The 57,671-nt window shown below is 46.8% G+C and carries 43 protein-coding genes and 12 tRNA genes (2 of these 55 only partly in view); 38 read left to right on the top strand and 17 right to left on the bottom strand.

Features of this window, described 5'->3' with window-relative positions; translation table 11 throughout:
* Window positions 1-66 carry the final stretch of an AI-2E family transporter gene (locus EOPP23_RS20190; protein WP_153767790.1) on the top strand. The gene continues 990 nt to the left of window position 1, outside the view, so 66 of the gene's 1,056 nt are visible here — the last part of the coding sequence; its start codon lies beyond the left edge, outside the window; the stop codon is at window positions 64-66.
* 77 nt (window positions 67-143) lie between these two features.
* Here EOPP23_RS20190 and EOPP23_RS20185 read toward each other — a convergent pair whose 3' ends face one another.
* Complete coding sequence (locus EOPP23_RS20185) at window positions 144-632, bottom strand: peroxiredoxin (RefSeq protein ID WP_153767789.1); 489 nt, start codon at window positions 630-632, stop codon at window positions 144-146.
* Between the two features lie 202 nt (window positions 633-834).
* On the opposite strand from EOPP23_RS20185, the gene dapA reads away from it, so the two are divergent.
* The 5 genes from dapA (at window position 835) to EOPP23_RS20160 (ending at window position 6,309) form a co-directional block, all read left to right on the top strand.
* Window positions 835-1,710: a 4-hydroxy-tetrahydrodipicolinate synthase gene (gene dapA / locus EOPP23_RS20180; protein ID WP_153767788.1), complete on the top strand. Its 876-nt coding sequence runs from the start codon at window positions 835-837 to the stop codon at window positions 1,708-1,710.
* 156 nt (window positions 1,711-1,866) lie between these two features.
* Window positions 1,867-3,012 carry an outer membrane protein assembly factor BamC gene (gene bamC / locus EOPP23_RS20175; protein ID WP_194842691.1) on the top strand — a complete coding sequence of 382 codons (1,146 nt, stop codon included), beginning with the start codon at window positions 1,867-1,869 and terminating at the stop codon, window positions 3,010-3,012.
* Window positions 3,013-3,188: 176 nt separating this feature from the next.
* The gene (locus tag EOPP23_RS20170) at window positions 3,189-4,292 is read left to right on the top strand and encodes a phosphoribosylaminoimidazolesuccinocarboxamide synthase (protein WP_153767786.1); all 1,104 of its coding nucleotides are present in this window, start codon (window positions 3,189-3,191) and stop codon (window positions 4,290-4,292) included.
* Between the two features lie 542 nt (window positions 4,293-4,834).
* Window positions 4,835-5,695, top strand: a complete 861-nt coding sequence (locus EOPP23_RS20165) for a tetratricopeptide repeat protein (protein WP_153767785.1) — start codon at window positions 4,835-4,837, stop codon at window positions 5,693-5,695.
* 83 nt (window positions 5,696-5,778) lie between these two features.
* Entirely contained in the window at window positions 5,779-6,309 is a 531-nt protein-coding gene (locus EOPP23_RS20160) for a hypothetical protein (protein WP_153767784.1), read from the top strand.
* 2 nt (window positions 6,310-6,311) lie between these two features.
* Here the strand turns inward: EOPP23_RS20160 and rdgC are convergent, their stop codons facing one another.
* Window positions 6,312-7,220, bottom strand: a complete 909-nt coding sequence (gene rdgC, locus EOPP23_RS20155) for a recombination-associated protein RdgC (protein WP_153767783.1) — start codon at window positions 7,218-7,220, stop codon at window positions 6,312-6,314.
* A gap of 240 nt (window positions 7,221-7,460) precedes the next feature.
* Between rdgC and EOPP23_RS20150 the strand changes: the two genes are divergently transcribed.
* The 12 genes from EOPP23_RS20150 to EOPP23_RS20095 all read left to right on the top strand — a co-directional run bounded on the left by EOPP23_RS20150 (window position 7,461) and on the right by EOPP23_RS20095 (window position 9,021).
* A tRNA-Val gene (locus tag EOPP23_RS20150) sits at window positions 7,461-7,536 on the top strand.
* A 42-nt stretch (window positions 7,537-7,578) separates the two neighbouring features.
* Window positions 7,579-7,655, top strand: a tRNA-Asp gene (locus EOPP23_RS20145).
* A 116-nt stretch (window positions 7,656-7,771) separates the two neighbouring features.
* A tRNA-Val gene (locus tag EOPP23_RS20140) sits at window positions 7,772-7,847 on the top strand.
* 42 nt (window positions 7,848-7,889) lie between these two features.
* Window positions 7,890-7,966, top strand: a tRNA-Asp gene (locus EOPP23_RS20135).
* A gap of 83 nt (window positions 7,967-8,049) precedes the next feature.
* Window positions 8,050-8,125, top strand: a tRNA-Val gene (locus tag EOPP23_RS20130).
* 61 nt (window positions 8,126-8,186) lie between these two features.
* Window positions 8,187-8,263 (top strand) — tRNA-Asp (locus tag EOPP23_RS20125).
* A 38-nt stretch (window positions 8,264-8,301) separates the two neighbouring features.
* A tRNA-Val gene (locus tag EOPP23_RS20120) sits at window positions 8,302-8,377 on the top strand.
* 42 nt (window positions 8,378-8,419) lie between these two features.
* Window positions 8,420-8,496 (top strand) — tRNA-Asp (locus EOPP23_RS20115).
* A 37-nt stretch (window positions 8,497-8,533) separates the two neighbouring features.
* Window positions 8,534-8,609: transfer RNA gene (locus tag EOPP23_RS20110), tRNA-Val, on the top strand.
* A 49-nt stretch (window positions 8,610-8,658) separates the two neighbouring features.
* Window positions 8,659-8,735, top strand: a tRNA-Asp gene (locus EOPP23_RS20105).
* Between the two features lie 77 nt (window positions 8,736-8,812).
* Window positions 8,813-8,888, top strand: a tRNA-Val gene (locus EOPP23_RS20100).
* 56 nt (window positions 8,889-8,944) lie between these two features.
* Window positions 8,945-9,021, top strand: a tRNA-Asp gene (locus tag EOPP23_RS20095).
* A 110-nt stretch (window positions 9,022-9,131) separates the two neighbouring features.
* On the opposite strand, the gene EOPP23_RS20090 is transcribed toward EOPP23_RS20095, so the two are convergent.
* Together EOPP23_RS20090 and EOPP23_RS20085 are read right to left on the bottom strand one after the other, a co-directional pair.
* Entirely contained in the window at window positions 9,132-9,455 is a 324-nt protein-coding gene (locus tag EOPP23_RS20090; protein WP_153767782.1) for an RNA-binding protein, read from the bottom strand.
* A 403-nt stretch (window positions 9,456-9,858) separates the two neighbouring features.
* The gene (locus EOPP23_RS20085; protein ID WP_153767781.1) at window positions 9,859-11,235 is read right to left on the bottom strand and encodes a sodium:alanine symporter family protein; all 1,377 of its coding nucleotides are present in this window, start codon (window positions 11,233-11,235) and stop codon (window positions 9,859-9,861) included.
* Window positions 11,236-11,762: 527 nt separating this feature from the next.
* Between EOPP23_RS20085 and glyA the strand changes: the two genes are divergently transcribed.
* Window positions 11,763-13,061 (top strand): serine hydroxymethyltransferase, encoded by a 1,299-nt coding sequence (glyA, locus tag EOPP23_RS20080; RefSeq protein WP_153767780.1) that lies wholly within the window; start codon window positions 11,763-11,765, stop codon window positions 13,059-13,061.
* Window positions 13,062-13,252: 191 nt separating this feature from the next.
* Here glyA and EOPP23_RS20075 read toward each other — a convergent pair whose 3' ends face one another.
* The 3 genes from EOPP23_RS20075 to EOPP23_RS20065 form a co-directional block, all read right to left on the bottom strand.
* Window positions 13,253-13,900: a hypothetical protein gene (locus EOPP23_RS20075; RefSeq protein WP_153767779.1), complete on the bottom strand. Its 648-nt coding sequence runs from the start codon at window positions 13,898-13,900 to the stop codon at window positions 13,253-13,255.
* Window positions 13,901-14,090: 190 nt separating this feature from the next.
* A complete protein-coding gene (glpQ, locus tag EOPP23_RS20070; RefSeq protein ID WP_153767778.1) occupies window positions 14,091-15,179 on the bottom strand; it encodes a glycerophosphodiester phosphodiesterase in 1,089 nt (362 codons plus the stop codon).
* Between the two features lie 231 nt (window positions 15,180-15,410).
* The gene (locus EOPP23_RS20065; RefSeq protein ID WP_153767777.1) at window positions 15,411-16,058 is read right to left on the bottom strand and encodes a helix-turn-helix domain-containing protein; all 648 of its coding nucleotides are present in this window, start codon (window positions 16,056-16,058) and stop codon (window positions 15,411-15,413) included.
* A gap of 260 nt (window positions 16,059-16,318) precedes the next feature.
* Here EOPP23_RS20065 and EOPP23_RS20060 point away from each other — a divergent pair, with 260 nt between their 5' ends.
* The 4 genes from EOPP23_RS20060 to gcvT all read left to right on the top strand — a co-directional run bounded on the left by EOPP23_RS20060 (window position 16,319) and on the right by gcvT (window position 22,360).
* The gene (locus EOPP23_RS20060; protein WP_153767776.1) at window positions 16,319-17,701 is read left to right on the top strand and encodes an L-serine ammonia-lyase; all 1,383 of its coding nucleotides are present in this window, start codon (window positions 16,319-16,321) and stop codon (window positions 17,699-17,701) included.
* Window positions 17,702-17,785: 84 nt separating this feature from the next.
* Complete coding sequence (gcvH, locus tag EOPP23_RS20055) at window positions 17,786-18,160, top strand: glycine cleavage system protein GcvH (protein WP_153767775.1); 375 nt, start codon at window positions 17,786-17,788, stop codon at window positions 18,158-18,160.
* A gap of 106 nt (window positions 18,161-18,266) precedes the next feature.
* Entirely contained in the window at window positions 18,267-21,149 is a 2,883-nt protein-coding gene (gcvP, locus tag EOPP23_RS20050) for an aminomethyl-transferring glycine dehydrogenase (protein ID WP_153767774.1), read from the top strand.
* Window positions 21,150-21,241: 92 nt separating this feature from the next.
* A complete protein-coding gene (gene gcvT, locus EOPP23_RS20045) occupies window positions 21,242-22,360 on the top strand; it encodes a glycine cleavage system aminomethyltransferase GcvT (protein ID WP_153767773.1) in 1,119 nt (372 codons plus the stop codon).
* A 146-nt stretch (window positions 22,361-22,506) separates the two neighbouring features.
* Here gcvT and EOPP23_RS20040 read toward each other — a convergent pair whose 3' ends face one another.
* A complete protein-coding gene (locus EOPP23_RS20040; protein WP_153767772.1) occupies window positions 22,507-23,979 on the bottom strand; it encodes a hypothetical protein in 1,473 nt (490 codons plus the stop codon).
* A 117-nt stretch (window positions 23,980-24,096) separates the two neighbouring features.
* Here EOPP23_RS20040 and EOPP23_RS20035 point away from each other — a divergent pair, with 117 nt between their 5' ends.
* Window positions 24,097-25,002 (top strand): 1-aminocyclopropane-1-carboxylate deaminase/D-cysteine desulfhydrase, encoded by a 906-nt coding sequence (locus EOPP23_RS20035; RefSeq protein WP_228550815.1) that lies wholly within the window; start codon window positions 24,097-24,099, stop codon window positions 25,000-25,002.
* 1 nt (window position 25,003) lies between these two features.
* Here EOPP23_RS20035 and EOPP23_RS20030 read toward each other — a convergent pair whose 3' ends face one another.
* On the bottom strand, window positions 25,004-25,942 hold the full coding sequence (locus EOPP23_RS20030; protein WP_153767771.1) for a DUF1853 family protein: 939 nt from the start codon (window positions 25,940-25,942) through the stop codon (window positions 25,004-25,006).
* A 165-nt stretch (window positions 25,943-26,107) separates the two neighbouring features.
* Here EOPP23_RS20030 and EOPP23_RS20025 point away from each other — a divergent pair, with 165 nt between their 5' ends.
* Together EOPP23_RS20025 and EOPP23_RS20020 are read left to right on the top strand one after the other, a co-directional pair.
* On the top strand, window positions 26,108-26,983 hold the full coding sequence (locus EOPP23_RS20025) for an NAD(+) kinase (RefSeq protein ID WP_153767770.1): 876 nt from the start codon (window positions 26,108-26,110) through the stop codon (window positions 26,981-26,983).
* Window positions 26,984-27,040: 57 nt separating this feature from the next.
* Complete coding sequence (locus EOPP23_RS20020) at window positions 27,041-27,919, top strand: rhomboid family intramembrane serine protease (protein WP_153767769.1); 879 nt, start codon at window positions 27,041-27,043, stop codon at window positions 27,917-27,919.
* Between the two features lie 180 nt (window positions 27,920-28,099).
* On the opposite strand, the gene EOPP23_RS20015 is transcribed toward EOPP23_RS20020, so the two are convergent.
* Together EOPP23_RS20015 and EOPP23_RS20010 are read right to left on the bottom strand one after the other, a co-directional pair.
* Window positions 28,100-30,103, bottom strand: a complete 2,004-nt coding sequence (locus EOPP23_RS20015; protein ID WP_153767768.1) for a hypothetical protein — start codon at window positions 30,101-30,103, stop codon at window positions 28,100-28,102.
* 489 nt (window positions 30,104-30,592) lie between these two features.
* Window positions 30,593-32,344, bottom strand: coding sequence for a PLP-dependent aspartate aminotransferase family protein (locus EOPP23_RS20010; protein ID WP_153767767.1), 1,752 nt, complete (start codon window positions 32,342-32,344; stop codon window positions 30,593-30,595).
* Window positions 32,345-32,565: 221 nt separating this feature from the next.
* Between EOPP23_RS20010 and EOPP23_RS20005 the strand changes: the two genes are divergently transcribed.
* The 3 genes from EOPP23_RS20005 (at window position 32,566) to pepN (ending at window position 36,458) form a co-directional block, all read left to right on the top strand.
* Complete coding sequence (locus EOPP23_RS20005) at window positions 32,566-32,832, top strand: DUF1315 family protein (RefSeq protein WP_153767766.1); 267 nt, start codon at window positions 32,566-32,568, stop codon at window positions 32,830-32,832.
* A 52-nt stretch (window positions 32,833-32,884) separates the two neighbouring features.
* The gene (locus EOPP23_RS20000; RefSeq protein ID WP_370514838.1) at window positions 32,885-33,724 is read left to right on the top strand and encodes a DUF2797 domain-containing protein; all 840 of its coding nucleotides are present in this window, start codon (window positions 32,885-32,887) and stop codon (window positions 33,722-33,724) included.
* Between the two features lie 88 nt (window positions 33,725-33,812).
* A complete protein-coding gene (gene pepN, locus EOPP23_RS19995; protein WP_153767765.1) occupies window positions 33,813-36,458 on the top strand; it encodes an aminopeptidase N in 2,646 nt (881 codons plus the stop codon).
* Between the two features lie 112 nt (window positions 36,459-36,570).
* Here pepN and speB read toward each other — a convergent pair whose 3' ends face one another.
* Both speB and EOPP23_RS19985 read right to left on the bottom strand, forming a co-directional pair.
* Window positions 36,571-37,551, bottom strand: coding sequence for an agmatinase (gene speB / locus EOPP23_RS19990; protein WP_153767764.1), 981 nt, complete (start codon window positions 37,549-37,551; stop codon window positions 36,571-36,573).
* A 269-nt stretch (window positions 37,552-37,820) separates the two neighbouring features.
* Window positions 37,821-38,735: a LysR family transcriptional regulator gene (locus tag EOPP23_RS19985; protein WP_228550814.1), complete on the bottom strand. Its 915-nt coding sequence runs from the start codon at window positions 38,733-38,735 to the stop codon at window positions 37,821-37,823.
* 174 nt (window positions 38,736-38,909) lie between these two features.
* Here EOPP23_RS19985 and dctP point away from each other — a divergent pair, with 174 nt between their 5' ends.
* The 7 genes from dctP to EOPP23_RS19950 all read left to right on the top strand — a co-directional run bounded on the left by dctP (window position 38,910) and on the right by EOPP23_RS19950 (window position 49,331).
* The gene (gene dctP, locus EOPP23_RS19980; protein ID WP_153767763.1) at window positions 38,910-39,926 is read left to right on the top strand and encodes a TRAP transporter substrate-binding protein DctP; all 1,017 of its coding nucleotides are present in this window, start codon (window positions 38,910-38,912) and stop codon (window positions 39,924-39,926) included.
* 156 nt (window positions 39,927-40,082) lie between these two features.
* On the top strand, window positions 40,083-40,739 hold the full coding sequence (locus EOPP23_RS19975) for a TRAP transporter small permease (protein ID WP_153767762.1): 657 nt from the start codon (window positions 40,083-40,085) through the stop codon (window positions 40,737-40,739).
* Entirely contained in the window at window positions 40,736-42,016 is a 1,281-nt protein-coding gene (locus EOPP23_RS19970; RefSeq protein WP_153767761.1) for a TRAP transporter large permease, read from the top strand. The genes EOPP23_RS19975 and EOPP23_RS19970 overlap by 4 nt, the downstream gene beginning before the upstream one ends.
* 197 nt (window positions 42,017-42,213) lie before the next feature.
* Window positions 42,214-44,244 carry a DUF1302 domain-containing protein gene (locus EOPP23_RS19965; protein ID WP_153767760.1) on the top strand — a complete coding sequence of 677 codons (2,031 nt, stop codon included), beginning with the start codon at window positions 42,214-42,216 and terminating at the stop codon, window positions 44,242-44,244.
* A gap of 13 nt (window positions 44,245-44,257) precedes the next feature.
* Complete coding sequence (locus EOPP23_RS19960) at window positions 44,258-45,634, top strand: DUF1329 domain-containing protein (protein WP_228550813.1); 1,377 nt, start codon at window positions 44,258-44,260, stop codon at window positions 45,632-45,634.
* A gap of 214 nt (window positions 45,635-45,848) precedes the next feature.
* The gene (locus EOPP23_RS19955; protein WP_228550812.1) at window positions 45,849-46,913 is read left to right on the top strand and encodes a YCF48-related protein; all 1,065 of its coding nucleotides are present in this window, start codon (window positions 45,849-45,851) and stop codon (window positions 46,911-46,913) included.
* Between the two features lie 57 nt (window positions 46,914-46,970).
* Window positions 46,971-49,331 (top strand): RND family transporter, encoded by a 2,361-nt coding sequence (locus EOPP23_RS19950; protein WP_153767758.1) that lies wholly within the window; start codon window positions 46,971-46,973, stop codon window positions 49,329-49,331.
* Window positions 49,332-49,456: 125 nt separating this feature from the next.
* Here EOPP23_RS19950 and EOPP23_RS19945 read toward each other — a convergent pair whose 3' ends face one another.
* Both EOPP23_RS19945 and EOPP23_RS19940 read right to left on the bottom strand, forming a co-directional pair.
* Window positions 49,457-51,106: a hypothetical protein gene (locus EOPP23_RS19945; RefSeq protein WP_153767757.1), complete on the bottom strand. Its 1,650-nt coding sequence runs from the start codon at window positions 51,104-51,106 to the stop codon at window positions 49,457-49,459.
* 184 nt (window positions 51,107-51,290) lie between these two features.
* The gene (locus EOPP23_RS19940) at window positions 51,291-51,518 is read right to left on the bottom strand and encodes a DUF1127 domain-containing protein (RefSeq protein ID WP_153767756.1); all 228 of its coding nucleotides are present in this window, start codon (window positions 51,516-51,518) and stop codon (window positions 51,291-51,293) included.
* Window positions 51,519-51,600: 82 nt separating this feature from the next.
* Between EOPP23_RS19940 and EOPP23_RS19935 the strand changes: the two genes are divergently transcribed.
* Both EOPP23_RS19935 and EOPP23_RS19930 read left to right on the top strand, forming a co-directional pair.
* Complete coding sequence (locus EOPP23_RS19935; RefSeq protein ID WP_153767755.1) at window positions 51,601-53,145, top strand: PLP-dependent aminotransferase family protein; 1,545 nt, start codon at window positions 51,601-51,603, stop codon at window positions 53,143-53,145.
* 59 nt (window positions 53,146-53,204) lie between these two features.
* Window positions 53,205-54,833 (top strand): PP2C family serine/threonine-protein phosphatase, encoded by a 1,629-nt coding sequence (locus EOPP23_RS19930; RefSeq protein WP_194842690.1) that lies wholly within the window; start codon window positions 53,205-53,207, stop codon window positions 54,831-54,833.
* 26 nt (window positions 54,834-54,859) lie between these two features.
* Here the strand turns inward: EOPP23_RS19930 and EOPP23_RS19925 are convergent, their stop codons facing one another.
* Window positions 54,860-56,599, bottom strand: coding sequence for a BatD family protein (locus tag EOPP23_RS19925; protein WP_153767753.1), 1,740 nt, complete (start codon window positions 56,597-56,599; stop codon window positions 54,860-54,862).
* Window positions 56,593-57,671: the 3' portion of a VWA domain-containing protein gene (locus EOPP23_RS19920; RefSeq protein WP_153767752.1), read on the bottom strand. 814 nt of this gene lie beyond the right edge of the window; only the last 1,079 of its 1,893 coding nucleotides appear in the window; its start codon lies off the right edge, out of view; it ends in the stop codon at window positions 56,593-56,595. The genes EOPP23_RS19925 and EOPP23_RS19920 overlap by 7 nt, the downstream gene beginning before the upstream one ends.

Below are 57,671 nucleotides of genomic sequence, written 5' to 3'. Positions count from 1 at the left end.
GCGATTCCACTGGCAACATTGCTGAAAGCGGTGATGAATGCCTGGCCCAATGTTCAGGATACCTGACAAAAGTATTAAATAACGTCAGCGCTGTTTATAGGAAGTTATGAGCAGTGCTGACATTATAAAAAGAGTACCGGGTATTAAGGTGTCTCGGGTGCTGATGAGTCCAAAGTCTGTGCCGCCTGCAGCACATCCTCAACGTGATTCTTGATACGAACCTTACGCCACTCGTGTTGCATCACTCCCTGACGATCGATCAGGAAGGTGCTGCGCTCAATCCCCATGTATTCCTTGCCGTACATCTTCTTCAGCTTGATCACATCAAACAGCTTACACAGTTCTTCGTCAGGATCGGAGATCAGTTCAAACGGAAATTCATGTTTTGCCTTGAAGTTTTCGTGAGACTTCAGGCTTTCTCTGGAAACGCCAAAGATAACAGTGTCTGCGTCCTGAAATTCCTGGTAAAGGTCGCGAAAAGTCTGGCCCTGGCTGGTGCAGCCCGGTGTGTTGTCCTTGGGGTAGAAGTAGATGACAACCTTCTTGCCTTTCAATTCAGAGAGGGTCACTGTGGTGTTGCTGGTGGCCTGCGCAGTAAATTCAGTCACTGTCTGGCCCAGGGAGAAACTCATTCTTGATCCTTAATCCTGTTGTTATCGGTGGTTTGACAAGCGCTGCGTGAGCAAGTTCAGTTTGTCTTTCCTTATAAGCCAGTATATAGCTGTAGGAGGTTGGGGGGGAAGTCTACACAGGCGATGTTTCTAGCCTTGTTTCTGGTAGTATCCGTAAGTAACATTACCACAGCCTTCAATATTACCCACTGGAGTGGAATAAATGATTACCGGAAGCCTTGTAGCCCTTGTTACCCCTATGCTGGACGACGGGGCGCTGGACTGGAAGCGACTCCACGATCTGGTTGAATTCCATATAAAGGAAGGCACCGATGGTATCGTGGCTGTAGGCACCACCGGCGAGTCCGCCACTCTTAATGTCAATGAGCACTGCGACGTTATCCGCAGTGTTGTAAAGCAGGTTAATGGCCGGGTTCCGGTTATTGCCGGAACGGGTGCTAACTCTACTCATGAAGCCCTTCAGCTGACCAAAAATGCCAAAGAGCTTGGTGCTGATGCCTGTTTGTTGGTAACACCGTACTACAACAAGCCAACTCAGGAAGGTCTCTACCTGCACTACAAAACCATTGCTGATGCCGTAGATATTCCCCAGATTCTCTATAATGTGCCAGGTCGTACCGCTGTGGATATGTTGCCGGAAACCGTAGCAAGACTGGCGGGCCATAAAAACATTGCCGGTATCAAGGAAGCTACAGGCATTCTTGAGCGCGGTACACAGATTCGTGAACTCTGCGGAGAAGACTTTGCCATCTACTCCGGAGATGACGGCACCGGTATGGAACTGATGTTGCAGGGCGCTAATGGTGTTATTTCTGTCACCAATAATATTGCGCCACGACTGATGCACGAAATGTGCGTTGCGGCTATTGCCGGTGATCGTGCAACGGCAGAGCAGATTAATAGTAAGCTGGATATTCTTCATCAGAAGCTGTTTGTTGAAGCGAACCCTATTCCTGTGAAATGGGCATTGGCTGAAATGGGTCATATGGGGCACGGCATTCGCCTGCCGCTGACCAGGTTATCTGAGGAGTTTGAGCCGGTACTGCGTGATGCGCTGGCGCAGGCAGCATTGATTTAAAAGCTGATTTAGAAAAACTGATTTAAAAAAGAACGGGTTTAAAGAAGAACAAAGCCCGACTGCGATAAAGGCACTGAAGCCTGTGGTCGGGACTGTTGTTTCAACAGAACCTAAAGCATAATGCTTTATTTATCTGGCTTTTTGAATGGAGATCCTATGTCTCGAGTGATGAAAACCCTGCCAGTCATGGCCTGTGCTCTGGTGCTGGTGGGCTGCAGCAACCCATTTGGTAAGCAGGGTTATTTCCGGGACAAATCCGGTGATTACACCCAGGCCCGGGTGACTGAGTCGTTAGTAATCCCTAAGGAATTGAATACCCAGCCCATGGGTGATTCTCTGGTTATTCCAGCCATTTCCGCAAGTCATGACAATCTTTCCGGTGACTTTGAAGTACCTCGTCCAGACCAGCGTTTGAGTCAGGAAGAAGGTCAGGATCTCTCCATTGAACGACAGGGTGCTGACCGCTGGTTGTTTATCAGTGGCAGTACACCGGGTGAAGTCTGGTCTCAGATTCAGGATTTTGTCGGCGCTAAGCAACTGCCTGTAGCGATTCAGGATATTCAGCAGGGCTATCTGGAAACTGACTGGAAAAACCTTGGCAAGGACTCGGAGCAGGGTTTCTTTGCTCGCAACGTGAATAAATTGTTGGGAGCGGAAGTTACCGGCCCAATGGAAGATCGCTTTTTGATCGAAGTTCGCCAGGGCGTTCAGCCAGACAGTGCGGAAGTTCACCTTAAGCACAAAGGTCGTCCTCTGGCAAAAGGTGTTCAGGCTGAGCCGGAACAGTGGAATAACATGCCGGAGCGCAGTAATCAGCTTGATGACGCAGTGCTGAGTGAGTTGATGTTATTTATTGCTGAGTCCGGTAAGGAGAAATCTGTTTCTCTGCTGGCTCAGGATTTGAACCTGGGTGAACTTGCCGTTCTTGAACAGGACGGTGCTGGCAACCCTCAGTTGCGTCTGAGCAACTTATCCTTTGCCCGTAGCTGGTCTGCAGTAGAAGCAGCGTTGAAAGAATCCGGCTTTAATATTATGGACCGTAACCGTTCTGCGGGTCTCTTCTATCTATCCTCTGACGTTAATGCCAAAAAGAAGGAATCAAAAGGTTTCTTTAGTGGCTGGTTCGGCGGTGATGATAAGGCAGATGATGAAAAAGGGTCTGAGTCCACCGAAGAATTACGTGTACGCGTAGCGGAGCAGTCTGGAGCGGTTCGGGTCTCTGTTGAGAAGGATGCCAATACTTCGGCACCGTCTGAAACCAGTCTGAAGCTTTTGAATCAGCTAAAAGAAAATCTGAAATAATTTTGAGTACCATAAAAAAGCCGGTTGTTTTAACCGGCTTTTTTCATTGAGTTCTTCGGGTGGTTAAAAAACACCCCATTGAGTAATAGTTATAATTCTAAGAAGTAGTCAGCTCTGAACAGGCCAAAAACTACCTCACCGATCATTCATCACAATAAAATTACAGGATATTGGCAATGAGTCTTGCTGATAAAGTACTGGCCGTTAATAACGACCTGCCTATTCGAACTGAGCTGCCTGTGCACTCGGGTAAAGTTCGCTCCGTATACTGGCTGACAGAAGCTGACAGTCGTCGCCTGATCCAGGAGAAAGGGTACAACGTCGCTGCTGATGCGCCATTGGCCATTATGGTGATCTCCGACCGCATCAGTGCCTTTGACTGTATCTGGAAGGGTGAGGGTGGCATGAATGGTGTGCCGGGCAAGGGCGCTGCTTTGAACGCCGTTTCCAACCACTGGTTCAGGTTGTTCCGTGAGCAGGGGCTGGCTGACAGTCATATTCTTGATATTCCTCATCCCTTTGTCTGGATTGTTCAGAAAGCTCGCCCGATTATGATTGAGGCTATTGCCCGTCAATACATTACCGGTTCCATGTGGCGCAGCTATTCAAAAGGTGAGCGAGAGTTCTGTGGTATTGAGATTGCTGATGGTCTGGAAAAAGACCAGAAGCTGCCAGGGTTGCTGATTACCCCTTCTACCAAAGGTATCCTTAAGGGTATTCTTGGTGTTCCTGAAGTGGATGACGTGAATATCACCCGTAAGGATATAGAAGCCAACTATCAGGCTTTTAATTTCTCCTGCAGCGACGATATTGAACGCTATGAAGCCTTGCTTAAGGAAGGCTTTGACCTGATCAGCGAAACACTGTCGGGACTGGATCAGGTGTTTGTTGATACCAAGTTTGAATTTGGCTATGTCACTGATGCAGAAGGCTGTGAGAAGCTGATCTATATGGATGAAGTGGGTACGCCTGACTCATCACGGATCTGGGATGGCGCGGCGTATCGTGACGGCAGGGTTGTGGAAAACTCCAAGGAAGGCTTTCGTCAGTTGTTGCTGAATCACTTTCCTGATCCCGATATATTGCTGAACAAGGATCGCATGGAAGAGCGTCAGGCGCTGGCAGCAGATAATGAGCTGCCGGAAAGTGTGTTGATGGATGTATCCAGAACCTACACAGGTATTGCTGAAAAAATTACAGGGCAGCCTGTGCATCTATCTGATAACCCTAAAGCTGAAATTGTTGAGATTCTTAAAAATGAGTACGGTTTGATCGACTGATAGCTCGGTATCCATCTGCCTGTCCTAAAATCGTGGACAGGCAGATAAAACTGCACTCGAATCTCAGCTTGTGGTAGCGGTCGTTTAATAACTAACAGTTATTAACAAGAACAGCGAAGATCGTACCAAAATAGCCCTTATTTGCTGTTGCAGGGCTTGATAACTCTACGTCAATGGTTTTTTATGCACAAATGTCAACCCCTTGACGTCAGAATACAGACACTGACGTAAAACCCTGATTTTCTTAAGTTGTTCTTATAAAGTATTGAAAAATAAGGAAAAAATAATTGATCAAAAATTGATCAATTTAACTAAGGGGTAGGGTTTATAGGAGTTCTGGAGTTGTTGAACAACTTCATCCACAAAGTTATCCACAGTTTCTGTGGGTAACCTTTGAGTGTTTATTTTCATCGAGCCGCAAGCCCTTGCTGGCTATCGTTTATAGCAAAGAAGTCTTATAGTTTTTTCAGCTAGCAGTAGCTTCGCGTTTAAAGCTGTTTAATATCAGAACTTGCTGATCCAGTTTGCACGGAATAGAAAATATGAATGAAGCAGTAAATATTATTGATGTAACTGAAGAGAACTTTCGACAGATATTGCTTGAGGAGTCGGTGCAGCGACCTGTGCTACTGGATATCTGGGCTGACTGGTGTGAGCCCTGCAAACATCAGATGCCTGTGCTGGCAAAACTGGTGGAAGATTATCAGGGTAAATTCTTGATGGCGAAACTGGATGCTGAAACCCAGTTGGGGCAGCAGCTGATGTCCCAGATGGGGATTCGTAATGTTCCTACACTGGTTTTCTTCCAAAATGGTCAGCCCGTTCAGGTATTGAGTGGTGTTCAGACAGAAGCTGCGTTGAAGGAAGTGCTTGATCCCATCACTATGAGCCCAGCTGAGAGGGTTAAACAGCAGATTGATCAGCTCATTGAAGTAGGGCAGCATGAACAGGCTCTGCAATTGCTTCAGCAGATTCTTCAGCAAGAGCCAGAGAATCATGCTTTGCAGGTACTACAGGTTAACTTGCTGTTGCAACTGGGCAGAATTGATGACGCTAAAACCTTGATTGCGGCACTGCCTTCTGATGCTGAAGGTATTGCCCAGCCCAAAGCCAAACTTGCCTTTTATGAAATGGTTGCTGAAGCACCGCAGCAGGCAGAGCTGGAAGCCAGGCTGTCCGAAAACGAGAACGACCATGAAGCTCGCTATCAGTTAGCTATTCGTCTGGTGATTGCTGATGAGGTTGAGCAGGCGCTGGAAAACCTGCTGACCATCGTTCGCCGTGATCGTGAATTTCGTGAAGACGGTGCTCGTCTGTTAATGCTGAAAGTGTTTGAGCAGTTGGGTGCAGGTAACCCTGTCGCTAAGCGTTATCGTGGCAAGCTGTTTGGTCTGATGCATTAAAACTCTATGGCTAATAAAGCAAAGTGCTAGCAGTCTGCATGTAATTGACTAGAGTTACTGACCCGTCCGGAGAGATTTCTCATATGAGTCGGGTCAATTTACGTTTTTGTTTGTTGATGTTGCTGGTATTAAACATACCCAATCTGGAAGCAGATCAGACTTATCTGGACTGTCTGGGTGCCCTTCAAGATGAGAGTATTATTCGAAGTCTTTTTGAGTCGTATCAGAAGGATCAGAGTCAGGGACTGCTGAAACTCTGCCAACAGTGTCAGCCAAACTGTGAGAAGTGTTCAAAAAAAGTAGTCTTAATACGCAGTGGTAAAGATATGGAGTTCACTGTAACTTCCAGCAGGCTTGGTGAGCACTTCTATGGGCAGATAAATATAGTGCCTGCGAATCAATTTCCTGTTGGTAAAAAGAAATTATTCACGGTTCGTAAGGATTGCAGCTACCGTATTTTTAATCATGGTGCTGATACCAGTACTATCGCTGTTTATTGTGAGTATGAGGTCAGCTCGGAACCTTCTTCTCCAGAGCCTCAGTTGGTCCCCGGCAGCCCATTTGATGTTCAGTTTGGGCTGGGGGATGTTTTCAGTTTTCCAGCTCTGAAGTGATCTTACTCGGCAAATCCACCCAGAGTATCAATCAGGTCGTTGATAAGTTTTCTGAGTGATAGAGTCATTACACTGAAGTCTGCATCAAACTGTTCAGCCGCTGTGTCTGCAGAAATATCATCCAGCTGATCCTGAATGACTTCAGTGAACTTCAGTTTACGAACGATCAGGTCATCACCTAACACGAAAGACTGCGCATCATCCCAAAGCAGTGCCAGCTTGCTGACCTGCATGCCTGCTTCCAGGTGAGCCTTGATCTCGTCGGTAATTAATTCCTGCTTGCGAACATTTACCTGGCCGCCTTCATCACCTGCTTCTCGCAAATCACATTCATGACCCAGTACAAAAGGTGGTTCAATGTGCGGCTTTTCATTCAGCCATTGGGTCATGGTTACTGAAGGCATGTTTTTCAGCGGAGGATTAACCACTGGCAGGCTGCCCAGGCATTCACGGAGGCAACTGGTGAGCTCTTCGGCTTTCTTAAAGGAAGAAGCATCAACAACGATCCAGCCTTCTTTAGTGTCTATATAAGCCAGTGTGTTCTGACTCTTGGTAAAGGCCTTGGGTAGAAGCTCCATAGTGACATCTTCTTTAAGAGCCTTCTTTTCCTTGCTGAAGACTTCGCGATGTTCATTCTGCTCTATGGTTTCTATTTTCTCTTCCAGAGCGTCCTTGATAACGCTGGAAGGAAGTATCTTTTCTTCTCTGCGTGCGCAGATCAGCACAAAGTCGCCGCTGGCATGGGTCAACATATCGCCATGTTTGCCCAGAGGTGGAACCCAGCCATAGGTGCTTACGTCCTGACTGCCACAACTGCGAAAACGTTTTTCGGTTAGCTTTTCTTCGAGCTCTTCCGTGCTCAATTCAAACTTTTGAGTGAAACGATAAAAAATAAGGTTCTTAAACCACATGGTTGAATCCGTTTGTTCATGTTGGTGCACATTATACGTTGATGAGAACAGCGTGGAGGAAATGAATTCTATCTATAAGGAAGTGCAGTAAATGAATAGGATTAGTGGATGATACTTATGAAAAAAATCTCTAAAGCATCTTGCGTGAACTCAATCTGGCTGCTTATAATGCGCCGCGTTGTCGAGACACGGCAACCAACTTTTCAAAGCGTTCTCAAATGAGAGTGATTCGAAAAGCATGGGTGATTAGCTCAGCTGGGAGAGCAGCTGCCTTACAAGCAGCGGGTCGGCGGTTCGATCCCGTCATCACCCACCACTTTAAGTCTTAGCATTCGAAAAAGTGTTAAGCAGGAATAGCGGACCGGTAGTTCAGTTGGTTAGAATGCCGGCCTGTCACGCCGGAGGTCGCGAGTTCGAGTCTCGTCCGGTCCGCCATTTTTATTAATGCTTAGCAAGTGATTGAAAAGCATTAAATAATACTTGAACGACAATCGTCTTCAGGTATAGTTCGAAGCCTGCTTTTGATCGCTATCAATAAGTAATGGTTATATGGGTGATTAGCTCAGCTGGGAGAGCAGCTGCCTTACAAGCAGCGGGTCGGCGGTTCGATCCCGTCATCACCCACCATATTAAGCCTTAGTATTCGAAAGAATGTTAAGCGGAAATAGCGGACCGGTAGTTCAGTTGGTTAGAATGCCGGCCTGTCACGCCGGAGGTCGCGAGTTCGAGTCTCGTCCGGTCCGCCATTTTTTAAATAGATAAAAGCATGACAGGCGTTTTTATCTATAGCCTTGAGCGAAGCAGTTTGCTGCGTAGAAGGCCAAGATTTGGGTGATTAGCTCAGCTGGGAGAGCAGCTGCCTTACAAGCAGCGGGTCGGCGGTTCGATCCCGTCATCACCCACCACTCTTTTTAAGAGAATAAGTCTTAAGCTTTTCTTCGTTGAAAAGTGTTAAGCGGAAATAGCGGACCGGTAGTTCAGTTGGTTAGAATGCCGGCCTGTCACGCCGGAGGTCGCGAGTTCGAGTCTCGTCCGGTCCGCCATTTTTTAAGTGACAATGCACACTTTAACAGCATTGATTGGGTGATTAGCTCAGCTGGGAGAGCAGCTGCCTTACAAGCAGCGGGTCGGCGGTTCGATCCCGTCATCACCCACCATATTAAGTCTTAGTATTCGAAAGAATGTTAAGCGGAAATAGCGGACCGGTAGTTCAGTTGGTTAGAATGCCGGCCTGTCACGCCGGAGGTCGCGAGTTCGAGTCTCGTCCGGTCCGCCATTTTTAAGTGATAATGCACACTTTAACAGCATTGATTGGGTGATTAGCTCAGCTGGGAGAGCAGCTGCCTTACAAGCAGCGGGTCGGCGGTTCGATCCCGTCATCACCCACCAAACAAAGTCTTAAGCTTTTCTTCGTTGAAAAGTATTAAGCGGAAATAGCGGACCGGTAGTTCAGTTGGTTAGAATGCCGGCCTGTCACGCCGGAGGTCGCGAGTTCGAGTCTCGTCCGGTCCGCCATTTTTTTACTGTGAAGTAAAAGTAAATAAAGCACGACAGGCGTTTTATTTATTAAAGTCTCTTTTTAAGAGCGCTCAGGGTGATTAGCTCAGCTGGGAGAGCAGCTGCCTTACAAGCAGCGGGTCGGCGGTTCGATCCCGTCATCACCCACCACATTAAGTCTTGATGTTTGAAGGAGTTATCTCTGAAAAACAGCAAGCAGGAATAGCGGACCGGTAGTTCAGTTGGTTAGAATGCCGGCCTGTCACGCCGGAGGTCGCGAGTTCGAGTCTCGTCCGGTCCGCCATCCTTTCTAAAACCCTAATAGCTCAGGCTGTTGGGGTTTTTTTATGCCTGTCAGAAATAAAAAAAACCGATCAGGGTGATCGGTTTCTTATTGCTTAAGAGTTACAAGGCTCAGAAGCGGCGGTTACTACCTTCACGGTTACCACCGCCACCACCAAAGTTGCGACGAGCGCCACTATTGTTGTTGCGTGGGCGTTCAGTAGCAATGCTTACTCTGATACCGCGTCCGGAAAGGTCACGGCCGTCCAGAGCCAGAGCAGCTTCGGCAGCGTCATTGGAAGTGAAGGTCACGAATGCAAAACCACGTGAACGACCGGTTTCGCGATCCAGAATAATCTTAGCTTCTTCGATTTCGCCATAGGCGCTAAAAGCTTCTTCTAGATCTTGTTCAGTGGCTGCAAAGGCCAGATTGCCAACGAACAGTTTGTTTGACATTTTCTCTCTCTCTCCGAGGACGCTGTAGCTGCTTTTCTGTGACCATAAAAAGCACCGAGCGTCCTGGAAATCATCGGTTAAAACGTCACCTTTGACTTCAAAAAAGTCGCTGCAGTCTTTGGTATCAGGCAAGAGTACATGTTTTTAGTGAATCAGCATTGTAGCATGCGGCTCTAGGCTGTGAAGGTTTGTTAGATGACATATTTCTTACAGATAAGCGCTTATATGCTCTAAATCAAAGAATGCGGCTGAGGCGTTCGTACAGCAATGACGGTGTTGTGGGGGTTATGGGTGAGCTAACTGGTTGATATCTGTTTAGAAATGATTGAAATAAAGCGAGATGGGAGAAGTGGGTAAAAACTGAAGCCTGACTGGGGTCATCAGGCTTCAGCTTTAAAAAGAGTTACTGTGCAGAGACAGTTTCGCCGCTTTTCTTGTCGGAGAAGTACTCTTTAGCCAGTTTGAATACAACCGGGCTTAGCATGCACAGGGCAATCAGGTTAGGTAGAGCCATCATAGCGTTCAGGGTGTCAGCTACCAGCCAGATGAAGTCCAGGCTTAGTACTGCACCGGCTGGAACAGCCAGGATCCACAGGATGCGGTAAGGCTTGATCGCTTTAACGCCCAGCAGGTATTCAACGCTACGTTCGCCATACAGAGCCCAACCAAGGATTGTGGTGAAGGCAAAGATGCTCAGGGAAACTGCGATGATGTAGTTACCTACACCTGGCAGAGCCTGGGCAAAAGCAGCAGAAGTCAGAGCAGCGCCAGATTCACCAGAAGTCCAGAGACCGGAAGTGATGATTGCCAGGCCAGTGATAGAGCAGATAACGATGGTATCAATAAAGGTACCCAGCATCGCAATCAGACCCTGACGTACAGGATCTTTAGTCTGTGCGGCAGCGTGAGCGATTGGAGCGGAACCCAGGCCGGCTTCGTTAGAGAAAACGCCGCGAGCTACACCGAAACGAATCGCCATCCATACAGCTGCACCGGCAAAGCCACCTTCAGCAGCAGTGTCAGTGAAAGCGTAAGTGAAGATCAGGTCCAGAGCGTGTGGAATCGCGTCAGCATTGATCGCCAGAACGATCAGGCCTGCACCCAGATAAGCGATGGCCATAACAGGAACCAGTGCGCCAGCAACAGCGCCGATACGCTTGACGCCACCCAGCAATACCGCACCAACCAGTACCATCAGAATGACGCCGGTGACCCATTGTGGCATGTCGAAGTTGGCATGCAGTACATCAGCAACGGAGTTGGACTGTACTGTGTTACCGATACCGAAAGCAGCGATAGCAGCGAATACGGCAAAGGTTGTACCCAGCCATGCCCACTTCTGACCCAGACCGTTCTTGATGTAGTACATCGGGCCACCAACGTGGTTGCCTTCTTCATCTACTTCACGGTATTTAACGGCCAGAACGGCTTCGGAGAACTTGGTGGCCATACCAACGAGGGCAGTACACCACATCCAGAACAGTGCGCCAGGGCCGCCGAGGAATACAGCAGTAGCAACACCAGCGATGTTACCAGTACCAACGGTTGCGGACAGTGCGGTCATCAGAGCCTGGAAAGGTGAAATCTCACCTTCTTTCTCTTCACCCTTTTTACTGTTTCTTCCGCCCCAGAGGAGTTTGAAGCCAGTGCCGAGCTTGAGGAGAGGCATCAGTCGAAGACCGAGCATCAGGAAAAGACCGGTACCCAGTATGAGTACCAGCATCATGGGGCCCCAGACAACGCTGTTTATGGAGCTGAATATGGAGGTTAATAATTCCATGGTGATAAAGGATCCTTATTTTTATTGTATTACGTCGGTTTTTTTATGGCTTTTGGCAAAACAGGGACAGTGGGTGCCGGTGTCGCTGTTCGTAGAATTTGTCAGGGGCCTTTGCCCGTTTACTGCTATTGGTCAAAGTTGTATTAGGTAGTAGTGCACCTCTTTGTTTTTTTCTTATTGGTGGTGAATGTTTACTAAAAGAGAAATTATCCTTATATAACCAATCTTTCAAGTGCTCTTTTAATAAAAAAACCACATTTATCAGCAAATTATTTCATAGCTCAATATTATCAGTGTGTTCAAAAATACGGCTCTCTATGCTCATTGTTGTCTTCCATTGTCTCTGATGAATTTGTTATTCCAGTTATACGTCAATGAGCTGATTAAGATTCAAACTTTGTAAATAAAAGTTTCCTATAAGAGAAAAAGTTGCCTGATAAGAATTTTGGCGATAAAGTGACGCCATCAAAATGTTTCACAGACAAACAATAATAAACGGCCATGTCCGTCTCTGGAGAAAATAATAAATGAGCAAGGCATACCCGTCAGAAGCCGCACAGGCATTCTTTACTCAAGACCTGTCCGCTATCGACTCCGCTGTTCGTTCCGCTGTTAATGAAGAGAATGAACGTCAGGAAAAGCAGATCGAACTGATTGCTTCCGAGAATATTGTTTCCCGCGCAGTCATGGAAGCTCAGGGAACAGTGCTGACCAACAAGTACGCTGAAGGCTATGCAGGTCGCCGTTATTATGGTGGCTGTGAGCACGTAGATAAGGTTGAGACTCTTGCCATTGAGCGAGCCAAGCAATTGTTCGACTGCCAGTTCGTAAATGTTCAGCCTCACTCCGGTGCTCAGGCTAACGGTGCGGTAATGCTGGCACTGCTGCAGCCGGGTGACACTATTCTGGGTATGTCACTGGACGCCGGTGGTCACCTGACTCACGGTGCTCGTCCTGCTCTGTCTGGTAAATGGTTTAATGCAGTTCAGTACGGCGTAAATCGTGATACCCAGCAGATTGATTACGATGAAGTAGAAGCTCAGGCCGTTGAGTGCCAGCCAAAGATGATTATTGCTGGCGGTTCTGCGATTCCTCGTGAAATTGATTTCAAACGTTTCCGTGATATTGCTGACAAGGTTGGTGCTTATCTGATGGTTGATATGGCACACATTGCTGGCCTGATTGCTACCGGTGCACACCCAAGCCCGCTGCCTTATGCAGACATCGTTACTACTACTACGCACAAGACTCTCCGTGGTCCTCGTGGCGGTATGATTCTGTCCAACAATCTGGATCTGGGTAAAAAGATTAACTCTGCCGTATTCCCGGGCCTGCAGGGTGGTCCACTGATGCACGTTATTGCTGGTAAAGCAGTGGCACTCGGTGAAGCACTGCAGCCAGAATTCAAGGACTACATTGGTTCTGTCGTAAAGAATGCCCGTGCTCTGTCTGAAGTTATGGTTGAACGCGGTTGTGACATCGTAACCGGCGGTACTGATACACACCTGGTGCTGGTTGACCTGCGTCCGAAGGGGCTGAAAGGTAACTATGTTGAGGAAGCTCTGGAAAGAGCCGGTATCACCTGTAACAAGAACGGCATTCCATTCGACCCTGAAAAGCCAATGGTCACTTCCGGCATCCGCCTGGGTACGCCAGCGGGTACCACTCGTGGTTTTGGTGAAGAAGAGTTCCGCAAAGTCGCTCACTTGATCAGTGATGTACTGGATGGTCTGGTCGAGAACGGCACTGACGGTAACCATGCTGTAGAAGAGAAAGTAAAAGTTGAAGTCGAAGAACTTTGTGCTCGCTTCCCTCTCTACGCATGAGCTTATGAATAAAAGAATGTGTTGTATTGTCAGATCGTAGTGGGTGCCTCTGACAGTGCAAGCATGACTCGCCCGGATATCTTTAATGGTGTCCGGGCGTTTTTCGTTTTGTACTTAGATTCAGGGTTGGTTTTCAGGTTATCTGGACATAGGTTGTCGTCAAAGTTTGAAGAGAGGCTACCTGCTATATACTAGTCCCTTGCAAGTCTACGCAAAGATACTATCTCGTTTTGAATGGGCATGCCCATAGGTCTGAACTCATCTACCCCCATGTCAGGATAAGGCTCCGAAACAAAATAGTTTGTCCTAGAGTGTAATAACTGGTCAAAAACGGAGCCGAGTATGCTCAATGCAGGTACGGCTAGAACGAATAAATTGAGTGAGGCTATAGCGAGAGTTTGGCGGTAGTTCTTTCCTGATACAGTGTCCCATGAGAAGTTCGCATACCTGACTTCACCAGGTTGGATTTCGTTCGAAAAGATGCTGTTTGTCGGGTGACTTTCCTCATAATGCGAAATAAGGTATCTAACCTTAACAGTGGGAATCCTGTGGCAGAGGCCGGTAATAGTTTTCTGGCTGTTAATTAAAAAATTAGAAATAAAATGGTTGTCTGGAATAGAGACAGGTTCGAGTTTCTCAGTTGAAGGTCGGGAAAAGAATAACTGAAAATCCTGATGGCTGGGGGTGGTTCCATATTTGATGAGTAAGTGTTGAGGTTCGCTTTCAATGTAGACTTTTTTATACTCACAAAGAAGAAAAATCTGGCTCGCTTCAGACTGAGTGGGGGCGCAACCAGCAGCTGCGATAAGGCTTAGTAAAGCAAGACTATAGTGCTTCATTATTATTATCTTGATAGTCGGAGTAGCTGGAAGTGTAGTTGATATATTAATTATCATTTATGTTTTGGATGGGCGGCTTCTGTAGGCTGTAATGAAAAACCTGAAACCGGTCTGGATTAACCTTGAATACGTGAATTATTTGAAGGCATCTGAATACTTTTGACTAAGAAAGTAAGGGTTCTGACTCGATTTATCGTCGAACTTTATGGGCTCGGTCAGGGAAGTCAGTGAATACGGCATCTACACCGATATCATAAAAAAACATGCTGACCATATCTTCAAAGTCTTTGGCGGGGGTGAGAATACGACCTTCATCTGCACGAAAGGTGTATGGATGTACTTTTAATCCGAGTTTTTTTGCTTCAGATATCATAGGTAATAGAGTCAATCCTGTGCGGGCGGATTGTTTTGTATCCAGAAGAAAAGATTTCCATGGACCAATGCCGTCCGCGTATTCGGCAATTTTTTTCATACCTCCTTTTTCAAGCATCCAACCGAAGTCATAGGGAATCAACTTGCCATCGATAATACTGTAGGACTCGTTCCAGCTGGTTTTAGCGATCAGCTGAATAACGTTTAGCTCCATTCCCAGTTTTGGTAGAAGCTCTTCAGCAATTCGCCTGGTTTCAATAGGGTTAAAACACTGAATAAATATTTTGTCAGATTTCTTGTGGTAACCGTATTTTTTCAACTCTTTCAATACAGCAAGAGATATGTCCTTTCCTTCGATCAGAAACTGACTGGGGTTTTTAACTTCTGGATAGATGCCGACATTCCTGCCTGTTGCCTTATTCAAACCCTGGATTAACTCTATGGCTTCAGCCAAAGTGGCTACTCTAAAGCCTGATTTCCAGATAGGAAAACGTTCGGGCCAGATGGCTGTGGTCTGACTCCTGTCATGCTGTTTTGTGGGAGCATCAGTTGTACGAAAGCCTGTAGTAACATTCAGCTTTTTAATTTCTGCCAGTGTAAAGTCAATAACGCGCCAGCGCTTACTGCCATCAGCTTCTATTCGGAAGCGGTTGGGGAATTTGAATGCTGCGTCGGTGACACGATCCAGGAAAATATCATGCAGAAGAACAAGCTGGTTATCACGGGTCATGACAACATCCTGCTCAATGTAGTCTGCATTCATAAAGTAGGCGGCAGTGTATGATTCCAGGGTGTGTTCGGGCAGATATCCGCTGGCACCGCGGTGGGCAATAATCAGCTTTTCGCTGGCGAAGCCGGCAGAAAGAGTACAAAACGCTAATAATAGAAGAAGCATTTTTGTGAACATGATTGTCCATTAAGTAATGTTTTATTTGTTTTTATAAGCTATCTCCGCAAGGCCTCTGGCCATTGCTGTTTTTACTGTTAACTCGAGATAGCAATAGTAAATTACATTAGCAGTGATGGAGTGAAAGTAAAAACTGAAGCATTTAAGGCGAGAGAGTTAATAAAGGCTCTGAACCTGCCTGTTCCGAGCTTCAGGCAGATTCATGGGCTTAACTGTACTAACAATTTTTGACTAAGCGGTAACCCAGAGAATAACTGCATCCTCTTCACTGGTTGAAATAACCGCGTGCCCCATTTCAGCATCATAATAAGCGCTGTCGCCTTCCTGAAGTTCTACGGGCTGATAAAATTCGGTGTAAAGCTCAATACTGCCACTCAGAACCAGTAGGAACTCTTCACCTTCGTGTCTTACCCATTCTTCATAATCATTAAAGCTGCGTGCACAGACGGTGGTGCGATAGGGCACCATTCGCTTACCAGTTAACTCTGCCGCAAGCAGTTCATGTTCATAGGTTTTGGTGGGATGAAGCTTACCAGTGCCTTTTAAAGTGACGTCACGACGACCTACGGCTGCTGACTTCTTTTTAGCCGGACTAAACAGTTGTGGGATGTCGATTCCCAGTCCGTTAACCAGTTTGGTGACAGCGGCAAACGTAGGAGAGATCTGATCATTCTCAATTTTGGAGATCGCTGATCTTGAAAGACCGGTCAGTTTACTGACCTCTTCCAGGGTGAGATTTCTGGTTTTGCGAATCTCCCGAACCCTCTGCCCCAGCTGTAAAGGCTCAACGGTAGCGTCAGCCTTATTTTTAGCTGGATTCCTGCGTTCGATTTTTATTTTGACCTGTTCGTCTTTCAGGAAATCCGTGTGTTCTGACATGGTGTATCCGGTTTGTTCGAGAAGTTGCTTCCTGATAGTGGAAAGCTGGAGCTTAACTATATCGCAATCGCAAAAGTATGAGTATTGTTAAAAATGTTTCTTATAGGAAACTTTTTGGTTGATGATGAAAAAATGTCTTGGTAATCTCTCAAACCATTGGAAAAGAAACATAAATTCAGCCTTGAGCTAAAGACGCATTTTTTTCGTTGCTTCCAGTAATGACAAAAATGCTCAGACAAATAATAACAACGGAGTCTTCTATGGGTTTGAGCGTGCTGGACCTTTTCAAGATTGGCCTTGGTCCATCTTCTTCCCATACCGTTGGCCCAATGGTGGCTGGTAACCGTTTTGTTGCAGAACTGGTTAGCAGAAACCTGATGGAACAGGTAGCCAGTGTTAAAGTCGAATTATTCGGCTCACTGGCGATGACAGGCAAGGGACATGCGACAGATACCGCCGTTATGCAGGGTCTTTCGGGTGAACAACCGGATCAGATAGATCCAGATTATGCGCCAGAATTGGTCGCCACTATTCGTGAACTCCAGAAAATCGATCTGGGTGGCATAAAGACAATAGCTTTTAAAGAAGAGTCTGATTTGTTGTTCTGTTTTGGTCAGTCTCTGCCCAAACACCCTAATGGCATGACTCTAAGCGTTCGAGATGAAGCCGGTATTGTCATTTACCAGAACAATTTCTATTCCGTAGGTGGTGGTTTTGTTCTCAGTGAAGAAGAAACTGAGAAAAATGATCAGCCAGAAGAAGCTTCATCAGTAAAACTTCCATACCCGTTCGAGAATGGTGAAGACCTGCTGGTTATGGGCAGAAAATCCGGCCTTTCCATCGCTGAAATGGCACTGGCCAATGAAGCTCTACTGGGTCGCTCTGACGATATCCGAAAAGACTTGCTGCATATTCGCGATGTTATGAATGCCTGTATCGATCGTGGTTGTGTTCGCACTGGTGTATTGCCGGGTGGTCTGGGAGTAAAACGTCGTGCTAACAGCCTTCATGCTGACCTGCTGAAGAAACAGAAATCCGGTGATAACCATCTGGAAGCGATGGACTGGGTTAACCTGTTTGCCATGGCCGTCAATGAAGAGAATGCTGTCGGTGGTCGTGTAGTAACAGCACCCACTAATGGTGCAGCGGGCGTTATTCCAGCGGTTCTGGCTTACTTCGAGAAGTTTCTTAATAAAGATGGCGACGACGGCATAGTAACCTTTCTGGCGACGGCTGCCGCCATCGGCATGCTTTATAAGAAAAATGCCTCTATATCTGCTGCTGAAGTAGGTTGTCAGGGTGAGATTGGAGTGGCCTGTTCCATGGCTGCAGGTGCACTGTGTGCAGTGCAGGGTGGAACCAACGAGCAAATCGAAAATGCCGCTGAAATTGGCATGGAACACAACCTTGGCCTGACCTGCGATCCAATCGCCGGACTGGTTCAGGTTCCCTGTATCGAACGAAACACCATGGGTGGAGTGAAAGCGCTTAACGCTGCTCGCCTGGCCATGAACGGTGACGGCAGTCATCGTGTTCACCTGGATGAAGTGATTCAAACCATGTACCAGACTGGTCTGGACATGCATGAAAAATACCGGGAAACAGCCACAGGTGGCCTTGCCATCAACGCTGTTGCCTGCTGATTGCGACATAAGTTGAAACGTTAATTACAGCTGTTCATTAAAGCTAACAACAAAAACTAACTATAAAGAAAGAAGGAATGCATCATGACTGCAAGTCTGAAATTTGCTCCATCACACGAATGGGTTCAGGTAAACGGCGACGGTACTGTAACAGTGGGTATCAGTGAACACGCTCAGGAACTGCTGGGCGACGTAGTATTTGTAGAACTGCCGGAAATCGGTCAGGAAGTCACTGCAGGCACTGAGTTCTCTCTGGTTGAGTCTGTAAAAGCAGCGTCTGACATCTATGCACCTGTCAGCGGTGAAGTGGTTGAGGTCAATGAAACTCTGGACGAAGCTCCGGAAACCATCAATGAATCTCCTTTAGACACTGGCTGGATCGCCAAAATCAAACTGTCCAATGAGTCCGATCTGGACAATCTGATGGACGAAGCTGCCTACAAAGAAACTTTGGACTGATCAGCGAACATTGACTGAGGCCGGATATTTCCATCCGGCCTGACTGTATTCTCGTGTGCTTCCTGTCATGTCATCTCAGCCGACAGGATGAACTAAAGGTATTTTCATGGCTGTTGAACAACAATTTGAAAAGAGAACGCTCGCTGAACTGCAAGAGCTGGGCGCATTCTCTCACCGCCACATCGGCCCTAATGAAGCTGAACAGAAAGCCATGCTTGATGCGCTTGGTCTGGCTTCAATGAATGAATTGATCAGCAAGACCGTGCCTGAAAGCATTCTGCTTGATCAGCCTCTGGCTCTGGACAGTGCTAAGACAGAAGAGGAAGCACTGGCTTACCTTAAGTCACTGGCAGACCAGAATACAGTTAACAAGTCTTATATCGGTATGGGTTATTACAACACCCTCGTCCCTTATGTGATTCTCCGCAACGTGATGGAAAATCCGGGCTGGTACACGGCTTACACACCTTACCAACCAGAGATTTCCCAGGGTCGTCTGGAAATGCTGCTGAACTATCAGCAGATGGTAATGGACCTGACCGGCATGGAAGTGGCCAACGCCTCTCTGCTGGACGAAGCAACAGCTGCTGCTGAAGCTATGTCCCTGTGCCGCCGTTCCAACCGCAGCAAGCACCAGGTGTTCTTTGTTGCTGACGACGTGCATCCGCAGACCATCGACGTAATCAAGACCCGTGCCGCCTACATGGATATCCCTGTAGTAGTAGGCAACCCGGAAACCGAACTGGAAAAACACGAAGTGTTCGGTGTTCAGCTTCAGTATCCTGGCACTTACGGTGACATCAAGGATATCGAAGCCATTATCGCCAGCGCCAAACAGCAGAAAGCCATGGTTTCCGTTGCTACTGACCTGCTGGCTCTGATGCTGCTGAAATCACCAAAAGATCTGGGTGCTGATATTGCTCTGGGTACCAGCCAGCGCTTTGGTGTACCCATGGGCTTTGGTGGTCCTCACGCTGCATTCTTTGCGACTGGTGAGAAGCTCAAGCGTTCTATCCCTGGTCGTATTATCGGTGTTTCTGTCGACAGCAAGGGCAACCAGGCCCTGCGTATGGCGATGCAGACCCGTGAACAGCACATCCGTCGTGAAAAGGCGACGTCTAACATCTGTACCGCTCAGGCTCTGCTGGCCAATATGGCGGCCTGCTACGCGGTTTACCACGGACCAGAAGGTCTGCGAGCCATTGCTGAACGTGTTCACGGTCTGACCTCTTTGCTGCAGTCTTCACTGCAAAAGCAGGGTCTGGAAGTGAATGGCAGCTTCTTCGATACACTGACAGTGAAAGTGGGTGAAGAGCAGGAGCGTTTGTATAATGCAGCACTGTCTGAAGGCATTAACCTGCGTCGTATTGATAGTGACTCTCTGGGTGTCAGCTTTGATGAAACCAATACAGTTGACGACATTAAAGAGCTGTTCCACCTGCTGACTGGCAGCAACGAACGTCTGGATGCTGACGTGCTGTCTCTGTCCGGTATTTCTGCAGAGCAGCGTCGTACCGATGCCGTTCTGGAACACCCTGTGTTCAACAGCTATCAGTCCGAAACTGAAATGCTGCGTTACCTGAAGCGTCTAGAGAATAAAGATTACTCCCTGACCCATGGCATGATCCCGCTGGGCTCCTGCACCATGAAGCTGAACGCAACTTCCCAGATGCTTCCGGTGACCTGGCCTGAGTTTGCCAACATTCACCCGTTTGCGCCTAAGAACCAGACCCGTGGTTATCTGAAGATGATTCACGAGCTGGAAGACGCACTGGCTGAAATTACTGGCTACGACGCTGTCTCCATGCAGCCTAACTCCGGTGCTCAGGGTGAATACGCAGGTCTGTTGGCCATCCGTAAGTATCAGGAATCTATCGGTCAGGAACATCGTGATATCTGCCTGATTCCTTCTTCTGCACACGGTACCAACCCTGCCTCTGCTGCCATGGTCAGCATGAAGGTAGTGATCGTTGAGTGCGATGAAGACGGTAATGTTGACGTTGAAGACCTGAAAGCCAAAGCTGAAAAGCACAGTGAAAACCTGTCTGCGCTGATGGTAACTTACCCGTCCACCCACGGTGTCTTCGAAGAAGAGATCCGTAATATCTGTCAGATCATTCACGACAATGGTGGTCAGGTTTACATGGACGGCGCCAACATGAACGCTCAGGTAGGTGTTTCCAAGCCGGGCGAGATTGGATCTGACGTTTCTCACCTGAACCTGCACAAGACCTTCGCCATTCCACACGGTGGTGGTGGTCCGGGCATGGGTCCTATCGGTGTTAAGAGTCATCTGGCTCCTTTCCTGCCAAACCATCAGGTAAACCCGATTGAAGGTGACAACGAAGGCATTGGTGCGGTATCTGCAGCGCCTTTCGGTAGCTCCTCCATTCTGCCAATCAGCTGGATGTATTGTGTGACTCTGGGTCGTGAAGGTCTGCGTGAGTCTACCGAGCTGGCGATTCTGAACGCCAACTACCTGACCGAAAAACTGTCTGGCCATTATCCGATACTTTTCCGTGGTCGTACTGGCATGGTTGCCCACGAATGCATCATCGACATTCGTCCGCTTAAGGACGCCAGTGGTGTAACGGAAGAAGATATTGCCAAGCGTCTGATGGATTACGGTTTCCATGCGCCGACCATGTCTTTCCCGGTTGCCGGCACTCTGATGATCGAGCCGACCGAGTCCGAGTCCAAGGTAGAAATTGACCGCTTCATTGATGCCATGATAAGCATCAGAAAAGAAGTTGAAAAAGTGCAGGCTGGTGAATGGCCGCTGGAGAACAACCCGCTGGGCAATGCACCACACACTATGAGTGATCTGGTAAGCGCTGACTGGGATCGTCCTTACAGCCGTGAAGAAGGTGTATTCCCGTCTAAGGCTACCCGTGATTCCAAGTACTGGCCGACCGTGAACCGTGTTGACAATGTTCACGGTGATCGTCACTTTGTCTGCTCCTGCCCGAGCATTGATGTTTATCGTTAAGAACAGAGATGAAGACTGATTAAGTCACAGTCTGAATCATAAGCCAGCCTGTCAGCTCAGGCTGGTTTTACCGAATTTGCAAGGATTAGGTCATGTCAGAGCAACTGAACAAAACCCCTCTCTACGATTTGCACCTGGAACTGGGTGGCAAGATGGTCCCTTTCGCCGGTTTTGAAATGCCGGTTCAGTATCCACTGGGCGTAAAAAACGAACACATCCATACCCGTGAAAAAGCCGGTTTGTTTGATGTTTCCCACATGGGACAGGTTCTGCTGAAAGGCGAAGGCGCTGCGGCCATGCTGGAGAAGCTGGTGCCGGTTGATATTATCGACCTGCCTGTTGGTAAGCAGCGTTATGCGCTGTTCACCAACGAAGAAGGCGGCATCATGGACGATCTGATGGTCGCTAACTATGGTGACTACCTGTACGTTGTCGTAAATGCGGCTTGCAAGTATCAGGACATTGGTCATATGACCGAAAACCTGGAAGACGGTGTTGAACTGGAAGTACTGGACGACCGCGCTCTGGTAGCACTTCAGGGTCCTGCTGCTGCAGACGTAATGAAGCGTTTTGCACCTGAAACGGCTGACATGGTTTTCATGGATACCCGTCGTATCAGTGTTGAAGGCATTGATTGCTTCGTGTCCCGCTCCGGTTACACCGGTGAAGACGGTTTTGAAATCTCCATTCCTTCTGCTGATGCTGCCAAGCTGTGCAAGATGTTCCTGGACCAGCCTGAAGTTGAGGCTATTGGCCTGGGTGCTCGTGACTCCCTGCGCCTTGAGAGTGGTCTGTGCCTTTACGGGCACGATCTGGATACCACTACGACACCGATTGAAGGCAGCCTTATCTGGGCGATCTCCAAGATCCGTCGTGCTGACGGCGAACGTGCCGGTGGCTTCCCGGGAGCTGACAAGATTCTTGAGCAGATTGCCACCAAGGAATTCGACACCAAGCGTGTTGGCCTGCTGGGTTCCAGCCGTGCGCCGGTTCGTGAAGGTACCGAGCTGGTAAACGCTGAAGGTGAAGTGATCGGTAAGGTGACTTCCGGCAGTTTCGGACCTACCATTGGTGCGCCCGTTTCCATGGCTTACGTGAAGAAAGCGTATTCTACTCTGGAAACTGAAGTTTTTGCTCTGGTGCGTGGAAAGCAGTTGCCAATGACTGTCAGCCGTATGCCGTTTATTGAGCAGCGTTACTACCGCGGTTAATAATAAAGCGGTAAGAGGTTTATCTTCTTCGGGCAGGCTTACTCTTTGTGAGCCTGCCTTTGTTTTTCTATTCTGCCTTACTCTCCTCTCCCGTTTCTATATTTTCAGATCTAAACATTAATATTTGGTTGCATGTGTCAACACACTTACTGACTGAAACTTAGTGTCATTACCAAAGCTATAACCGCTTCAACCCAATATGTGCTTTTTAGATCTGGAGAGTTGCTGTGAACAGTAACCAGTGTGGGGGCATTTGTTCTGGGTGAGTCACTGTGTGTTGATATTGCTGCCGTAATTGGCGGAGCCATTGTTTCAGTGCTCTCTTCTGTTTCCTCAGGGCAGGTGAAGCCTTGCATGGAGATATAGAAGGGATTATCCGAAGGCAGGTAATTGGGAGACGGAGTGTCGGCTTCTTCTCGTGCAGATAAAACAGGCTGAGCTTGATAAGTAACGACCATCAGGCTGGCAGGGTCAATAAGTTGCATAAACAGTGCGCTGACCTTCAACTGACCATTCTCTACTCTGGCGTACTCTGAACTATTGGTGTTGATTGAAATGAGCTCATCTTTTTGATTAAGAAAGACAAGTGTATAGGGTATTGTATTATCCGAACTGTCCAGATTCATTACCCAGTCACTGCGAGGCGTTTTTCCGGGTTGCAGAAGCTCACCTGCTTGAATAGGAATGTTCCTGACTGAAATAGACATTCGGGTCGTTGGATGATTCCCGACAATGTAATCTTCAGACTCACTGGAGAAATAGGCGGGCGTCAAGCGAACTTCCAACTGATGACAGATGGCTTCCTTCAGTGGTACTTCAACGTTGATTGAAGTGTCAGTTGTTTTTCTGGTTGTCAGAATTTCTCCCAGACTGTTTTCTATGACCAGATAGTATCGCAGCGGATAATTCCAGCGAGGAAGATCGGGGATGAATACAGGAGTCCATTGCAGCAAAAGTGCGACAGTTGCAGGCAGGTTTTTTATGGTCGTTAACGATTCTGTGTTCAATGAGCCTGAGTCCAGTGACTCGAGGTTCGCAGGCATCAGGCAACTCTGCTGTAGAAGCTCTTTGGTGGATAAGCGCTCGTAGTCGGGCAGATTCTGAGAGTTGTCTACCAACCCGGTCTTCAATAAAGTTAACCAGTCGAGAGTGGTTCTTTTGATGGCTTCGAAGCTAAATACACGTAATGTCTTGTTGTTTCCGGAAGGAATGTAGTAGGTAGTATCGGATGTCTGATCGGGTGGAAACTCTGCTTCACAGGAAATTAAGGTATTATTTATGCTAACGGGCAGTACCTTAACGACATCAATACCAACATTGGTTCTATTAAAAAAGAATGTAATCGAGTTGGTTGTACTGCCATTGATACAGGCTACGTCAGTTGATGAACCATTGAATGTGGCCTGATGGATTCGGGTACCATTAAAGTACCAGCGGGAACCAACACTATCAGCTGCACTGCAGCTGTAGGTTGCTCTGGTTCCTTCCAGATAGTTCTCTGGGCTGGAAAGAATGACTCTGGGGTTGTTGGCTGAAGCAGACTTCGGGCTTGTCATGAGAATGATTAAAGAGATGGCGCAAGCATGAGCCAGTAAAAAATAACGTGATTTATTAATCATCTTTTTATCTCCGATACTAATGGCGAGTCGGAATCAAACTATAGACCAGAATTTATATGTTGCTTTGCAGAAAGAAGAGAATCTTCTTCCGGCTGAGTGATAGCAGGAAAACAAAAAATGATGTTTCTTAAACAGGCTGTTCCGGTTCTGTCTTTCTGTTCAGGTTCTATTAAGCATGGTCAGTTAACGGTAGATGTTCTCAGGCTTGATTTGTTGCACCCCGAAATCAGCGGTAATAAATGGTACAAGCTCAAACACAATATTCTTGAGGCTCAGTCCAGAGGTATTAATACCGTTCTCAGTTTTGGCGGTGCCTGGTCCAATCATATCCATGCACTTGCCGCGGCGGGCAAACACTTTGGCTTTAAAACTATTGGCGTTATTCGTGGTGAAAGACCAAAACAACCGTCAGCCATGCTGCAGGATGTCGAGCGCTGGGGAATGCAGCTGGTTTACGTCAGCCGTTATGATTATCGAAAGCGTTATGAGCCTGAATATCATCAGGAATTACTTGAGCAATTATCATTGCAGAACAATGAAGTCTGGATTGTCCCTGAGGGTGGTTCCGGAGAGTTAGGTGTTAAAGGTTGTGAAGAAATTCTTGAGTCCGGAAGTATCGACCCTGCAGATTATGATCAGATATGGCTGGCCGCAGGAACAGGTGCAACAGCGGCAGGAGTAATTCGTTCGGTAAACAACCGAAGCCATGTAAAAGTTGTACCTGTATTAAAAGGCGCTGCTTTTATGGAGGCGGATATTAATCAGTATCTGGATGCATCGTTAACTAACTGGTCGCTTGATCTTGAAGGGCATTGTGGCGGTTATGGTAAAACCACGCCAGAGCTTTTGCAGTTTATAACTGAGACTGAAGAAGAGAGTGGTTTACCTCTTGATCAGGTGTATACCGGAAAAATGCTGCTGGCTTTTAAAAAAGCGGTTGAGGCCGGGCAAGTCGCAGAGGGCTGTCGTGTGTTATTGATTCACACGGGAGGTTTGCAGGGTAGGCGAGGACTTAAAATTTGAGTCAGAAAAGTTGTTTCTGAGAAGTTATTACTGCATTTTTCTGCCAGTCATCAGGCACAACAATAAAACGCTGTTCTTCAATGATACGTCCACCCTGAATACGACAACGGGCGATTAGCTTTGGAGCTGTTCCACTTTGCATTTGTGCCTGAAGGTGAGCGACCAGCTGTTGTTCATCAAACTGGATATTGCAGTCTTCTTGACCAGCAAAAGGCGATAGCCAGAGTTGCTTGGGAAGCTCTTGATAGACTGAACTCTCTGGCAGTGTATCAATGTACGAGGGTAGTTTGCTGGCAGGCAGCCATTGTCCCCGAAGGTGATTATCTGATACACCAACGGGTGTATTGCACGGCTGGTCGAACGGGTAAAAGAGATACCCCTGAACCAGAATCTCCTGCCTGATAACTTCACTGGTAATATCACCGAGGGCAGTCTTGCCTTCTTCGGTTTGAGACAGGTTGATTTGATGATCGATCAGCCTGTTCAGTTTCCTGTCCAGACGATCTTTCAGGCCTGGTCCCACCCAGTGATTCCAAGTGCTTGGTATCTCATTACTGGAAGGTAAGCCAAGATAGTACTTAATCGCCAGCTCTCGATGAATGATTTGATTCTGTTGCCGAAGAATCAAGTCAAACTCCCCCAGTGTTCGATTACCCTGTTTGACCTGAAGGTTAGTGGCAATAAGTTCGGAGTTATGTCCATGGGAAAGTACAAACTGCCAGAGAGTTTCATAATAAATGCCCAGCAGGTGTTGTCGGCGCTGACCTAATAATTCAATCAGGGTACTAAAGCCGGAACGAGTCAGTTGATACTCAGACCGGTCTGATGCTTTTATAAGGTTTGGAGTTTCTATAAACAGTGGATTATGCTGCTGACTTAGCAAGGCAGGGCTGGATTGAATCCAGTGGATGTCTCTGGCTATTTGATCGAAAGTCAGCATTTAATATTGGAGCTGCCGTTTAAAGTCTGGTAAGTATGTGGCCATACGTAATCGAATAATTGAATAGCCGTATGCCCACCAACGGTGGAGAAGTGGCTTATGATTTCGAATGTCCGGGTGCTCAAGACTGGCACTCTCAGGTTGGAATAACAAGTGATTTAACCTATGGAACAGTTCAAACGGATAGGCATTACCGGCCGTCAGGGGCGCTCTCATATCGTTGATACCCTGAAGCGTCTGGTAACGTTTCTGGAGTCAAGGAATGTCGATATTGTTGTCGATGAGAGCCTGTCCGATATTCTGCCGAGTCCACAGACGAAAACCTTTAGCCGCAGTACTATGGGACAAAACAGTGATCTGGTCATCGTCATCGGTGGTGATGGCAGTTTGCTGGGCGCAGGCAGAGAACTCTCTGCCTATGATGTGCCGGTACTGGGTGTAAACCGTGGTCGCCTGGGCTTTCTGACCGATGTATCACCGGATGAACTGGAACCACGCATTGGCGAGATTCTTGATGGACAGTATTCCATGGAAAGCCGTTTTCTTCTGGAAGCGAGAGTGGAGCGTGATGGTCAGCTGATTGGTCAGGGTGATGCGCTGAACGATGTGGTTCTTCATCCCGGTGTTTCTACCAAGATTATTGAATTTGAACTGTTTATTGATGACCAGTATGTCTATTGCCAGCGCTCTGATGGTCTGATTATTGCCACTCCAACGGGCTCAACCGCCTATGCTCTGTCCGGTGGTGGCCCGATCATGCATCCCAAAATTGACGCGATGGTTCTGGTGCCAATGCACCCCCACATGCTGACCAGCAGGCCGCTGGTAGTGTCTGGTGACAGTGAGCTGAAGCTGGTGATTAATGAAGGCAATGAAATTCATCCCCGCATCAGTTTTGATGGTCAGGTGGATATAAAGCTGGCCCCGGATGACACTATTACCATCAGCAAGAAAGCTAAAAAATTGAAACTGGTGCACCCGATGACCCATAACTTCTATGAGGCCTGTCGCTCCAAGCTACGCTGGTATCAGCAGAACTGAACGAAAGCTGCGCTTAACAGTCCATACTGATAGTTATTATGCCGCAATGAGTGAAACATGCATCGAGCCCTAGAAATACCCGCTCATATTGATTTAAGTCCTCTGTCCTGGTTTTTGTACCAGCAGGGGATTCCCCACCAAATTTCCGAAGAAGCAGGCCAACAGGTGCTCTGGACGCCAGGGTCTGAACAGGGGGCACAGGTTGTTCAGATTTATCAGGACTGGACATCCGGTGACCTGGAGTTGGCAAAAGCGCCGCCGAGAAGAGGCGCAGAAGTTGGACGTATTCTCAGTAGTATTCCATGGCGACTTTTGCCAGTTACCTTGCTGACTGTCGTTGTCTGTTTGCTGGTGGCGCTGTTCAGTAAACTGGGTGAAAACCTTCAGGCGATTGCTCACTTTACCTTTGTCGATTTTCGAATTGCCGATGGCTATATCTACTTTGCCCGCCTGCCTCATACCTTTTCTACTCATGAGTATTGGCGAGTATTAACACCGGTCTTTATTCACTTTGGCTTTCTGCATCTGGCCTTTAACCTGATGATGTTTTACTCCATTGGTGGTCGGATTGAACGTCATCAGGGTGGCATTCATCTGGCTGGGTTGATTGTGTTGACAGGTTGCCTTTCCAATTATGCCCAGTATCACTTTTCTGATGGTTCATCACTGTTTGGTGGCATGTCCGGAGTGATCTACGGATTGCTGGGTTATGGCATGATTCGCGAGCGAATTGATAAAACTTTCAATATGGCACTGCCGAGCGCTATTTATGGGTTTATGATTTTCTGGCTGGCTTTGGGCTATACAGATCTGTTGGGACCAGTGCTGGGGAAGATGGCTAACTCGGCTCATCTGGGTGGGTTGTTGTCGGGTATGGCATTAGGGCTGTTAGCTGGGCTGTTCTTTAGGTCCAGGCTGGAAAGCAGCCAGGAGTGATATTCCAAGGTGTTCCTGCCAGGTTTTTATTTCTGCTCGGAGCTCATTCCGCGCGCTAGAGAGGGTTGTTCTTTAACTCATGTGTAGATATGGATTAAAAAGTACACGACTGTAGACAGACTCCGGTTGTATACCCCTGGTTATTCTTCCGAGGTTTTAGTTCAGTCAAGGAGATCAGTTTTACAACAACGGTTTGGGTGCTAGGTGTTGACAGTAATATTCAGGTGAGATTCCAAGACGGTCGTTTGTGACCTCTCCACCATTGTAAAGCAGCAGTTCCTTGATATCTCTGGCTTCAGGACCACAGGCGAAGTACAGAGGTGTTCTTTGCTTCTCATCCTGATTATTCACTGGTATTCCTTCTTCCAGAAAGTGAGCTGTCAGAGCAAAATCATTTAGAGTAACGGCTATATGCAGTTTGCTGGTATCCCATTGAGGTAACGGAGTGAATGATAGAAGGAATTCCTTGAGCTTGTTATATTCATCGCTTCCCAGTGGTTTTGCCATGTTCATAGAATGGATAATTGCGCGGGAACTGGTTCCAGGATTGTTTGTTTTTGACAAAAAATGCCTGAACGTATTGCCATCAACCACATACGAAAGTGGAGCATAACCAAAATCGTTGATCTGGTTGATATCCATGCCCATTTCATCAGCTAAGTCAAATAGCTCGATAGAGCCGGATTCAGCAGCTAAGTGAAATAAATTATTACCACGGACAAGGAAGATTTCTGGATTTTCCGTAACTTGTTTGATCAATTGTTGATAGGTGGCGTTATTTCCGTTCAGTTTCATTAAATTTAAAATTCTTGAAAAATTCGACGGAGTTAATTCGAACTGTTTTGTTAAAAGTAGCTCAATAATCTCTACGTTTTCACTGAATACAGCTTTATCTAATAAAGTTAGGTTGTACTCATCTTTAGAAGAAAGCTTTAACCATAAGTCAGATGTTTGAATCGAGAGTGTATTCAGAGAAAACTGAAAAAAATGATGATTCTTTTTATCTATAAAAAAATCAAGTAATTGTACTTCTGGTATCAATTGAAAACGAATCAATGAATTAATAATCTTGTACGCCAAGTTATCATGAATATGGCCGTCCCTAATATCTTCTAAAATTCTACTTAGATAAATTGCGACCCTTTCTGATCCTTCTTTGCGAAGAACTGGTATCATAATATTATCTAAAAAATAATTGATATAAATTGGTCTGTATACATGGGGATTTACTATTGTCTCATTAGCAAGTTGAAACCAATAATTAGGGTTGTTTTTTAGTTGATTAAGATGAAATAGTTCCAAACGCTGAAGCTGTTCCCCGTTATATGTTATACTCTCACGATCCATAACTAATCTCACTTCTAGCTTTAGCCCCTCACCGCCGCTCATGTATGCATAATCGAACAACCTCCTGCTGACCCAGAAAGGATAATTCTTGGGAGAACTAATATGCCGTGAGTGATTATTCTGATCAAAAAAAGTAACCATTTTATTGTCTAATTTCAGCGCAGCAGCATGACCAGAGTTACCGAATTTTGCAGGGAAGTGCAATTGAAAAACAGCGTTGTTAAATTGGGAGCCAAAATCAGTCAACCACTCTTCCACCTTGTCAGGTGACTCGAATGTAAAGGTTAATTCTTCTGACATACGATACCGACCTGTTTCAGCAGCATTCAGGCTTATATGACTTCTGCAACTCTTATGATATTGGCTGTGTTGTTCTTCGAGTATCCACGCAGCGGTCTTAATATAGTGAGCAGTAAAAGGTGATATGCGACCAAATCTTGTTAGTGAATCATGTTTTCTAAAATCATACCCAAAGGTTTTACAAAAAATACTGTAAGCTTCCCACCGCTGCGAAATAGCAGAAATTTCAAGTCTGCCGATTTCATCCAGTGTGTTTAAAATGCGGGTATCTTTATTGGTGGCACTGTGTAGAAATGCGCAAGTGAGCCCATAGCATATTCCTCGGCCATAGAGGTCGAAATCAAAAAAAGGTTGAGCCAGATGCACAAGATTATTAATCAGTCGATTAGAATCGTTATCGTTATGTAAGCTATTCACCGGCAGTCTGTAACGGACATCAGCAGGCAGAGCGAAATAATCTTTTGTGTCATCATTATCATCAGAAGCAACGGCCGAGCTTAATAAAAATATAGAAATCAGAGAGGCTAAGTACTTCATTATAAACGTCCTGTTTTTGTATCCTAGGGTTGCTTTTGGTAGATTTAATAGAGATGTTGTTTTGATTGCCAATATTAGAAATAGTTCCCTTTCTTTGCGTAACTTAGTTTAACGAAGTTGATGATATCTAGAAAAACAGCCGTTTGGGGTGGCTAGTAGGCTTGATTATGAACTCCGAGTATTTAATAAGGTTGTTTCTGTATCTGATTTTAAAAAGTTCATATTTCATCGAGCGGGGTTGTAGATTTACAATAAATACCGTCAGATTTTATAGAGGAGTGGCTGACTCTTTCAACATGATTTACTGAATCATATCTCGGTACATCGACATGGATCATAGAAACATCTGTAAGAGTGAGGATGTTGTCGGGGCAATTTAATCTGAGTGGGTCGAATTCCCCGCAGCTTGCTGCGAACTACTCAGAACTAACTTGATACCCCGTAGCTTGCTGCGGGGTAGTTCATTGATATATCAAAGCTTCTATCTGGCTAGCTTTGCTCGATATGCTTCTGGTGTATTTCCAAATAGATTTCCTGATACAGCTTTTCCAGCTGTTGATCGAACATAAACTGGTTGGAAAAGCCTGCCTGAACCGGATCAATAAACTGATCAATACAGGCTTTAAAGTGCTGTATCAGGTCAATGGGGTTTTCATCCCCCATAGCGATACGAATCGTCGTCAGATAAATTCCGGCATCTTTTTGAGCGGTTTCATCCATTTCTGAGTGAGACGTTAGTGCTGGGCAAAGAATCAAGGTATTACTTTGGCCAAGGCTGACCATATGGCCAAAGGCTGGCTCCAGTGAATCAAAGAAACGGACAAAAGCTTCCCGTGGAATCCCTGCTTTTTCCATATCGATACTGAACAGTGGACTGGGCAGACCGAGATACAGCAATTTTTCTCTTAGTTTTGAATTGTGATGATTCTCCAGAGCATGACTGTTTACGGTAATCAAAGGATGAGAATCCAGGTAGCGGCTGAACACCAGAGTATTAATGCATTTGGTCAGCATCCGGCCTTCCAGCGTCTTCAAGCCGTTCATAACATCAAGCGCTTTATCTGCATCCAAAAATGCGCCCTTGATGTAATAAACATCCCAGAACAAGGTGTTCTCCCAACTGATACCATCATGCTGGGTGCTCTTGGGTAGAAACATTCGCTTGTTCTCACCGATAATGCCGCCCGCGGTAGCAGAACCGGAGCCGGAAATATCCTTGGTGTAACTGTGAATCACCCAGTCAGGTCGTTTGCTCTTTTCTTTCTGTCGCAATGGCCGGGAGAGAAATGGTGTAGCCAGGGTGGAGTCCAGTGCCACCAAATGACCTTTGTCGTGTGATAGCTGACAGATGGCAGGCACGTCGAGCATATTGCCATGAGGGTTACAGGGAGATTCCAGATAAACCAGAACCTTTTTGCCCTGCTTAAGCTGCTTCTGATACTTCTTCTCTACTTCATCCAGTTTCTGTTTGAACTCATCTTCCGTGAAACCATCAAACCATTCCAGTTGCACATTCAGGCGGTCAGATCGTGCATAAAAATCCTGCATCAGCTGAAAGGAACCGCCGTAGACATTCCTTGAAGACAGTAAGACATCGCCGTGACGCAGTTGGTTACTCAGCAGGGCATCAATGGCTGCCATGCCGCTGTTGAAATTCCAGGTCATATAGTCGCTGGCGTGCTCACCGGCTTCAAGAGCGGTGACGGTATTGGCTAAAGCGATAGAAGTAGGGTTTAGCAATCGACTGTAGATAGGGTGCGTACTTTCTCTGCCGGTAAAGGCATCTTCGACCCACTCGGTACAGGCGTAAAGGTAGGTGGCGGTTTTCACGACGGCAGGTGTCGCTGAAAACAGGGCGCCAACATTGGCAAACAGCGGGTAATCACCCTTGGCTGCTCGGCTACTGACACCCATATCCAGCGACTGGTAGGTCGCTTTCATGCTGGGCTGTAGCATATCGATCAGTTTTGCCAGTTGAAAACAAAGAAACTTTTTAGCATTAAACCGACTGATACGATCAATATTAGGAAGGCTGGATAACGCTTCAGTCAGTGCTTCCAACTGTTGAATGGCATCACTGGTTTGATAGAGTTTCTCTGAAGCGGCCAGCAGCGCCTTACCGAAGTCAGAGTTGGCTTTAATGCCAAAGTGATGAAGTTGTTCTTCAGCCAGTTCCGTAGAATTGTTAGCTGTAGAGGAGTTTCTGACAGGGGACAGTTTGTGCATGGTACTGTTGTCCATAGTAATGCTTCCTTGCTGGCTTTTGGTCTGGCAGAAGAGTAGTTACTATTAATAGAAAGTATCGTGAATAAATCAGCGATTCATCATGATTCGAATTAATTTTCACGACCTGTCTTTGCCTATAGCGACAGTGTGCTTTCTACCTAACTCTGCCTTTTGTTATTATTGAGCCTTTCTTCATCAAGCCATGTAATCGGCGAAATAACAAGAGTAGAACCACTATGCAATTTCAGGACCTTCTTAAGCAGATAACGCCGGAAATCTACAGTGTGATGAAAGAGTCTCTGGAGTTAAGCCGCTGGCCCAATGGTGACAAGATTACACCGGAACAGCGCGACAATACCTTGCAGGCATTGATTGCCTGGGAACACGACAATCTGCCGGAAGAAGAGCGTATCGGTTATATGCCGGTCAGCTGCAAGAGCAGCTCTAAAGACGCTGCCAGTGAACAGAAAGAGCCTGAAGCAACGCTGTTACGCTTTCAATAAGAGTACGTTTCAGTGAGTGAGAGCGCGTTTCAGCGAATTAAGGAATATACGATTGAGTCAGACAATATCCGGCCACCTGAGCAAGATGGCGAGCGAGCTGGTAACAGGTCAACCGGTTTCCTATCAGCTGCTGTTCGGTGATCAGCAAGTCTCTGCTAATGATCTGATTGGCAAAAAAATAAGGCTTGAGTTTGCCGGAGCTATTAATTGCTCCAACTGTGGTCGCAAGACCAAAAAGAGCTACAGCCAGGGTTACTGTTTTCCCTGCATGAAGAAACTGCCTCAGTGTGACACCTGCATCATGAGTCCGGAAAAGTGCCATTATCATGAAGGCACATGCCGTGATTCCGAGTGGGGCGACAAGTTTTGCATGACAGACCACATTGTCTATCTGGCCAATTCATCCGGTCTGAAAGTCGGCATTACTCGTGCCACCCAGATTCCCACCCGCTGGATTGATCAGGGTGCTACTCAGGCGTTGCCGTTTATTCGTGTAGCTACACGACAGCAGTCTGGTCTGGTCGAAACCATGTTCAAGGAGTTTGTCAACGACAAGACCAACTGGCGGGCGATGCTGAAGGGCCCTGCTGAAACCATTGACTTGAAAGCAGCCGCGGAAGACCTGTTGCAGATGAATAAGTCCCGCATTGAAGCGTTTCAGGAACAGTTTGGTCTGCAGGCCATACAACCTATTGCAAACCCTGAACTGGTAGAGATCGACTACCCTGTTGAGCAGTATCCGGTTAAGGTAACTTCAGTAGGCTTTGACAAACTGCCGGAGATTGAAGGGGTACTGCAGGGGATCAAGGGGCAGTACCTTATTCTGGATACGGGTGTAATCAATATCCGTAAACACACGTCCTATCAGGTCAGTCTGTCTGTATCTGAGTAAGTATCCGGAAATACCAAATCATAAACTTTTTGCCCGCCGAAGGCGGGTAAAAAGTCATTTAATGATACCAGACAACACAGGTTAAATAATGAAAGACGCTCAACCCAAAGCGATTTTCCTGAAAGATTACCAGGCACCTGACTACTGGATTGATACCACGGATCTGACTTTTGACCTGCATGAAGATCATGCGCTGGTGACTTCCGTATTGGGTGTTCGCAGAAATGATGATCGTAGTGATGGCTCCTCTGAGATGCCAAACCTGTCACTGGTCGGCATAGATCTGGAACTGGTTTCTGTGGCTGTTGACGGTCAGGAACTGCCTGCTGACACTTATGTAGCCAGTGCGGATCAACTGATACTGCCTGTTAAAAGCCAGGCCTTTGACCTGACCGTTGTTACCCGCATTCGTCCTCAGGAAAATACGTCTCTGGAAGGACTCTACAAGTCCAACGGTATGTTCTGCACTCAGTGTGAAGCCGAGGGTTTCCGCAAGATTACTTACTACCTGGACCGCCCGGATGTGATGTCCAAATTCACCACTAAGGTGACTGCTGATAAAGGCCGCTATCCGGTTCTGCTGTCTAACGGTAACGATATTGTCCGTGGTGATCTGGACGACAATCGTCACTTTGTTACCTGGGAAGACCCGTTCAAAAAGCCAAGCTACCTGTTTGCGCTGGTGGCCGGTGATCTGGAAGTGGTCGACGATACCTTCACCACCATGACCGGTCGTGAAGTAAAGCTGCGTATCTTCACTGAAACCCACAATATTCATAAGTGCGACCACGCCATGGTTTCCCTGAAGAAATCCATGAAGTGGGATGAAGAAGTCTATGGTCGTGAATACGATCTGGATATCTTTATGATCGTGGCGGTGGACCATTTCAATATGGGTGCCATGGAGAACAAGGGACTGAACATCTTCAATTCGTCCTGTGTTCTGGCCAGTTCAGATACCGCCAGCGATGCCAGCTATCAGCGTGTGGAAGCTATTGTTGCTCACGAATATTTCCACAACTGGTCCGGTAACCGTGTCACCTGTCGTGACTGGTTCCAGCTCAGTCTGAAAGAAGGTTTCACGGTATTTCGTGATGCCGAGTTCTCTGCGGATATGAACTCCCGTGGTGTTAAGCGTATTGAAGACGCCACCATGATGAAGACTGCGCAGTTTGCTGAAGACGCTGGCCCGATGGCCCATCCTATTCGTCCGCAGTCCTTTATTGAAATTTCCAACTTCTACACCCTGACCATCTACGAGAAGGGTTGTGAAGTGGTTCGTATGATTCAGACCATTGTTGGCAAGGATAACTTCCGCAAAGGTTCCGACCTCTACTTTGACCGTCATGACGGTGAAGCAGCGACCTGCGAAGATTTCGTAAAAGCTATGGAAGACGCTTCCGGTGTTGATCTGACCCAGTTCCGTAACTGGTACAACCAGGCAGGTACTCCGGTGTTGAACGTCACAGACAGCTTTGACCAGGCATCTGGCAAGTACTCACTGACCATCGCTCAATCCTGCCCGGCCACTCCGGGTCAGGATACCAAACTGCCTTTCCATATTCCTGTAGCTATTGCCCTGCTGGATGCTGAAGGTAACAACCTGCCTTTGAACAGCGCAGGCGACACTGAACAGGTTCTGCACCTGAAAGAAGCAGAAGAAACCTTTGTTTTTGAAGGTCTGTCAGCCAAACCTCTGCCATCCCTGCTGCGTCAGTTCTCTGCGCCGGTTAAGGTGAAGTACGACTACAGTCGCGATGATCTGGTGTTCCTGCTGAAGCATGACTCCGACAGTTTTAACCGCTGGGATGCCGGTCAGCGTCTGGCCACTGAGGTGATTCAGGAAATGGTTTCAGCACAGGCTGAAGGCAAGAGCGTTGCTCCGGACAGCAAACTTATTGCTGCTATGGGCGCTGTGATTGCTGATCAGCAACTGGATATGGCGGTTAAAGCCCGCATGCTGGTGCTGCCAACAGAAGCCAGCCTGTCTGAACAGGCGGAAGAAATTCAGCCGTTGTTGATTGCAGAAGCACGCAGTCAGGTGAAACAGGCGATTGCAGCTGCTCATAAAGATGCGTTGTTGGCTCTTTATAATGCTCTGGAACAGCAAGGTGATTACCAGCCTGTTGCATCTGATATTGCTGAACGTTCTCTGCGTAACACCTGCCTGGCTTACCTGACCGAACTGGATGAAGCAGACATGCTGAACCTGGCGGCCAGTCAGTACGACCAGGCAGCTAACATGACCGATCGTAATGCTGCGCTGGTGGCTGCTATCAATGCCAGTCATCAGGACAAAGCGGTTACAGATCGTCTGCTGGGTGACTTCCTCAATCGCTTCAAAGATGACGCGGTGGTAATGGATGGCTGGTTTGCTATTCAGGCGTCCAGCTCTGTGCTGGGTACGCTGAGTCATGTGAAGGCGTTGATGGAACATGACTCTTTCGACAAAACCAGCCCTAACAAGCTGCGCAGCCTGATTGGTGGTTTTGCGGCCGGTAATATGAAGCGTTTCCACGAAGGCAATGGCGAAGGCTATGAGTTCCTGGCGGATATGATCATTATTCTGGACAAGCAGAACCCGCAGGTTGCAGCCCGTCTGATGACGCCACTGACTCGCTGGAAGAAGTATGAACCAGAGGTTCGTGAGCGCATGAAGAAAGCACTGGAGAGAATCAAGGCTGTGCCTGACCTGTCTACAGACATCTTTGAAGTGGTGACCAAGAGCCTGTAAGGCAGAGTCGCTTGAAGGCTTTTGTATAGGTTAGAAAGCAATCAGGAACATGAACTGTTCATGTTCCTGATTTTATCTGGAAAGACAGAGTTTTTGTTTTTTAGGTTGCCAGTCAGGATGACTGTCTGGCTTTTTCTGCTCTGGCATGAAATACATAACCCAGAAGGTTCAGCAGTACCTGGGCTGCAAGGATACTGGTGGTGTTACTCTGGTCATAATCCGGAGCGACTTCACAAAGATCAATACCTACCACTTCTCCCTGATGCGCGACCTGCTGTAGTACTTCCATAACTTCATAATACTGAAAACCGCCATGGCTGGGTGTGCCAGTACCTGGAGCGATTGAAGGGTCGAAACCGTCAATATCAATAGTGATGTAGTAATTCACGTCCTTTGGAATCAATTCCATCACTCCCTCCACACCCAGACGACGCACGTCTCTTACGGAAAGAATGGTTGAGCCCGCTTCTTCTGCCAGCTTGTGATCGGAGCGGTTGGAAGAGGAAACATTGCGAATGCCCAGCTGAGTCATACCGCTGATATAGCTTTGCTCTGATGCCCGGCGCATGGGGTTGCCATGGCCATAACGTACGCCATGGCGCTCATCGACAAAGTCGAGATGGGCATCAATCTGGATAATATGGATAGGACCTTTGTTTGCGTATTGCTCAAAGGCCCGGATGCAGGGAGCATTAACGGAATGGTCACCGCCAACAGTAACGGGCAGAGCTCCTGCTTCCAGCATTTTACGAACGCCGTATTCAATATTGGCGTGACTTTTTTCAGTATTGGTGTGAACCATGTCGGCATCACCAATATCTACAATATTGACACCTTCCAGGTACATGGTGTCTTCTTCATAGGAGTAAGCACCGCCATGACCAAACGAAAACAGGGTTGAAGCTTCTCTTACGGAACGGGGACCCATACGGGCACCTGAGCGCCACTGGGTTCCGCAATCAAAGGGAGCGCCCATAAAGGCGACATCGGCCTTGATATTATCCCAGTCTTCACAGGTCCGGCTTTTGGCAAAAGTACAGAAACCGACAAATGGAAGGTTTAGACGACCTTTTTCGTAGGTATTTTCGCTCATTATTATTATTCCTGTTTCGCATCTGCACTGCTGGTGAAGCAGTGTTGAAACAGGAGTATTGCAAAGATGGTTTCATCAAAAAATATAAAAGTTATGATGCTTATATTAAAAAATCTAATACGAAATAAGGGTTATTAAGGACTTGACCTGAATTAAGTCTCAAACTACTCCGGCATTGATAAGTACTCAGGCATTTGAATTCGTATGTCATTTCCCCGGCTACGGCGGGGAAATGACAATCTAATATTCGATTACGTGTGTTTACACACTTATAAAACCGGCTCAAGCCTTTCTCTGGTATCCAGAGCAGGAAGTGTCGTTTTTATATCTTCCAGAAAGACTGAGACAATATTGCGTATCGAAGGCGAATCTCTCATAGCCAGATAAAATGATGAATAATGACTGAGGTTCAGATGATCAATGGCTTTCATTTCTCCGCTATCCACCCAGCTCTGGGCGTAATGCACTGGCAGAAATCCCATAAACTGACCACTGATGATCAGCATGGCCTGAGCCTCCATATTGCTCACATAGGCAGTGTTTTTAATGCCGGGCAAATCCGGGTTCTGCATATAGGCGCGGCTGGAAACCCTGTGTTGCTGCAGGGTTTGCCAGTTAATCTCATGCTCGGAAAGAGAAAACAGTGGATGTTGTTTACCGCAGTAAAAGCGATGTTCTTCTTTATGCAGTAGTTCATAACTCAGGATGCTGTCTCGCCGTTGAAAAGGGCCAATGCCGATTTGTATATGTCCGCTGATTAATTGTTGCTCCAGTGCCTCGGGGGGCAGGATTTCCAGTTTAATGGAAACATCGTTCTTTCGACTGAAAAACGTCTCGACAGCCTGATGCAGAGGAAATGCCTGATTAGTGATGGTGTTATCAATCAGGCCAATTCGCAGGGTGCCGGTGAGATTATTTCTAAGTTCTCCAAGTTCTGCTTCAAAGTCAGAAATATTATTAAGAACAAGACGGCACTTATCGTATGCAAGTTCGCCCTTTTCAGTCAGACTGAAACCGCTCCTGCCTCGATGACATAACTGAAACCCCAGTCTTATTTCCAGATCACGAATATGAGTGCTTATGGCGGGCTGGCTCATTCCCAGTGCCGCCTGAGCACTGGCAAAGCCACCACACTCTACAACGGTGCAGAATGTGAGCAGGTGTTTCATGGAATACTGAGTCATAGTCTTTTATTATCATTTGTTATGCAGACTCAAGTTACATTAACTTTTATAATATATACATATAGTTTTTTATATTTTTTAATATATGCACTTTTGCAATACTGGCCACAGCATCCACGTTGCTGTGATCGAAATCGCTAATAAAAATAAACTCTATAAAGCGAGGCCTTCTCGATGTTCAAATTAGGGACAAATTTTCGCAAGCTGACTGCATCTGCTGCGATATTTATGCTTCCGTCGTTGTCTATGGCAGAGGAATGGAAGTTTGCGATTGAAGAAATTCCTGGGTCTATCATGGACTCCTACGCTCAGGAGTTTAAACGCAGAATTGAAACCAAAACCAACGGCGATATTACCGTCAATGTCTATCCCCAGGGCTCTCTGGGAACGCCGACAGAAATAATCGAACAGACTGCTGACAGCGTCGTGCATTTTTCCAATGTATCTGTTGGTAATCTTGGAACATTTGTTCCCGAGTCACAACTCTTCCTGCTGCCCTACACTTTGCCTTCCGATCCCAAAGCAATATCAGACATGCTGACTACCAGTGATGTTATCTACAAGGATCTGAGCAAGGATTTTTCCAGTAAAGGGCTGCAACTTCATACCATGTACTCGGAAGGACCACAGGTCTGGACGACCAATAAGGAAGTGAGAAAGCCTGCAGATCTCAAGAACTTCAAAATGCGAGTCATGGTGTCGCCTATTCTGCTGAAAGCTTATGAGGACATGGGAGCCAGCCCAACACCACTGCCATTTGGCGAGGTTTATGGTGCTTTGCAGCTGAAGATAGTTGATGGCCAGATAAACCCGGTACCTACCATAGAAGAAATGAAATTCTATGAAGTGACCGACTATATGATCTGGGCGGGTGAGCAGGAACTGGTAACGACTGTTGTCTCTGGTACTGACTGGTATGAAACGCTTTCACCGAAAAAGAAACAGCTGATCAGTGAAACCATGACAGAAATGCGTGGCTTTATTGATGATGTAGTGGTGCGTTTCAATGAAGACAAACTGAACAAGATCAAGGCAGCCAAGCCGGGTATCCAGTTTGTGAAGCTTAATTCCGAAGAGCAGGCTGTGTTCAAGGAAAGAAGCAGTGCAACCCATGCGGCTTTTGATGATGTTGCGGGTAAACGTGGCCAGCAGCTGCTTAAAAACCTGTTAGCCGAGCTTGACGCTCAATAAGTGTTCACTTTGAGTGATCGACCAATACCCCAGGTTGATCACTCACTCTGCGTTAAGTACCCGACATACAAATTAGTGGACTATTCTCCCGCCGCGTGTGTCTACCTGCTTATATCTGAACCCTGTCTAACTACTTAGCTGTTCTGTGGGCCTTATATGTTTAAAGGTATGTCCGGGGTGCTGGCTCAAATCGATCTTTGGATAGGTCGAATTGAAGCGAGTATTCTCAGCCTGGCTATTATTGCCATGGCAACCAACTCGATCGCCAATGTCTTTGGTCGTTATGTCTTCAGTCAAAGTCTGTATTTCACAGATGAACTCAACCAGTTTCTGATTGTTATCATCACCTTTATGGGGTTGGGTTACATCACTCGAAAAGGCAAACATATTCGAATGTCCGCCTTTTACGATATGTGGCCTGCGAAAGTTCAGAAAGTGTCGATGATTGTGATTGCTCTGTTGACTGCAGTAGTAATGTTTACATTGGCCTGGTACGCACTTGAATATGTGCAAAAGCTTGAGCGTCGTGGCCGTGTAACGCCTGCCCTGCAAGTACCTCTTTATCTCACCTATATATGGGTATCTCTGGGTTTCTTTATTGCCGGTATACAGTATTTGCTTACTGCTATCAGAAACACTGATTTATCTGATGATACGGTGTTCATCTCTTATACAACAATTGATACCTATGATGACCCGGAAATAACCAGTGCCATACAACATTGTCAGACTGACATTGAGACTGATAGTGAGGCCAGTGACGGAACAATGGTTGAATCAAACCTTAATAAAAAGCAGGAGCCGAAGCCATGACGTTGGTAATGCTGGGTATCATGCTGGTTCTATTGCTTAGCGGCTTTCCCATGATGATGCCGTTGTTGTGCGCCGCTATTGTCGGCTTTGTTGTTTACTATCCCGATCTCAGTTTGCAGCTGGTGGTTCAGCAAATGATTGGCGGTGTTAAGCCGTCGGCCCTGATTGCAGTTCCTATGTTTATTCTGGCTGCAGACATTATAACCCGGGGTCATTCCGCTGATCGGCTGGTGGATGTCGTTATGCGCTTTATGGGGCATATACGAGGTGGGCTGGCAGTGTCGGTTACCACAGCCTGTGCCATGTTTGGTGCTGTATGCGGTTCGACCCAGGCGACAGTGGTTGCTATTGGTGGAGCCATGCGACCACGGATGCTGAAAGCCGGATACAATGACTCGTTTTCAATTGCCTTGATCATTAATGCCGCAGACCTTGCCTATCTGATTCCGCCTTCTATTGGCATGATCATTTACGGTGTTATATCAGGTACTTCAATTTCCGAACTGTTTATTGCCGGACTGGGTCCAGGGTTACTGATTATTGCGTTGTTTTCCATATACTGTATCTGGTACGCCAAACGCCATAATATTCCGGTAGAGCCAAAAGCCAGCTGGTCTGAACGCTGGGTTGCATTGAGGCGAGCCCTCTGGCCTGCCGGTTTTCCGGTCATCGTTGTCGGTGGTATTTACGGCGGTATCTTCAGCCCGACAGAAGCAGCAGCTATCTGTGTTCTTTATGCGCTGGTGCTGGAAATGGTGATCTTTCGATCGATCAAACTGAAGGATGTGGCTGATATAACCCTCTCAACCGGAGCGGTTACATCAGTGGTATTTATCCTGATTGCTGCCGGGGCGGCTTTCTCCTGGTTGCTTTCTTATGCCCAGATTCCACAGCAGATTATTGCTTCGTTGGGTCTTGAAGGTGCTGGTGTTGTAACTACGCTGATTGCTATTAATGTGGCCTTTTTTATTGGCTGTATGTTTGTGGACTCTATAGTCGTCATACTGATTTTAGTGCCCATCTTTGCTCCTCTGGTGAAAGCCGCAGGACTTGATCCGGTTCTGGTCGGTGTAATGATTACTTTACAGGTGGCTATTGGTGCAGCAACGCCGCCCTTTGGTTGTAATATCTTTACAGCAGTAGCGGTTTTCAAAAGGCCGTTTGTTGATGTTATCAGGGGAATTCCACCCTTTCTGTTTATCCTGTTTGTGGTCACTGTTTTACTGGCCAGCTTTCCGGAAATAGCATTATGGCCCCGTGATCTGGCATTCCGCTGAATAAGGATCTGCCCGGAAGTGATACCAAAGCCCCGAAAAGTTGATTTTCGGGGCTTTCTGTTGGAAGGTAAGAAAGATTGAGTGTTTTTTATACGCCTTATTTAAATCAAGCAGTAAACAGGAGTAAGTAATTGCTATCAGGGAAGTGACTCTCGGATAGCAGCAATAAAAACAATAATGACAGGGAGCCACTTGATATGGCTAACGTCCGTATACCTCTCCATTCCAGCCTGGCAGCATGGCGATATGGCTTTGCCCTGTCAGCACTCTCCACTTTGGTTTTATCAACACCCGTAACGGCTACCGAGTTTTCATCTGAAGACGGTGAAATTACCGGCGCATTCGATATGACGCTTTCCTATGGTGCTATGTGGCGGGTACAGGGCAGGGACACAAAACTCTACCGGAAAAGTACGACACCAGATCATGATGACGTTAATCGTAACGATGGTAACCGGGCTTTTGATAAAGGGCTGGTTTCTCAGGTGGTGAAAGTCTCAGCTGACCTGGAGGTAGACTGGCAGGAAAGATATGGGATGTTTATCCGGGGGACGGCTTTCTACGATACGGTTCTGATGGATACACATAACCGTTGGAAGCATACCAATACCGATATAGATGTTCTCTACCCTGACCAGTCTGGAACATACCCATACGGAGATGACTGGTCAAAGGATGTACTTGATGGTCAGGGTAAGGATGCAAAGATTCAGGATGCCTATATCTATGGCAGCTGGGATATTGGTGAAATGCCGCTGGATGTTCGCTTTGGTCAGCAGGTAACTAACTGGGGCGAAGGGATTTTCTACCGTGACGGGATTAATACCGTTAATGCCCTGAATGGTGCATCTTTCTCATTGCCGGGTTCAGAAATTAAAGATTTGCTGATTCCACAGAATGCGCTGTCGTTTAATTTGGGGTTGACGGATAACCTTTCAGTGTCTGCTTATTATCAGTTCAAATGGGAGAAGTCGGTTCTACCTGGGCGGGGCACTTACTTCAGCACCAATGATCTATTTGTAGAGGGTGCTACTAAAGGTTACAACCAGATATCAACGGGTCTTGCCTCAACCGCTGGCGGCTGGAAAGCGTCAGCTGCCGGGGCACTTGGAGATTATTACAAGCTTACCGGTATCAATACCAGTGGCGACTATATCGTGGTCGCAGATACTTCGGCTGAGCGGGACGCTGACGATGCAGGGCAATGGGGTGTCAGCTTCAAGTATTTCTCCGAGGAGCTGAACGACACCGAGTTTGGTTTTTATTTTGTGAATTACAACTCCCATGTTCCTTATATAGAAGCCCAGCTTGCTGATGGTGCTGTAGCCAAAGCGATGGCCGCAGTAACAGGAGCAGGCAATGCTCAATTACAGGCTGCACTGGATGGTTATTATTCAGGAGTAGCGGCCGCAACGGGTAAAACCAAAAATGCAGTAATAGGCGGAGTTGCAGGAGCGCACATACTCTCTAACAGTCTGAGTGCTATTCGAGTTTTTCCCGAAGATATTCAAATGTATGGCATCAGTTTTAACACTGCTTTTGGTACAACCTCCATTGCCGGTGAGTTAGCCTTCAGACCCAATGCTCCCATCTGGATTGATCACCCCAATGATCTGATTGATGGTTTTAAAACTAATTTGCCGCTAATCATTGCCGGTCAGGATTGCTTTCCCAACCTTTCCCAGAGACACCCTGATTTACAGTATTGTTTGAGCAATGGTGCTTACAACAACTATGAAGAAGCCAAGCTCTGGTCAGGTTCACTGGTCTTTATCGAAAACTTCGGCCCCAGACTTGGTTTTGATGGCCTCTACGGAATATTCGAGCCTGCCTTTGAATATATAGATGGCCTTGATGACTACGACAGTTATTTATCAACGGCATCAGGCGCCTATGGTACTGCCTTCAAAGATGACTATACGCCTGAAAGCGATCGTCTCGATAAATTCAGCTGGGGTTACACAGCTGTACTGAACGGTGAACTCAACGATGTTTACGCAGGAATCAACCTCAGTCCTTATCTGATCTTCAAGCACGATGTCAGCGGTAACTCACGCAGAACGGGAAATTTCCATAAGGGACGGAAAGCCGTCACGATTGGTGTAAAGGGGCTTTATTTACAGGCCTTTGAGGCAGGGTTGTCCTATACAAACTTCTTTGGTGCTGAACGAACCAACTCGATCAATGATCGGGATAATATTGCCTTCAGCCTCAAATATTCGTTCTGACAGGGAGAGCATGATGAATAGATTCAAACTGCATCACTTACTTGCCCTGACAGTTAGCTTGTCAGTCTCATTGCCAGTGTTTTCTGCTGTGGATGAAGCCAAAGCAGCGCAGCTGGGTAAAACACTGACGCCTGTCGGTGCAGAAAAGGCCGGTAATAAAGCGGGTACTATTCCTGCCTGGACCGGGGGGCTGAAAAAAGAACAGATTCCAAAAGAATTTGCTTCTGGTAATCATTATATAAACCCCTGGCCCGACGATAAGCCGTTATTCACCATTAACAGCAATAATATTGATAAGTACCGGGAAAATCTTTCAGAAGGGCAGGTCGCCCTGATAGAAACCTATCCTGATACTTTTAACATGCCGGTCTATAAAAGTCGCCGATCAGCTATTCAGCCTGAAGTGATTTATGAAAATACCAGAAAAGCAGCAGTCTCTGCACAGCTGCTTGATGGCGGTAATGGTTTTAAAGGGGCTTATAACGCTTTCCCGTTTCCAATACCAAACAATGGTCTGGAAGCGCTCTGGAATCATATTGTTCGCTATCGTGGTCATTACGCTATAAGGCGGTCGTCGGAGGCGTCAGTCCACCGGAATGGCAGCTACTCGCTGGCAACTATTCAGCAGGAAGCTCTGTTTAATTACAACCTGCCCGATGGCTCAGAAGAAACCCTGAATAATATTATTTTCTACTATCAGTCCATGACCCGGTCACCCGCCCGGCTGGCGGGTGGTGCAGTACTCATATATGAAACCCTGAACCAGGTATTGCAGCCCAGACAGGCCTGGGCTTATAACGCCGGTCAGCGTCGGGTTAGAAGGGCGCCCAACCTTGCTTATGACACACCTATTGCTGCCGCCGATGGGTTGAGAACCGCAGATGATACCGATATGTATAACGGTGCTCCCAACCGCTATGAGTGGAAGCTGCTGGGTAAAAAAGAACTGTATATTCCCTACAACAATATTGAGTTAACCAGTCCGAAACTGGAATACAGCGATGTGCTGGGTGTTGGCCATCTTAATCCGGACCATACCCGTTATGAACTGCACAGAGTCTGGGTGGTGGAAGGTAACCTGAAGCCAGGTGAACGACATATCTATAAGAAAAGGGTTCTCTATCTCGACGAGGACAGCTGGGGGGCAGCTGTTGTCGACCAATACGACAGTCGTGGTGATTTATGGCGGGTCAGCATGGCTTACCTGATGAACTATTATGATGTGCCTACCACCTGGACCGGACTTGATGTTTACCATGATCTCCAGTCCCGTCGCTACAATGTTCAGGGGCTGGCGAATGAGCAAAATAATTTTGTTCAGCTTAACCTGCCAATTCCTCCTAGGAACTACTTCAAACCTTCATCACTGCGCAGAAGAGGCAAACGATAAAGGCTTTGTAGTTGGTAAGCACTCTCATACTGCAAACGGAGTAGGAAGAGTTGTGGCATTGATAGCATGCTGAATTGTACAAATTGTAGTCATACGACAGTGAGAATGATCAGAGAAGTTGATATATGAAGTATATTGAATTGGATCGCTTGTCTTAATTTGTATATAATCGCACGCCTTAAAACCACAATTATAATAAAGCTGAGAGATTGGCATGTCTTTATACCCTGAACAAAAAGTACAGAATAATGGAATATTCGGGCCTGGTCAGACAGGTAGGGGTTTAAAAGGATCTTTCAGATTTGCTCGCAGTTGTCTGGTTGCTGCAGGACTGGTTCTTGCATCAGTAAGCCATGCGGCGGACGTCAAATCGAATGAAACCCGTTCTGCTGAAATAAGCGACAAGGCTGTAACATCCTTGTTGATTGACGTAAGTCGTGCCGGTGAAAGTCCACGACTGGTGACTGTGGGAGACCGTGGTCATATCCTCTACTCCGACGACAACGGTAAAAACTGGACCCAGTCGAAAGTACCGACTATCCAGATGCTGACCGCTGTTCACTTTTCTACTGCCAAAATCGGTTATGCCGTAGGTCATGACGCTATTGTTCTGAAAACAGAAGATGGCGGTGAAACATGGACTCGTATGTACGACGACCTGTCTCTGGAAGCACCACTGCTGGATGTCTGGTTTCGTGATGTAAACAACGGTATTGCTATGGGTGCTTACGGCACCATTCTTGAAACCACGGATGCCGGCAAAACCTGGAACGACATTCGTGACCGCATCGAGAATGAGGAAGAACTTCATTTTAATGCTATTTCTGGTGATGACGAAGGTAATGTCTACATCATTGGTGAAGCAGGCATGATCTTTCACTCCGGTGATTTTGGTAAAAAATGGACGACACTGTCAGGCCCTTATCAAGGCAGCCTGTTTGGTGTAACGGCGGGTCGTGGAGAAGTACTGATTCATGGACTGCGTGGTAATGCTTTTAGAAGTACTGACAAAGGTCAGAGCTGGAAGAAAATTGAAGCCAGAACGGCTGAAGCTCTGTTTGGTTCAGCCATTCTGAAAAACGGTAAGAATATTCTGGTAGGTAACTCCGGTGTATTTGTTACTGGCGAAACAGGCGTCTGGAACAGCATTAACCGTAAAGACCGGGTAACACTCAGTGCGCTGGCACCCAGTGTTGATGGAAATATTGTGACTGTGGGACAGGGGGGAGTACACCTGATGAGTCCAAAAGGCGAAGCACTTGTTAAGAAACAGCCATAAGTCATACATCTGACTTATTAGTAACAGAAAAACAGAATAACAAACCGAGGCTGTATCATGTCATCGAACCATACTAACAGCGAGCCTTTGCTGGAAAGGCTCATTTTCAAGAATCGGGTGCTGGTTTGCGTCTTGTTTCTTGTGGCTACTATCTTTTTGTCCTGGAAAATGGTTTCCGGCCTGAGAGTCGATGCCAGCTTTACCAAGATGATTCCATTGAATCATCCCTTTATTCAAAACATGCTCGCCAATATGGATGGGGGTAACTCCGGTAACACCATTCGTATTGCGGTAGAAAACAAAAATGGCGATATCTTCGATGCTGACTATATGGAAGCATTGAAAGACCTGAACGATGAAATCTTCTTCCTGCCGGGCGTTGACCGCTCCAAGCTGCAGTCTCTGTGGACACCCAGTGTCCGCTGGACTGAAGTAACCGAAGAAGGTTTTGCTGGTGGTCCGGTTATTCCTTCTACATACAATGGCGATGCCCAGAGTATGGAAGACCTGCGTCGTAATATTCTGCGTTCCGGACAGGTTGGCCAGATTGTAGCGAACGATTTCAAATCCAGTATTTTGACAGCACCTCTGTTCGACTTTAACCCTGAAACCGGTAAAGCTCTGGACTATCAGGGACTGTCTGACGAGCTGGAAAAGATTCGTGAAAAATACGACGAGCGCGGTGTCAGCCTGAAGATTGTTGGTATTGCCAAAGTCTTTGGTGACCTGTTCGCCGGTGTTGAAGCCATCGTACTGTTCTTTATCATGGCGATTGTGATTACAGCACTGATGCTGTTTATCTACTCCCGTTGCCTGCGCAGTACACTTGTGCCGCTGTTTACCTCACTGATTGCGGTGGTATGGCAAATTGGTTTGCTGGCAACCTTTGGTTACGGTCTTGACCTTTACTCTGTTCTGGTACCTTTCCTGATCTTTGCCATCGGTGTCAGCCATGGTGTCCAGATCATCAACAGTGTCGGTGTCGAAGCCGCTAATGGTGCTGACAAAGTAAGTGCAGCACGTCGTGCGTTCCGCAGCCTGTATATTCCGGGCATGGTTGCTCTGGCTTCCGACGGTATTGGTTTCCTGACCCTGTTGATCATTGAGATTCAGGTCATTCAGGATCTGGCTGTTACCGCCAGTATCGGTGTTGCCGCTATTATCCTGACTAACCTGGTTCTGCTGCCTGTATTGATGTCCTATGCCGGTTCCAGCAAGAAGTCTGTTGCTCGCATTAAGGCCAAGCAGGCTGAAACAGGTGGTATCTGGGCGCTGTTGTCTAATTTTGCCCATCCAAAGGTTGTTCCGGTTTCTGTGGTTATCGCTATCCTCGGTTTCGGTTTTGGTGTGTATAACTCTAAAGACCTGAAGGTAGGTGACCTTGACCCGGGCGCACCGGAATTCCATCCGGATTCCCGCTATAACCTGGACAACAACTTTATTACCGCTAACTACTCCACCAGTTCCGATCAGTTTGTGGTAATGGTGACGACCGGTGCTGAGCAGTGTTCTACCTATCCGGTAATGGAAGCCATGGACCGCTATATGTGGAACATGGAGAACGTTAAAGGCGTTCAGCAGGCCATCTCTCTGGTGACTGTTTCCAAGCAAGTGGTTAAAGGTCTGAACGAAGGCAATATCAAGTGGCAGACACTGTCCCGCAATCCGTACGTTCTTAACAGCTCTGTTTCCAGTGCTGGTGGATTGTTTAACGCTGACTGCTCTCTGGCGCCTGTCGTTCTTTATCTGGACGATCACAAGGCCGAGACTCTGGAACGCGTTGTTGCCGCCACTGAAGCTTTTGCCGCTGCCAATAATAACGATGATGTGCAGTTCCTGATGGCCACCGGTAATGCCGGTATCGAAGCTGCGACCAACCAGGTTATTGGCAAGGCTCAGACTGAAATGCTGATCTGGGTATACCTTGTAGTGAGTGTGCTCTGTCTGCTGACCTTCCGTTCCTTGCGTGCGGTGTTCTGCATCATTATTCCTCTGGGTCTGACCTCTGTACTCTGTCAGGCATTGATGGCCTATCTGGGCATTGGTGTTAAGGTTGCAACCCTGCCAGTAATTGCATTGGGTGTGGGTATCGGTGTGGACTATGGTATTTATATCTACAGCCGCCTGGAAAGTCTGTTGAAGGAAGGCATGTCATTGCAGGAGGCTTATCACAAGACACTGCAGATCACGGGTAAGGCAGTAACCTTTACCGGTATGACTCTGGCTATTGGTGTCGGCACCTGGATCTTCTCACCGCTGAAATTTCAGGCCGATATGGGTATCCTGCTGACCTTTATGTTCATCTGGAACATGATCGGTGCGATCTGGCTGCTGCCAGCGCTGGCTCGATTCTTTATCAAGACAGAGGTAACAACCTCAAAAAAGCCTGAAGCGGAAGCCGGGCTGACAACAGCCTGATAGCCAAACTTGGCTTGAGATAAAAAATAAACCGGTTGTCTTATGGGTGGCCGGTTTATTTTTACTTCCTGAATCTGATATTGAGATTAGTAGAGGCATTTGAATTTATAAGAAAACGTCATATGTCATCGAACTGATTTCGTCACCTTCCGGACAGAACCATTCTGGTCAACAAATGTAGTGACCTCGTTTCCAGGAATGTACTTTCCATAGAGCCGTTTATTGATTTTTTGTAAAAGAGTTGAGCGTGAGCTTTCATCAAGATGAACGTGTCTGCGTGTAGTGTCAATACCATAAATAATGCCATCATAAGCAGTAACAGAGACTGACCTTTTGCTTAATGAGGCCCAGGTACGAGCAAATTGATCGGCGGCGTTTTCCTTGCGTGCATATGAGCTTAAGGGAGAAAATTTCTTAATGGGTGGTGTAGCGGTGTTGCAAGAAAATAATAAAAAGCGTGTTGGGGTATCGGCTTGTATTGAAAGCGGAGAGAGTTTTTTAATTAGTATACTAGCGAGCTCAGAACCGCTGTAACCACCAATGCTCAAAACAGAGCCATGAGCAGAGATAATGAACAGTATTTTGCCAGGTTCAAATGAACCAGAACTTTTCGATAATGTTTCTGTTTCAGGATCAAATAGAAATGAACTTGAATGAAAGGGTAAATCGTCAAAAATATTTAGCTGAATATGTTTATCCTCCTGTACGTCAATAAGGCATACATGAGTTAACTCTTCTTCGGCAGAGAATGATTTCAAGTTAGCTTGAGACCATGCTTTCAATTTTTTTAATAATTCATCACTTAGTGAACAGAGAGGGTCATTGACAATAAGGTCACATAACCCGACAGGAGAGCTTGAATATTCAAGGTATGCGAATTTTTGAACTTGATGTTCAATTGCATTCATACCTTCCTGGCTCTTCAATTGCAGGTCTAAATCGAATGTACTTTTTAACCAGTTAAGTAGTTCTCTATCAAATGAGCCCATTTGGTTGTTTTTTGAAAGAAACAGAAGTATATGCTCTCCTTTACTATTTAGTTGGCTCAAATCCGCTCCAATATCCCCTAGCTTTCTCAGTAAAGACAACTGTGTTCTAAAAAAAACCGGATCTCCATTAGGTTCAATTCTGTTTATTAGCTTTTTTATATTGGTACCGAGAGATTTCAAATACTCCAGATTGAAGTCAAATTCAGTCAGGCTACATCGTAAGAGGAGTTGCTCGCCGAAGCTCATTTCTAATGGACTGGTTTTGTCTATATCAACACCGAATTGAAACAGACGATCCATTGCTTCTTTATTTTGTACTTGAGAAAACAAAAGCCAGAGGTTCTCTTTTATATCCGGATTGGATGAACGCTGAATTACAATCTCTATAAACGCATTTATATGAGTAGCAGGTAGCTGTCCAATTTTTCTGACTATTGATGGAAGAAAGTCCAGATCACAGTTTCCTGCCGTCCATTTTACGAGCCTTAAAGATTGTGCACCTGACAAGTTATGAGATTGCTTCAGTAGTCCGGAAATAACGGCTAGGTTCTCTTTCTTGTTAGATACACTGGTTAGCATCGCCAATACTTGCTCATGGCTGATCCCTATAACTGTACTGAGATGCTTAGTCAGCAAGGGAGGCTGCTCTTCTTGAGTGGTAGGTATTTGTTTATTCGCCTCTACGGAACGGATTTGTTCCTTAGACGTCGGTGTAGCTACTCTCTCACCATAGGGCGAATACTCAACAGTGGGTGGCAGCTTAAAGGTTCGTATTGATGAATCCATAGCTACTCCTATTAATTTCCGTTTATAGTTCATGCTTTGATCATTTACAGGAAATTTTGTTGCATTTTTTTGTTAGAACACCTGACAAGCTGGTTATGTCTATGGTTTGGGTCAGAGGGTTAGGCAGGGGTTAATCAAGAAAGAGGATTACAGCTGACAGAATGTCAGCTGCAGTGCTGAGGAATTATGGTCGCCAGAAAGGTTTATCGTACTCTTTCGTTGCTTCATATCGATTGAGACCAATGTCTTTTAATAAATGATCAGATAACCTCATCAAGGTTTTACGTTGATGGGAGCGGATTCTCCAGGCTGTTACTCTTCTGATTGTGCTTTTAAGGGCTTTTTTAGCACTTCTGCCAACAAAACTAACCCGGTAGTCTTCTTCACTCACTTCACTACTGCTGTCGTTCATTTCTGATTCCTTGTATCTATTGTTTTTATTAACTGATTAACGCTTTTAAAACAGTTAGCTGTGCTCCTTCAGTGGAGACTCCATGTTAAAGCTGGCAGACTTGCCATTACAGATTCAGATAATTAAAAAAATAAACAGTACAGAAGGGAGTAGATTCGATCTGTCATGCAATTTTCAGATCGAATCTGTCATGTTTATGGGACGATCCAAGTTATACGAGGCGGCCGCCGAGAAGCTGCTGAAGGAAATTCAGGAAGGGCGCTTTCTTCCTGGAGAGCGATTGCCATCGGTGCGTGAACTATCAAAGCGACTGCAGCGCAGTATTGCCACTGTTCAAAAAATGTTTGAATTGCTGGAACGAAGAGGCTGGGTAGAAGCACGTCCCCGGTCCGGCTATTTTGTTAAAGCACAATTACCCGATCAGGATGAACCACCCAGATTACCAAGAACACGACTGGTTCCGGGTTCTGTATTTCAATGGCGACTGGCTTTGAACTCAACCAGCCATGACCCGGGTGACCTTCCACACCTCTTTGGCAGGGCTATGCCAGATCTGACTTTAACCAGCATCAACCCTATGAAGCGCTATCTGGCTGATATGACCAGAGCGGCCAGTACAGCAGCATTGGGTTACGGTGCCTTGCAGGGTGTTGAGCAGCTGAGAGTACAGATTGCTCGTCGTATGGTGGAAGCCGGTTGCCGTATTTTGCCAGAAGATATATTGATTACGTCAGGCTGTCAGGAAGCCTTGCTCTGTGCACTGCAGGCAGTGACTGAGCCTGGAGATATTATCGCAATAGAAACACCCACCTATTACGGCATTATCCAGATTCTTGAAGCGCTGAAACTTAAGGCTCTGGAAATCCCCTGTGATCCGGTTCAGGGAATGAGTCTTGGTGCTATGGAGCTGGCTCTGGAGCAGTGGCCGGTGAAAGCCTGTGTTGTAACGCCAAACTTTGGTAATCCTCTTGGTTGCTTTATGCCTAAAGCAAACAAGGAACAGCTGGTTTGTCTGGCCAATAAGTACGATATCGTCGTCATTGAAGACGATATCTATTCTGACCTTGATTACCGGCCAGGTCGTCCCAAGGCGATCAAAGCCTTTGATACCGAAGATCGGGTCATTATGGTGTCGTCCTTTTCAAAGGTTATTGCTCCGGGTCTCTCTGTTGGCTGGATGATTCCAGGGCGCCATTTTGAAGCGGTTGAACAACAGAAATACATCACCAGTTTGACTACTCCGGTTCTTCCGCAGCTGGCATTGGCACGCTTTCTGGAAAATGGTGATTACGATCGCCATCTGCGCCGTATCAAACCTCTCTACCAGCAGCGCCGGGACAGAGTAAGAGAACTGGTCAGAGAATCTTTCCCTGAAGGCACTCGGTCTACCTGTCCTAAAGGTGGTTTGCTGCTTTGGATTGAACTGCCGGAGGAGGTGGATGCCTATCAGCTGTCACAAAAAGCGCTTCTAAGCGGAATCAGCATTGCTCCAGGACCTATGTTCTCGACTTCTGGCAAGTACAGCAATTTTATTCGATTGAGCTTTGCGACTGTCAATACGAAGGATAGTTGTGATGCAGTGAAGAAACTGGGAGAGCTGGTTGCTGCTTTTATGAGGGATGTTTAAAGGCCACTGAAGATCAGTAGATACCTCAGGTAATGATTTCAGAAGACTTGGATAGGACTATGGAACCTTTGGGCAGTGCTGACAGCAATATCGATCTTCAGGCAAAGTCATTGATGGAGAACGGGGTTAATGAAGATGAACAGCTTGGAATGACCTCAGACGGCAGGCTGGTTACTAAGCAGATGCTGGACAGTGAGCACAAAAAAAGCTGGGTTTACTCTATTCCCTGTATAGGCCCTTGGTTTGTAGACTCATTTGAATCCTGTCAGAGCATTCTTCTTAGAAAGTTGAAGGGTAAGGTTGTTGGAGCTAGGAATTTGAACCTGAAAACTCTACTTACATCGCCTGCTGACTGGACTATGGGGTTATCTGAAGCACCAGTCATAAGCATGCAGTGGCAATCAGAAAATCAATTAAGGAGCAGGGATGTGAATGGTAGAACTGTCAACTACCTGAGGCAAAACAGACCTGTTAGGTCCCCCAGTCAGCCATCGGTTGGACACGAAACCATCAATGCTCTGGATTTTGAAGTAACTGACAATCATGAAATGGTTCATGAACGTATAAAACAGGCCAATGCTGAGGCCTATCAGTTTCATAAGTCTCAAAAGCAGGAAGAGTGCTTTGGTCAGTTTAAAGCTGAAGGTAAGCTGGCAGATGCAGAGCTTAAAAGCATGAAAGGTTACGAGGAGAAGTCGTCACAGTTGTTTGAAAATTCCGCCGTGGTTGTAGCAGACGGTTCCAGACCTTACATGGAAGACAGACATCTGGAGGCGTGTTTTACCTTTCAGGCTGGCGATAAAAAAATTCCTGTAGCGATGATTGCTGTATTTGACGGGCATGGAGGCGATAAAGCAGCAGTGAAGGCTGTGAAGGAGATGAAAGAAAGGCTGAAAGAAAGGCTGGAATATTTCAACAGTAAAGGGTTGTCTGAAACTGGCATAGAGGAGGCGCTGAGGCTGGTAATGGTAGTAGTTGACAGGGAAATTATTAATCATGGTACAACGGCTTGCCTCAGTGCTGTTATAGCTGGTCAGCTATGGACCTCGAATGTCGGTGACAGTAGAGCGTTGGTGCAGCGAAAAGATAACAAAGACAACTGCTTGCCTCTTTCCAAAGATATTCAGGCAGAAAGTCTGGTTGATTTATCACAATACGAGTTACCGGGTGAGGGTGAGTTTTATCTTGAACCCGATGATTCTGAATACGGTAAGGCACTGGTTGATAGAGGAGGGCTTTTGAGCTGCAAGATGGTTAATGGATATCCGGATGTGCGAATTATCTGTAAAAGCAGCAGTGAGAGCAGATTTAAAAAACTGATTCGAAAAGCGGGACAGAAAATAACAGGTAAGAAAGTAGCAAAGAAGCAGCATTTGGAGCTACAGCCGGCTAAAACCCTGGGTGATCATAATCTGGCTGGAGCAAGCAGTCCGACAGGTATTGTAACCTGTCATAAGCTGGACCCGAAGATGGATAAACTGGTGGTTGGTTGTGACGGTGTTTTTGATGTTATGACCTCTGAAACTCTGACAGATTATCTGTCGAATCATCAGGATGAGAGCTCATTGGAACAGTGTCGTCAGCTAGCAGGGAAAGCCTATTACGCCGACCCTGAAAGCAGTGATAACCTGACTCTTATGGTGTATTCAGTGAAGGGTATGGTGGAAAGAATGAAGAAGCTGAGTTAGCTCCTTCATTTTATGGATCTACAGCATTAATTCTGAGGGTAGAGCGGAGGCAGGTTAGACGTTTCGTGATTTCCTGAGAGGTTGCTCTTTTTTATTTTTTTAACCAGATCAAGCCAGGGTCTGCAATTATTATGATGTAACCGGTCATTTGAATACTGGCCAGACTCAAGCTGGTTAACTATTTTGAGTAACTCCTGATTGTTCAACTCTATACATATCTGCGAGAGTGTCACAGGTGATTTGCTGTCCGTGGCCAGCTGATACCAGCGAATAAACGCTTGTCGTGCGGCAGTAAAGTCATTGGCTTTGCAGGCCTTTTCAAATGCGGAAAACGCAGTATTTTCAGATTCCTCGGTATTTTTAACTTCTGACTGCGGTTTGTCCGCTTTGTCCTTATGGCTTTTCTGTCTGAGAAACAGAGCTGTGGTTAGTAACCAGAGCAGAGCCAGTATGCCAGCAACAATCTGCCATAGAAGAGTATCACTGCTATTCAGAGTTTCTTCTGGTGGCATCACTGCAGGGCAGTTCTCCTCACCGGAATCTACTGTTTTACTGACCTCCGGGACTGAAGAAACAATAGGTTCAACATTGGTAGAGGGTTTGACGGTAAAGGTCCTGGCTGGAATCTCGGCAACCTGCGCACTGTTGGTTTGAGTATCAAACCAGGTGATTTTTACCGGTGGCAGAGTAACTGTTCCCGGCCTGGTCGGAATCAGAGCCGTCGCTTCTATTCTTGAGCCAACAACACCGGTGTCAGATGCTTTATCATCAGCAGCAGTTTGGTCAGGATAGGTGTTGATGCCTTGTGGCTTCGGCATGTTAATAGAAGGCAGCTGAGCACTGCTCAAACCATCCGCTGCAATAACAATGGTGCGAGTCACAGCGTCGCCCACCTTAATCTCATCCAGTGAGCTGCTCCAGCCATCCGTCAGGGTCAGGTTCTTGGCGGGTAGCCAGAGATTACCTTTATAACTGTCGGGCTGCGGCTGAACAGAAATAACTATCTCGGGTGAGCGGGCTATTACCGGTTTACCGGAGCCCATTGAGAAGAAACTGCCAAAGCTGCTGCGACGGTCAGCCATGGTGCCGGAGAAGGTTAGCGAAGGGATTTCCAGTAACCCGGATTGCTGAGGGTGAATAGAGAACTTCAATTCCATCACACCAAAGCGAACGCCGTTCGACACGGTATCATAACTGCGAGTTTCACCCAGCTGTTGAATCAGCGCATCGTCGATATTCAGTGGTGTTAAACGGCGATCGTCAAACAGTTCAACTCTGTGAAAGATTTGCAGGGTGAGCACGATTTCCTGTTGAACGTAAACCGTTTCACTATTGACCGATGATCTAATAAACACCGGACTGGCATTGTCGGTAGCATCAGTATTGCCTGAACCTGCTGACACCTGAACAGCAATGGCCTGACTGCGCAGATTGTCCAGTGGGATTTCAGGAATAACCAGTCTGCCTGTACGTTTTGGTGAAAGAGTAACTACCCAGTCACGCCAGGACTCGGACTTGCCATTGATAATACGAACCTGGCGATTCTGTCGTGTACCCAGAATATCAAAGTCACGTTCCAGAGTATCCAGATCAGGTGCCTCGGATGTATCTTCGTCGGTTCTGAGGGTCAGCTCGAAGGTCTCGTACTGGGCAATGCTGTTTCTGTCCACAGAGGCGGTAAAGGAAGCCAGTGCCTGCAGCGAGAGTACAGCCAGCGAGATCAGCAGTAATAATTGTTTGAAACTCTGGTTAGCGGGCCTCACCATGCTTTCTCCTGCTGCTGTCGCTGTTCTCTCTGGTACTGGAATTTCCTTTTCAGGAAGTCGCCCGGATTATCGGGAATACTCTTCAACATATTTTCAATGGCCTGTTGATCAGGGCTCATCGGCTGTTGCTCAACCTGATCGGAAGCCGCTGACTGTTGTTCATCAGTCTGCTCTTTATTCTCTTCTGATTGTTGAGCTGCCTGCCGTTCCTTTTCTTCCTGCTGTTTATCTTCAGCAGACTGTTCGGAACGGCTTTGTTGCTGCTCTTTATCTTTCTGGCTGTCCTGTTGATCGTCACCGGACTGGTTCTGGTTTGACTGTTGTTGATCCTGGTTCTGCTGATTTTCATCCGATTGATTTTGATCAGCTTCTTTTTGATCAGATTGTTGCTGGTCTTTGTTGTCCTGCTGTCCGGACTGATTTTGCTGATCCTTGTTTTGATCCTGGTTGTCTTTGTTCTGTTGATTCTTATCCTGACTCTTGTCTTGGTTATCCTGCTGTTGCTGCTCTTGTTGTTGCTTCTTCAGCTCTTCCAGCAGTTTTTTGTTGGCTTTGGCATCTTCCATCTCAGGATTGAGTTTCAAAGCTTTATCGTAAGCTTTGATGGCGTCATCCAGCTGGTTGGCTTTTGCCAGCGCATTGCCCTGGTTGTAATAACCGGAAGCAGTATCGGATTTAGCAAACGCTTCAGCCGCTTCCTGGTATTTTTCTGCCCGATACAGCGCTTCACCTTTCCAGTCATTGCGCTCAAACTGTTGTGCGGCTTCATCCACACGCTGGCTGTTCAGGGATTCCATTGCCAGCTGGTTGTCGTTTTTCCAAAGGTCTTGCCATTCAAAGGCTTCAGCTTGCGGTGAAGGTAAAACCATGACCAGAGCCAGCATCAGCCAGCCCTTTCTGAAACCAGCTAAAGCTAATGGCAGTAACAGTAATACCAGCCAGTAACCTGCGTCGTGCCACTGGTCAAAGTGTCTTTCTACTTCAACGGTATTATCCGTCAGCTCCGGTTTAGGAAGGACTGCCTTCAGGTCGTTATCATTAAGGGAAATATCGTGGTATCTGCCACGAGTGC

It is taken from the genome of Endozoicomonas sp. OPT23 (genome assembly GCF_009653635.1).
GTDB lineage: Bacteria > Pseudomonadota > Gammaproteobacteria > Pseudomonadales > Endozoicomonadaceae > Endozoicomonas_A.
This window is presented reverse-complemented; position numbering and strand designations above follow the sequence as displayed.

Coding starts and splice junctions, on each gene's coding strand:
- EOPP23_RS20085 (WP_153767781.1), bottom strand. CDS start 11,235: ATGGAATTATTAACCTCCATATTCAGCTCCATAAACAGCGTTGTCTGG.
- dctP (WP_153767763.1), top strand. CDS start 38,910: ATGTTCAAATTAGGGACAAATTTTCGCAAGCTGACTGCATCTGCTGCG.
- EOPP23_RS20020 (WP_153767769.1), top strand. CDS start 27,041: ATGCATCGAGCCCTAGAAATACCCGCTCATATTGATTTAAGTCCTCTG.
- EOPP23_RS19970 (WP_153767761.1), top strand. CDS start 40,736: ATGACGTTGGTAATGCTGGGTATCATGCTGGTTCTATTGCTTAGCGGC.
- EOPP23_RS19945 (WP_153767757.1), bottom strand. CDS start 51,106: ATGGATTCATCAATACGAACCTTTAAGCTGCCACCCACTGTTGAGTAT.
- dapA (WP_153767788.1), top strand. CDS start 835: ATGATTACCGGAAGCCTTGTAGCCCTTGTTACCCCTATGCTGGACGAC.
- EOPP23_RS20065 (WP_153767777.1), bottom strand. CDS start 16,058: ATGTCAGAACACACGGATTTCCTGAAAGACGAACAGGTCAAAATAAAA.
- rdgC (WP_153767783.1), bottom strand. CDS start 7,220: ATGTGGTTTAAGAACCTTATTTTTTATCGTTTCACTCAAAAGTTTGAA.
- EOPP23_RS19950 (WP_153767758.1), top strand. CDS start 46,971: ATGTCATCGAACCATACTAACAGCGAGCCTTTGCTGGAAAGGCTCATT.
- EOPP23_RS20035 (WP_228550815.1), top strand. CDS start 24,097: ATGATGTTTCTTAAACAGGCTGTTCCGGTTCTGTCTTTCTGTTCAGGT.
- EOPP23_RS20160 (WP_153767784.1), top strand. CDS start 5,779: ATGAGTCGGGTCAATTTACGTTTTTGTTTGTTGATGTTGCTGGTATTA.
- gcvP (WP_153767774.1), top strand. CDS start 18,267: ATGGCTGTTGAACAACAATTTGAAAAGAGAACGCTCGCTGAACTGCAA.
- EOPP23_RS20015 (WP_153767768.1), bottom strand. CDS start 30,103: ATGAAGTACTTAGCCTCTCTGATTTCTATATTTTTATTAAGCTCGGCC.
- EOPP23_RS19955 (WP_228550812.1), top strand. CDS start 45,849: ATGTCTTTATACCCTGAACAAAAAGTACAGAATAATGGAATATTCGGG.
- EOPP23_RS19930 (WP_194842690.1), top strand. CDS start 53,205: ATGGAACCTTTGGGCAGTGCTGACAGCAATATCGATCTTCAGGCAAAG.
- bamC (WP_194842691.1), top strand. CDS start 1,867: ATGTCTCGAGTGATGAAAACCCTGCCAGTCATGGCCTGTGCTCTGGTG.
- EOPP23_RS20025 (WP_153767770.1), top strand. CDS start 26,108: ATGGAACAGTTCAAACGGATAGGCATTACCGGCCGTCAGGGGCGCTCT.
- speB (WP_153767764.1), bottom strand. CDS start 37,551: ATGAGCGAAAATACCTACGAAAAAGGTCGTCTAAACCTTCCATTTGTC.
- EOPP23_RS20170 (WP_153767786.1), top strand. CDS start 3,189: ATGAGTCTTGCTGATAAAGTACTGGCCGTTAATAACGACCTGCCTATT.
- EOPP23_RS20010 (WP_153767767.1), bottom strand. CDS start 32,344: ATGGACAACAGTACCATGCACAAACTGTCCCCTGTCAGAAACTCCTCT.
- EOPP23_RS20005 (WP_153767766.1), top strand. CDS start 32,566: ATGCAATTTCAGGACCTTCTTAAGCAGATAACGCCGGAAATCTACAGT.
- EOPP23_RS20185 (WP_153767789.1), bottom strand. CDS start 632: ATGAGTTTCTCCCTGGGCCAGACAGTGACTGAATTTACTGCGCAGGCC.
- glyA (WP_153767780.1), top strand. CDS start 11,763: ATGAGCAAGGCATACCCGTCAGAAGCCGCACAGGCATTCTTTACTCAA.
- EOPP23_RS19925 (WP_153767753.1), bottom strand. CDS start 56,599: ATGGTGAGGCCCGCTAACCAGAGTTTCAAACAATTATTACTGCTGATC.
- EOPP23_RS20090 (WP_153767782.1), bottom strand. CDS start 9,455: ATGTCAAACAAACTGTTCGTTGGCAATCTGGCCTTTGCAGCCACTGAA.
- EOPP23_RS20040 (WP_153767772.1), bottom strand. CDS start 23,979: ATGATTAATAAATCACGTTATTTTTTACTGGCTCATGCTTGCGCCATC.
- EOPP23_RS19940 (WP_153767756.1), bottom strand. CDS start 51,518: ATGAACGACAGCAGTAGTGAAGTGAGTGAAGAAGACTACCGGGTTAGT.
- gcvH (WP_153767775.1), top strand. CDS start 17,786: ATGACTGCAAGTCTGAAATTTGCTCCATCACACGAATGGGTTCAGGTA.
- EOPP23_RS20060 (WP_153767776.1), top strand. CDS start 16,319: ATGGGTTTGAGCGTGCTGGACCTTTTCAAGATTGGCCTTGGTCCATCT.
- EOPP23_RS19960 (WP_228550813.1), top strand. CDS start 44,258: ATGAATAGATTCAAACTGCATCACTTACTTGCCCTGACAGTTAGCTTG.
- EOPP23_RS19935 (WP_153767755.1), top strand. CDS start 51,601: ATGTTAAAGCTGGCAGACTTGCCATTACAGATTCAGATAATTAAAAAA.
- EOPP23_RS19965 (WP_153767760.1), top strand. CDS start 42,214: ATGGCTAACGTCCGTATACCTCTCCATTCCAGCCTGGCAGCATGGCGA.
- glpQ (WP_153767778.1), bottom strand. CDS start 15,179: ATGTTCACAAAAATGCTTCTTCTATTATTAGCGTTTTGTACTCTTTCT.
- EOPP23_RS20075 (WP_153767779.1), bottom strand. CDS start 13,900: ATGAAGCACTATAGTCTTGCTTTACTAAGCCTTATCGCAGCTGCTGGT.
- pepN (WP_153767765.1), top strand. CDS start 33,813: ATGAAAGACGCTCAACCCAAAGCGATTTTCCTGAAAGATTACCAGGCA.
- EOPP23_RS19985 (WP_228550814.1), bottom strand. CDS start 38,735: ATGACTCAGTATTCCATGAAACACCTGCTCACATTCTGCACCGTTGTA.
- EOPP23_RS19975 (WP_153767762.1), top strand. CDS start 40,083: ATGTTTAAAGGTATGTCCGGGGTGCTGGCTCAAATCGATCTTTGGATA.
- gcvT (WP_153767773.1), top strand. CDS start 21,242: ATGTCAGAGCAACTGAACAAAACCCCTCTCTACGATTTGCACCTGGAA.
- EOPP23_RS20165 (WP_153767785.1), top strand. CDS start 4,835: ATGAATGAAGCAGTAAATATTATTGATGTAACTGAAGAGAACTTTCGA.
- EOPP23_RS20030 (WP_153767771.1), bottom strand. CDS start 25,942: ATGCTGACTTTCGATCAAATAGCCAGAGACATCCACTGGATTCAATCC.